Here is a 57,671-nt window from a genome sequence, read left to right as displayed (position 1 = left end):
GAAATAAATTTGAGTTCAGAGCCGTAGGTTCAACGGCAAACTGTTCGAATGCAATGACTACTTTGAATGCCATTGTAGGAAAGCAATTGAGAGATTTCAAAAAAGAAGTGGATGCTTTGATTGAATCTAAGGACATGAAGAAAGACGATGCGATCTTCAATGTATTGAGAGAGTATATCAAGCAGTCTAAAAAAATCCTTTTTGAAGGTGACGGATATAGTGAAGAATGGGAAATTGAAGCAGAAAAAAGAGGTTTGAGTAATTTTAAAACAACACCTCAGGCATTGAAAGCCAGAGCCTCTCAACAAGCTTTGGATTTGTTTTCTGAAATGGGTATCATGAACCATATTGAAGTAGAAGCGCGTTACGAAATTGAATTGGAAGAGTACACTAAGAAAATTCAAATTGAAGGTAGAGTTTTAGGTGATATTTCTAAAAATCACGTGATTCCAACGGCTATCCGTTACCAAAATACTTTGATAGAAAACGTAAAAGGTTTGAAAGATATTTTTGGAGCTGAATTTGAAACCATTGCCAAAGAACAAATTATCTTAATCAAAGAAATTTCCGGGCATATCGAAGGAATCAATTCTAAAGTAGAAGCGATGACTAACGAAAGAAAAAAAGCCAACGTATTGACGGATGCACAAGAAATGGCAGAAGCTTATTGTGATAAAGTAAAACCTTATTTTGAAATTATCCGTGAGCACTGTGATAAACTAGAGCTTTTGGTTGATAATGAACTATGGACTTTGACTAAATACAGAGAATTATTATTCACTAAATAATTCTTTAAAAAAGATTTTTTTTTTCACCCGACAGGTTTTCGAATCTCGTCGGGTGTTTTTGTTAATTCAAATTACTCTGCGGTTATAGGGTCGATGATTGTGGAGACCTGGCTTATTGAATTAGCCGGAAAACCTCCTAGTTTTGCGTGTTCTCGAACCATTTCTTCGTTTGGAGCGTTGTAGATACAATAGATTTTGTCAGCTGTTACATAGCTGTTGACCCATTGTATTTGTGGTCCCATTTTGTTCAATACCCCACAGGAAGTTTGTGAAATAGCTTTCAACTGTTCGGCTGTCAGTTTTCCTGCACCGGGAATTTCTCTTTCAATTAGATACTTAGGCATAATTTTTTTTTTTTTTTGGTTTCCTACTCTTGTGACTTTTCGGCATGGCCCCGTTTTTTATAGCGGTCGCTGGTTTCCACTTTTAGGTGTTTTTATTGTGTATTTATTTGTTATTCAGTAATTTATATTAAATTTAATGAATTAAAATAACATTATGAACGTTGATTGCTAATTTTACAAAACAGATACAGGAAGTGGTTCAGTTAAACCCAAAAAAATAATTATCTTTGCCGCACACAACACCATTTATTTCATGAGTTCAGATACTTCAAAAAGATACGCGCAAAGAGGCGTTTCAGCTTCAAAAGAAGATGTGCATAACGCCATAAAAAATATTGACAAGGGTTTGTTTCCACAAGCTTTTTGTAAAATTGTCCCTGATTATTTAACCCAAGACGAAGAATATTGCCTTATCATGCATGCAGACGGAGCAGGAACCAAATCCTCTTTGGCTTATATGTATTGGAAAGAAACGGGCGATATATCAGTTTGGAAAGGCATTGCGCAAGATGCTTTAATCATGAATATTGATGATTTATTGTGCGTTGGGGCCACAGATAATATTTTGCTTTCTTCCACCATCGGTAGAAATAAAAATTTGATTACAGCAGAAGTAATTTCGGCCATTATCAACGGAACCGAAGAATTAATCCAGGAATTGGCCTCTTTTGGCGTGACCATACATTCTACAGGTGGAGAAACGGCTGATGTGGGCGATATCGTTCGTACTATTATTGTAGATTCTACCGTAACGGCGAGAATGAAACGTTCAAAAGTAATTGACAATGCCAATATAAAAGCAGGTGACGTGATTGTAGGTTTGGAATCCTTTGGTCAGGCTACTTACGAAAAAAACTATAATGGCGGAATGGGAAGCAACGGATTAACCTCGGCTCGTCATGATGTTTTTGGGAAATATTTGGCAGCCAAATATCCGGAGAGTTATGATGCCGCCGTTCCTGAGGAATTGATTTATTCAGGTCAGGTAAAATTGACTGATGCTGTAGAGAATTCTCCAATCGATGCCGGACAATTGGTGCTTTCGCCTACGCGTACTTATGCGCCTATCATCAAGAAAATTTTGGATCAATACGATGCTAAAGATATTCACGGAATGGTACATTGCAGCGGTGGTGCGCAAACCAAGATTTTACATTTTGTTGAAAACCTACACATCATAAAAGACAATTTATTCCCGGTACCTCCATTATTCCAATTAATTCAGGAACAATCAAAAACCGATTGGAAAGAGATGTATCAAGTCTTTAACTGCGGACATCGTATGGAATTATACGTTCCCGAAGCCGTTGCCCAAGATATTATCGCTATTTCTAAATCCTTCAATGTCGATGCAAAAATCGTAGGAAGAGTAGAAGCAGCTGATGCTAAAAAACTGACAATTAGCAGCGAATACGGAACTTTCGAATATTAATTTCAGCACCTATTTTTTTAGGAGCTATGCCCGCTATCCGCTGTATCTTTATGTTTTTAAAGAAAAAACACAAAGGATGTCGCTGCTATCGGGGCTAAAAACAAGAAGGATATGTACGAATTAATTTTTTGGAAATATTTGGATGAGGTTTATTTAAACCATCAGGAGGTCTATGAAGCCATCATGGAGCAACAATCCGTAGATGGACTGGAAGAACTTCCTGTTCAAGTAATTTTGAACAGAATTGCTTCTAAATTCTCAAAATGGGAAAAAGTAGATGATAACAGCTGGAAAAACAGCAATGGAGTAGGTGCTTTTCAGGTAAAGACTACACCTCAAAGTATCCAGATCGATTGCTATGGTACCGAGGGAAAGACAATGGACACTTTAGTGGACATTATGGAAGAATTCAAATGTCCGCTTTACGATCCGCAAGTTCCCATGCGTTACGACGAAATGAGCGAATAAAGGCGAAAAAATATTTTAGCATTAAGGCATTAAGACAATTAAGATGAAAAATACTTAATTAGCTTAATGCCTTAATAGTTTACAGCATTAATTTTATTTATTAAATTAACACTCTATAACAGCAAAATTCTTCGTAGAAAAGCATTAAAAAAACAGTATGAAGCAAGACGAAAAAGGATGGACAAGCTTAGGATTCTTTTTTGTCTTCTTTTCTAAAACCAATCAGTTGTCTGTACTTGGATTCGGTTTCTTTTAATTCTTCTTCCATTTTTTTATAATTGCTGATGTCTTTGATGGTGACCACGGCGGCAACCACATTTTTGTCCTGGTCAATTAAAGGTTTGCCACTAATGAGCACTCGTCTTTTTATATGAGTGGTGGGATTCCAAAGTATAACATCTACATCATTTGTTTCTTCCCCGTTTAAGGCGCGTTCCATTGGAAGATTTTGCGAAGGAAAAACGGTTTGTTCATCCGGGAAATACAATTCAAAATGCTCTGACAAGTTAGCGGGGATTTTGGCATCATTTTCAACCCCAAAAATTTCATTGGCCATATAATTGGCCATGATAATTTCTTTGTCCAGATTTGCTACAATGACCGCTTCATTTATATTTTCAATAATCAATTGTAGTTTTTCTTCATTTTCATAAAGCTCATTTATTATTTTTTTCTCTTCTTCTTCTAAACGCACTTTTTCAGTGATATCGCGCGCTACAGAATACAAGATGTTTTTTTTAGTATCAATATTGACATTCCAGTCCAGCCATTTATAGGTGCCGTCTTTGCATAATATACGGTCTTTGAAATTCACAGATGGGTTCTCTTTTGAAAGTTTGGCTAATATTTCTTCGACGGTCTTTTTATTGTCAGGATGGATTAATTCTGTAAATTTTAGTTTGTTTATCTCTTTCTGATTGTAGCCTAATGTTTTTGTGAAGGCGGGATTTATTTTTACTAATTTATTCTCTTTGGTTACCGTGAGGATGTCGAATGCCATATTAAAAAACTGATTTGACATTTTTAAGGATTCCTCATTTTCAATCAATTTAGTGATATCGCGAGCTGCTGCATACATTAATCCCGTTCGAACATCAAATGTACTGGTCCAGTCGAGCCATTTATAGGTGCCGTCTTTGCAAAGGGTTCGGGCACGATGATTAAAAACAGTACTTCCTTTTTGTAAGTTTTTCATCGAATTGAGCGAAGCCCTTTGTTCTTCGGGATGAGTAAAGGATAAAAAAGGCATGTTATTCATATCCTCTTGATCGTAGCCAAGAGTCCTTGTAAAGGCTGGATTTATTTTTATAAAATAGTCGTCTTTGGCTACTACAAAAATATCGTAGGAGATATTAAAGAAAGTGTCAGCAATAATGAGTGAGTTTTCAATTTCCTTTTGAGCAGTAATGTCATGTCCCACGGCATAAAACAATCCTGTTGAAACATCAGGGGAAGCCGACCATAAGAGGCGTTTGATGGATTTGTCTTTGCAGATCCATCTGTTTTCAAATTGGATAATTGAAACACCTGTTTTGAGTTTATCAATTTCTTTTTGAGTAGCAGTCTTATCTTCCGGATGAATATATGTGAGCAACGGATGGCTCAATAATTCTTCCTCTGTATATCCTAGGGTCTTACTAAATGATGGATTGATTCGGATGAACATGTCTTTGGAAGCAATGACCATAATATCTAAAGACATATTGAAGAATTTGTTGGTGATCTTGTTGGATTCTTCCAGTTTTTTCCTGTCGGAGATGTCAGTTGAAATTCCACCTATAGCATAAATTCTTCCTGCGGCATCATACAAGGGGAATTTTACCGCTATATAAGTGTGTGGTCCATTCTCTTGCTCAATTATTTCTTCAATCTTTAATTCTCTTAATACTTTTACAACTTCAAGATCTGAATTCCTGTAGCGATCGGCGGTGCTTTTTGGCAGAAAATCATAGTCTGTTTTTCCCAGTATTTCGTCGTTTGAAATTTTAAATAAGGCACCAAATTGCTTGTTTACGAGCAGGTATTCTCCATTTAATTTTTTTATAAAAATTGGATTGGTGGTATTGTCTATAATGGATCGCAGGAGCTGTCTGTTTTCGTAAAGTAAGTCTCCTGAGATTTTTTTGGCGCGTAATTGGGAGCGAATAATAAAATAAACAATGATTAATAAAATGATAGAAAGTAAAAATAATGAAAGCTCTACCCAGTTAAGCAAGGGATCCATGTATTGATTTGTTTGTTTGTTCAGCCTTGAAATAAAAATTAAGCCTGAAGCAATAACTACCAATAAGTTTACAATGAATCCAAGAAATATTTTTTTTTCAAAAGAAACTTTCATGATTTTAGGGTTTTTTAAAAGGAATTTTACTAAAACCGAATCTATTATTTATGTATCTGAAAGTTAGTGATTTATATTTAATTTTTTAACGGCTATTCCATTTTTCTACTATGGAAAGATTGTAAAAATTAAAAAAAAGGGGGGGTATTTTAATTAGAACTGTCTTGGTTGTGTTCAAATTTCATCAAGTTCAGGCTCAGTACGATCACAACTAATGTAACTCCTACATCGGCGGCAATGGCTAAAACTAAATTGCTGTAGCCCAAAAAGGCCAGAATGATGAAAATAATTTTTACCGTAATTGCACCTATGGTATTGATTTTTATTCGGGACAATGTTTTTTTGCTGAGGCGAATTAAAAAAGGGATAAGAGATAAGTTGTCGTTCATCAGGGCAATATTGGCGGTTTCTATTGCAGTATCACTCCCTGCCGCTCCCATGGCAATCCCTACAGTACTTAATGCCAAGGCTGGCGCATCATTTATACCGTCGCCCACCATGGCTACATTCTTATATTCTTGCAGTAGTTCTTTTATTTTTTCGGATTTATTCTCGGGAAGTAAACCGCCAAACACTTTTTTTATTCCCACTTGTTTGCCTACGTAATGTGCTGCTTTTTCACTGTCACCCGTTAGCATTATCAATGCTATGTTTTGTGCTTGTAATTGTTTTATCGCGGTTATACTGTCCGGTTTTATCTCGTCTGTCAGACCAATAATACCCGCAACTTCTTTGCCAAAACTTACCACTACGCTTGTTTTGCCTTCTGAAGCCAATTGTGCTACTATTTTTTCGGCTTCCTCAGTCACCGTATGATATTCTTTGATGAATTCAAGTTTGCCCACAAAAACGGTTTCATCCACACAGACCAGGCATTTTGCCATAGCGCCTTTGCCCATGATACTTTTAAAACCTTCGGCTTTGTGTGGCTCAAATCCTTCCGCTCTGCTTGCGGTAACGATGGCTTGCGCCAAAGGATGTTCAGAAAAAAGTTCGGCTCCGGCAGCACAGGCTAATAGTTTTTCGCGAGAGGTTCCGTTTAACGGGAAAATATCTGAAACAATTGGATTTCCATAAGTAATGGTTCGGGTTTTGTCTAAAGCAATCGCTTTGACATGAGCCATCGATTCGATGTATTTTCCTCCTTTTACCAGAGCACCTTTTGCGGAAGCGTTCCCAATAGCAGCATAAATGGCAACGGGAGTGGAGATGACCAGTGCGCAAGGACAGGCAATCACCAAAAGTGTGATGGCTTGTTTGAGCCAAAGATTGAAATCCAAATGCAGTACAAAAACCGGAATCGCAAAAACCAAAACTGCCAAGGCAATAATTGTTGGGGTATAAAATTGAGAAAAACGCTGGATGAATTTTTGAGTTTCACTTTTGGAGGCAGCAGCTTCAAAGGTGAGTCGGATGATTTTAGCAAAAGTACTATCGATGGAAAGTTTTGTTGTTTCCATTTCAATAAAATTATTTTTGTTGAGCGTTCCCGCAAATAAGGTATCGCCCGGATGTTTTTCTTTTGGGATAGGTTCTCCGGTAATGGCGGCTTCATCAACCGTGGTTTCTCCTGAGATAATTTTTCCGTCCATAGGAATCATTTCTCCGGGTTTTACCTGAATGATGGTTCCTACAGCAATTTGGTTAAGGATAATTGCCTTGTTTTCTGATTTTACAAAAGCGGTTTTGGGAGCCTTACGTACCAATTCATCCAAGGCTGATTTTGAGTTTTCCAGACCAATATCCTCCAATCGCTCGCCTAAAACGTAGAGTACAATAACGACTGCCGCTTCGGGATATTCGCCCAAATAGAAGGCGGCAACAACCGCAATGGTCATCAGTAAATTGATACTGCTGAATTGAAGTTTGAAAATGGCTTTTGCGCCATTTATTAAAACCCCATGTCCAATACCTATAATAAAGACGGCAAAAACAAAAGGCTCATAAGGCATGGGAATATGAATGCCAATAAGCGATAAAATTTCTAAAACAATCACAATGCTAATAGCAAGCAGAAGTGAAAGGAATTTTTTGTCGTTTATTGGCAGTTTCATAAAGTTTTTTATTCTAATTATTGATTTGCTGTTTGTTTAAAAGAACGGGTGTTCCAAAACCAATTTGCTCTAATTTTTTAAGTTGCGTTTCGGCATCACCTACAATTAAATAGATCATTTTGTTGGTGTTTAAATATTTATTTGAAAGCTTTTTTATATCATCTGTGGAGATGTTTTTTACTATGTTTTCCCTTTGTTTGGCATAGTCATTAGCGAAGTTGTAGTTGCTGATGTCGTAAAGCATTTCTAATTTAGAACCCATTGTTTCAAATGCTCTGGCGTTACTTTTAATCAAATAGCTTTTAGTGACATCAAGATCATTCGCATTAAAATTCGCTCCATATTGATCTAAAATTTCTTTTATCAAACTTACTGATTCGAAGGTTACATTTGAACGTACTCCGCTGTAAATAGTAAACGGTCCTTTAGTATTGGTTCCGTCAAATGAAGAGCCAATCCCGTAGGTATAGCCTTTTCCTTCGCGTAATTCTTGGGTAAGCTGCGATGAGAAACCTCCGCCTCCCAAACGGTAATTCATGATGTCAGCAGGATAGAAATCAGCATCTGTGGCGGCAAGAGCCGGATATCCTATTCTGATCACCGATTGTTTGGCACCGGGAACATCGTAGAAATAGATTTTAGAACTTTCTGGAGTTTCGGCTACTTTTATCGCCGGGAAAGTTACTTTTTTAGACTTCCAGTTTTTATTTAAATCGGCTAAGGAACGATTTATTTCGGCTTTTGAAACTGCGCCAACAATTTGGAAATCAGAAACCGATGGAGAGATATTTTGGTTGTAATAGTCTTTCAAATCAGCAAGGCTAATGCTGTTGATTGAATTTTCGGTTCCGATGCGATTATTCGACAAAATGGATTCTTTTCCGTAAACTAATTTTCGGAATTCATTTCGGGCAATATTGTTCGGATCTGCTTTTTGTTGTTGAATTTGACTCAAAGTACTTTGTTTTATCAAATCAAATTCTTTGGCATCCCAGCGAGGCTGTAATACAATTTCCTGAACTAATTTCATTGTCTGGGCGTAGTTTTTTGCCAGTGTATTTCCTTGGATTAAAATAGATTCGTCAGTAGCTGAAGCCTTGATGGTGGCTCCAAGACTTTCAATAGCGTTCTCTAATTGTTGAGGTGTTTTATTTTGGGTTCCTTTTGTCATCAATTCTGCTAACAAATTTGAAACACCAATTTTCGACGTATTTTCCAACAAAATCCCACCTTTGATCTGCAATTGAAATTGTACCAAAGGCACTTCCTGATTTTCGATTCCAAAAAGACTCAAACCCGATGATAATTTGTCTTTCCAAACCGATGGCAATACAACATCCGGACTTTTTCCATAAGCAGGTTCCACACTTCGGTCAAAGCTGGAGGCTGTTTTTTCATAAGTTGCGGCAATGCTGGCGTCGAATGAATCTTCTTTGCCTTCAATTATTTTTTCTTCAACAACGGTGGCTAGAGTTGATCCTTTCAGTGCTAAATTGGCTTGGCCTTTTGGTACAAAACTGGTAGCAATAAAATGTTTGTCTTTGATGTATTTTTTATAAACACGCATCACATCTTCGGTCGTTACAGCAAGGATATTTTTTACGTCTTGATTGATGAAATCAGGAGTTCCTGCAAAAATTTCGTATTGGGCAAGCTGAAAACCTTTACCCAAAACACTCGATAGTCCGTTGTAAAAAGCAGTTTCCTGACCGGCTTTAATTCGGTTTAAATCTTGTAGTGAAATCCTTTCTTTTTCAAAATTTTTGAAGGCTTCGTTTACACCATTCATCACAGAATTCAGGTCGGTTTTGTCAAAAGCAACAACATTGAGGATGTACTGTCCCGCTAGTTCAGAATTGTATTGCGACAATTCTACTTCATCGGTCAATTTCAGGTTTTCTACCAGCGTTTTGTACAAAGGCGCTTTTTTCCCTTTGGAAAGATAAGTAGCCAAAACTTCCAACGCATAGCTGTCTGGATGGTATTCGTAAACAGAAGGCCAAGTTAGGGTAAGTTGCGGCAAACGCGCAAAATTATCTTCGTGGTATAATTTTTTAGTTTCGGTCAGCGTTACGGGCTGTTTTTCCATTTTTGGAATCGTTTCGCCACGTTTTATTTCGCTAAAATATTTTTGTACCCAAGCCTTGGTTTGTTTGACATCAAAATCACCGGCAATAGTCAATGTCACATTGTTAGGGACATACCAGCGGTTGTAGAATTCTTTTACGTCCTGAAGAGAAGCATTTTGTAAATCTTCCAAAGAACCGATCACTTCCCAATGGTACGGATGATTTTCAGGATATAAATTGGAATTGATTACAGAGAAATTATTTCCATAAGGTCTGTTATCATAGCTCTGTCTTTTCTCGTTTTTTACTACTTGTTTTTCTTTGGCAAGCACAGGATCAGTAACCGTATTGATGAAATAACCCAGTTTATCGGCTTCTGCCCAAATCATTTTTTCTAAGGCATCTTTGGGAACGGTTTGATAATAATTTGTTCTATCGCGACTGGTGGAACCATTAGCACCGGAACCTCCAATGCGGGCACTCATTTTATCCAATCCGCCTTTCCCCAGATTCTCCGATTCCAAGAAAAGCAAATGCTCGAATAAGTGGGCAAAACCAGTTCGACCTTTTTTCTCTCTCGCTGATCCCACATGGCAGGTCAATGCAACGGCAACAACGGGGTCAGAGCGATCAATATGCAAGATGACTTGCAAACCATTGTCTAAGGTAAATTGTTCAAATTCTACCTTGAATTCTTTTGACTTATTGGCTTTGGCATCCTTTTGTCCATAGGAAATGAATCCCGTAAAGATGAAGAAAGAGATTGTTAGAAACTGGAATGATTTCATGATGAAATTTTAAGTTGTTTTTTTAGAGTATTGGCTAATTGAAATAGGATTTAATGTTGTAGTAGAGACTATTGATTGCTCTTAAGAAGTTTTAATAATTTTTTAGGCTCTTGTCTATTGTCCCAAAAACCGCTAATAATTATTTTTGAATGATATTTTTGATAGAGAATACTATAATGACCAAGAGAAACTGCCCTAGTATTTTTAAATTCCGTTTCTTTCCTAGTTCAGAATTTTGTTTTAAAAGTTCGGTTCGTTCCTTTATTTTTTGATTCAGCTTTTTTGCGTAAGTATTGCTTTTATTTCTTTCCATCCAATATTCAAAAATATAATTTCTTTGTTGGATTGCAGTTTCGGTCCAAAATATTTTTAACTGAGCCATTCAGAATCCCGTATGTTTAGCTCAGATTCAGAAATGAGTTTTCCAGCTTGAATATCTAGTTCGCTCATAGCTAACATTTCTATTTGTTCTGATGAAAGTGAAATAATTTCTTCAGATTGAGTGGAATCAAAAATACTATTTATAGCTTCCAATAATCTTTCATTTTTGGTAGCTAAAATTCGATCAATCAAACTGTTTTTGATATTGTCTAAAGCATTCATCGATTTCATTTTTTGTAAAGTTCGATATTTATCGCGAATTTTCCAAATGACTGTTAATAGCATCGGGTAGTAGCTGTAAGATTGGATTTAGGTTTGATAGAAGGTATGAAAAGATTGATTTTTTTCTAAATATTAAGTCATTAGAACTAACTCCTATTTGTAAATAGTTTTTATCTAAAAATAGAGAAATTCAAAATAATTATAAACCAAAAATTATAGCGCAGTTTGCGAAAAACTTTGCGAACTTTGCGTTAAAATAGAATCAGATGAAAATAAACCTAAAAAACGGAATTGATAAACTCATTTTCGGGATGAAACAAAAGGACGTTACCGCTATTTACGGTAAGCCGGATAGAGACTACAAAGACGAGGACGATAACGTAATTTTCGCCTATATTAAGCTCAAAATTCGTTTGACTTTTTACAAAGAAGAAGAGTTCAAGCTGGGCTATATGGTAGCTTCTAGTCCAGAATTGGAATTGTTTGGCAATAAAGTGATTGGTAAAAACATCAATGATGTCAAGAAAGATTTGGCTGCCAAAGGAATCACTAAATTTACGCAAGAAGAGTTTGACACTTTTGAGAACTATTTCAACGAGGAAAACTGGATTATTTTTCAAACGGAATTTAATGAGGTGGTGAAATTTGAAATTGGCGCCATCATCAATCAAAAAGATGAGTTTGACTGGAAGTTTCCTGCTAAAAAGTAATTCGCATTCATAAAAAACAAAACCCGATAGCTTTTAAACTATCGGGTTTTTTGTTGCAAAACAGGACTGTGCTAATTTTTTAAAGGCTTAGTTTTCCAGTATTTCATAGATTCTAAAATCTTTATTGCCGTTAGAGTTTATTTCTATGGCAGTCGCTTTTTTTAATTGTTTTGAAGGGATTAGGATGTAATTTTCGGCACCTTTATAGATTGGAGTTTTTTTGCCTCGCTTGCTGATTTGGTTTATTTCAAAAGGCTTGTTGCTGTTTTCTACAAGTAAGCTTATCGTTTTTGTTTGCTTATTTAGAGACAAAGGCAAGTTCAGTTCGTTCTTAGTATTCAGTTCTAAATAGGTTGCAATCGAATAATCTTGAACATAGATCGTTTGATCTGTGTTTTTATTTTCGGCTTCCACAATTACTTTAAATTCTTTTAGGAACAAACTCTTAACTTCGGGAGCAATGTTTTTGAATCGGATGTATTTTATGCCGTCGGTCAAAACTTTAAGATTTCCTTTTCCTTTTTTCTGCTCCACCGTTAAAACTTGCCAATTAACACCATCTGTTGAAGTTTCAAATACTCCATTTTCCATCAAAGTATTCGATTCTAAGTTAAAGTAGAATTCTTTAGCTTTTAAACTTTTGTCAATATGAATTCCCAGATATTGTTGCGGATTCAGGTTTATAACTTCCAAAATAGGGGATATCGCAATACTGCCATTGTTTAATTGCAAAGGTTGGTTTTTTAATTTCTCTGTATTGCTGATCAGAGCCGTAGTGCTATGGCTTTCAGAATTTGCTATAGTAGGAATAAAGTAGTTTTGAGCCTCATCAAAAATAGTTTTAACAAAAGGCATTAAAACTAAAGAACCCGTTTTTACGCCCGGTTGATAGGGATTTTGGTTGAAAGTTTTATCTACTATAGTGATACTGTCAAAAAGCATTTTCGTTTTTAAATAATTATCCCAAGCCATCGCTTTATTACCAGATTCTTTTGCTTCAAGAAATAACATCGTTTGCAGTCCTGCTTTTCCTAATAAGTTAAATTGAGTCAGCCAAGGATCGATCTCACGAATCAGATTCTTATTGAGAGATTTGCTTCTCAGTTCTTGAGAAACGGGAATGATATTTTCAAATTCCGTTTTGATTTTGGAAGCTAATTCAGCCGAATAATTTCCGTTTTTGTAGGCTGCCAAGAAAGAATCTATTGTCGGTTTTATGATAACCGATTCGTCTCTTCTGTAACGGTGACCGTTTGGTCCTAAATCACTATTGTGCTCATTGAATAATTGAAAAGCCGTTGCGGCTTCAGGCATAATGTATTTTGCCGCCGCATGCCAAGCCGACATTGGTTCGTAGCTTTTTAGATTCCAAGAATACAAAGCCACACTAAATAAGGCCAGTTTAGAAGCTTCGGCTCGCTCCATTGGATTGGACACAAAACCGGATAAATCGTTTTTGATTGAAGTGTCCAGCCCATAAGCTGCGCCCATCAACAAATGATCGCGAACGTAATCACTTACAGGGAAATTCCACCAAATGTAGGCTTTGCGTTTGATGCGTTTATTGATCCAATCCAAGTCCGCTTTGCTAACATCGTCTATAACTCGGTCGCCGGTCCACATAATTTGTATTGCAGGATGTAATTTATCTCCCAAAATGTCTAAATAGGTATTTGGTTTTGGGTCTGACCAGGCCTTGTTGTATTCAGTAGGACACATGATCAAAGGCAAAACATCTTTTTTCTTTTCGATAAATTGATTTTGGATATAGTTTAATAATTCAGCCTGTTTTTCGGCTTTGGTACCTTCACCTGAAATATCATCAAAAAATACGGCAAAGGAGCGTATGCCTAAATCATACATCAATTCCAGTTTATTTAAAATAGCTAAGCGATCAGCGTTGTTCCATTGAATGTCTAAACCGGGATGGATAGCCCAAGTAAAATTAACTTCATTGTTGTTTGCTTCTTGAACGAGTTCCTTAATTTGCTTGGCATTTTCTGCCGGATAGGGTTTTCTCCAGTTTGGGGAAGAGTGGTAAGGATCGTCTTTTGGACCGTAGATATAGGTGTTTAATTTTAATTTTCCGTAAAATTTAAATTGCGAAATGCGATCTTCATGACTCCAAGGTGTACCATAAAATCCTTCAACAGAACCACGCGAAAGAACATCCGGAAAATCAGTAATATCAACTAAAGGAAGCTTGTTGTCTTTTTTTAATTGCTTTAAAGTTTGCAGTGCATAAAAAACGGAACGATTATCATAAACGACAATTTGTATCGACTGAGGAGTAATTTTTAAAGTGTAAGCTCCTGATATTTGTAAATCTGTTTTATTGATCGAATTAATAATTACAGGCAAGAGTTTACTTTTATTTTGAACGTTGAATATTTCGTTCAACAAAGCCACGCTATTGGATTTTAATTTGAAATTCCCTTCTAATTTGTAGGCCACATCGGCACTAATTTTTTGTTCGCTGAGGTTTATGAGCTGTGGACTTGGGTAAATGTTGTGGCTGCTGTTTTGCGTCCAGCCAGTAGTTACAAAGCATAAAAATAAGGCAGTTAGTAAGAGGTGTTTTAGTTTCATTTTTTAGTTTAATGTTATAGAGGTTAATTTGATTTTAGCATTTTTACGACTGAAATGTAATAATGAGTCAAACCGAAACCGGTAAATATATGCGAATTGTCTTTTATGAAAAAATGTTTTTGTCTTAAAAAAGTGATAATTCAGTCCAAAAGGAAAGAGGCTGTTTGAAAATTACTTTTCGTACAGCCTCTTTGGTTTTCTATTGTTCACATTAGCTTTTGTACTAATAAGCTAAAAGAAACAATTATAAAAAGGAATTGCATTATTGCCATCCTCCACCCAACGCTTTGTATAGGTTTATAGCAGCCTGATGTTGGAGTTTTTTGGTGGTAATTAATTCTATTTTTGATTCTAAGGCCGTACGCTGGCTCATTAGAACCTCTAAATAGCTTGCTCTACCTGATTTAAAAAGATCATTTGCGATCGTAATAGATTGTGTATAGGACGCGACTTCTTTATCCTTTAGCTCGTACAATTGTTTTAGATTATTCAGGTTGGACAATTCGTTGGCTACCTCAATATAACCGTTCAAAATTGTTTTTTGATAGTTTAATAAAGCCTCTGTTTGGTTGGCTTTGGCTGTATTGAACTGTGCTTTGATAGCGCTTCGGTTCAATAAAGGAGCTGTCAAACCTCCTAAAAGTGTATAAGCGAAAGAATCAGGAGATTGAAACCAAAGCGCCGTTTTGAAGGCTTGGTATCCCACACTTCCGGTTATAGTAAAGGAAGGGTAAAAAGCAGCTTTGGCCGATTTCACATCACATTTTGAGGCAATTAATTCCAGTTCAGCCTGACGGATGTCGGGTCTGTTTTTAAGAAGTTGGGATGGAATTCCTAAGCTGATTGGACTTGTATTCTCAGCGTTGAATTTCGTCTTATCGCGTAAAATAGTTTGAGGAAATTGACCGCTCAAGAAATTTAAACGGTTTTCGGTAAGGGCAATTTTCTGTATGATTTCGAATTCAAAAGCTTTTGAATTTGACAATTGTCCTTCAAATTGTTTTACGGCTAATTCGTTTAAAACGGCAGCTTCTTTTTTTATTTTAATGACTTCTAAAGCCGCTTGCTGTAATACGATGGTTTCTCTGATGATGTCCAATTCGTTATCCAAAGCCAATAATTCGAAATAAGCTGAGGCTACTTCGGCAATTAATGCGGTTTGAATGGCATTTTTGCCTTCTATGCTTCCGCTGTAACGAGCGGCAGCCGCTTTTTTCTTGGAGCGAAGTTTTCCCCAAATATCAATTTCCCAGCTCGCATTGAATCCAGCTAAATAATCAGGCAAGTGTTCCGGTACGATTTGTCCGGGTTTTATATCTGTGGTGGCATTTCCGGCACCATCCATAGTATATAATCCGAATTTGCGCTGCGCAGCACTTATTCCCGCACTACCATTTGGCAACTGTGCTCCTTTGTTCAGGCGTAAGCTGCTGCGTGCGATTTCAATTTTTTGCATTGCGGCCAGTAAATCGTAGTTATTCGCCAGACTTATCTCGATCAATTGTTTTAGATTTTGATCTTTGTAAAACAGATCCCATTTTGTAGCGGCTATATTCAATGTGTCTTTTGAAGCTACATAGGATTCGGGCAACGGTTTCATTTCGGCCATTGTTGGAGTTGCTATCGTTTTGCATCCCAGCGCAAAAAGCGCTAGGATGGCACATCCTGCTATTATTTTTGTTCTTGACATAATTATAAGGAATCAATTTCTTCGGTTAGTGGATTTTCTTCTTCTCCTTCAATAAGAGGGTGTTTCTCGGAAATACTGGCAAAAATGAAGTACAAGCCCGGGATAATCAGTACTCCAAAAAGAGTCCCGAAAAACATTCCTCCCGCAGCGGCAGTTCCGATGGTTCGGTTTCCAATGGCACCAGCTCCGGAGGCCAACATTAATGGAATTAATCCGGCGACAAAAGCAAATGAAGTCATCAAGATAGGACGCAAACGGGCTGTAGCCCCTTCGATGGCAGCTTGCAGCGGAGGCAGTCCGTCTTTGTGGCGCAGCACAGCAAATTCGATGATTAATACGGCATTTTTACCCAAAAGTCCAATAAGCATAACCATGGCTACTTGGGCGTAAATGTTGTTTTCTAATCCCAAAGCGGCTAATAAGAAAAAGGCTCCTAAGATCCCCGTTGGCAAGGATAAAATTACCGGTAGAGGCAATAAGAAACTCTCGTATTGGGCTGCGAGTAGGAAATAAATAAATAACAAACAGATGAGGAAAATGTATATCGCTTCATTACCCGCACTAGCCTGATCACGTGATGAACCACCCCAGTCGTATCCATATCCTTTGGGTAGTTTTTCGGCGGCAATGGCTTTTACGGCATCGATTGCCTGACCACTACTATAACCTTCGGTCGGTTCTCCGTTTAACATAGCCGAAGGGTACATGTTGTAACGCGTAATTTGTTCCGGTCCATACACTTTTTCAATGGATAAAAAGGAAGACATTGCGACCATTTCGCCTTCGGAGTTTTTGGCATATAATTTTAGAATGTCTTCGGGCTTGGCACGGTATTCTGGAGATGATTGTACCATTACTTTGTACATCTGATTGAATCGGATAAAGTTGGTAGCATAATCACTTCCCAAATAGGTTTGCAGGGTGCTTAGCACTTCGTTGACATTCACTCCTTTTTGAGCGGCTTTGGTATTGTCAATGTTTACCAAATACTGAGGGAAACTAGCATCAAAAGAAGAGAAACTGTTTTTGATAGCCTCGTTTTTGTTTAGTTCGGCTGCAAAATTAGTAGCTACTTCTTCTAATTTTTTCAAATCACCTTTACCGGTTTTGTCCAAAATTCGGAGCTCAAATCCACTCGAGTTTCCGTATCCTGGTACCGGAGGAGGGGTAAAGAATTCAATTTTAGCATCCTTAATATGATTGGTTTTTTCTTTTAATTGCTGGATAATGTCTTGATCTGTATTGCCTTTTCGGTCTTTCCAGCTTTTTAAACTGATTAAGTTCATCCCGTAAGAAGCCCCTGTTCCGTCTGTAAGAAAGTTGTATCCTGCCAAGGTTGAAACCGAGGCGACTCCTTCATTTTTCATAGCCACTTCCTGAATGGCATCTACTACAGCTTCTGAACGCTCAAGGGTTGCACCCGAAGGCGTTGTGATACTGGCATAAATTGTTCCCTGATCTTCGTTTGGAATAAACCCGGTAGGTAATAATTTTCCTAAGCCCATTGTTGCCACACAGAAGATTAGTAAGCTTAAAATAGTTACGACACGACGGTTGACTATTAGACCTAATAATTTTCGGTAACGATCTGAAATTTTGTTGTACTGTTTGTTGAAGGAATCAATAAAACGATTGATCCAAGTGTTTTTTCGAGCCTGTCCGTGCGTATTTTTCAACATCATTGCACACAAAGCAGGTGTAAGGGTCAATGCGCTAATACCCGAAAGAACAATAGCAATAGCCATAGTTACAGAGAATTGACGGTAGAATACTCCAGCAGGTCCGGGAAGGAAAGCAACGGGTATAAATACTGCCGACATTACTAGGGTGATGGCTATAATAGCTCCTCCAATTTCGTGCATGGCACTTTCAGTAGCAGCTTTGGCATCGAGATGTTCTTCTTCCATTTTGGCATGGACGGCCTCCACTACTACAATAGCATTGTCGACTACAATACCGATGGCTAATACCAAGGCAAACAAAGTAATCAAGTTAATGGAGAATCCGAACAATTGCATAAAGAAGAACGTCCCGATAAGTGAAACCGGAACAGCAATAGCCGGAATAAGCGTAGAACGAAAATCACCCAAAAAGATAAATACCACAAGGGCTACCAATAAGAAGGCTTCAATTAAAGTAAATAATACGCCTTCTACAGAGGCGTTCAGGAAACTAGAAACATCGTAGCTGTAGGTATATGAAATTCCTGATGGAAAGGAAACTTTGAGTTCCTCCATCTTATTTTTGATGTTCTTAATTACGTCGCTGGCATTACTTCCCGGGCGTTGTTTTAAAACAATTGCTGCCGATGGTTTTCCGTTTTCTTTCGATAATACATCATAGTCTAATGAACCAAATTCTACTTCAGCAATATCTTTTAAACGCAACAACTCTCCTTGAAAATCACGTTTTATAATTACATTGTCGTATTGTTCTTTGGTATTGTATTTTCCGGTGTATTTCACTACGTATTGTAATGATTGTTCTATTTTACCAGAGCTTTCCCCTACTTTTCCGGGAGCAGCCTCAATGCTTTGTTGTTTTAGGCTTTGTATCACTTCTTCGGTCGAAATGTTGTACGATGCCATTTTTACCGGGTTCAACCACACACGCATAGCGTATTCGCGTTGGCCCATAATATCAGCAAATCCTACGCCTTCTATACGTTTGAGTTCCGGAAGAATGTTGATATCAGCAAAATTGTACAGGAATTTTTCATCCAGATTAGTGTCCGAACTCAAAATATTAAGGTACAATAGCATACTGTTTTGTACTTTTTCAACAATAACCCCTGATTTGATTACTTCTTCGGGTAGTTCGTCCAAAACCGAGGAAACCCTGTTTTGCACGTTTACTGCGGCAATTTCTGGATCGGTACCAGCGTTGAAAATAATATTGATCACACTGGTTCCGTCATTTCCGGAAACGGATGACATATAAGCCATTCCGGGTACTCCATTTACGGCGCGTTCCAAGGTGGTTACTACAGCTTTCACAGAGGCTTCGGCATTAGCACCAGTATATTTGGTGGTGACAGTTACCTCGGGTGGTGCAATGTCAGGGAATTGGGTCATTGGCAATTGCGTCAATGACAATGCCCCCAAAAGTACTATCATCAGCGATATCACTATCGACAGTACGGGTCTGTGTATGAATTTTGTAAACATGAATTGTCTTGTTTTTGTATGACTTTTGCCTTATTATAATTTGGAAATCAATTGTTGCATCGCTATAAGTTGTGGTGTTATTTTGTCACCGTCTTTTAAGCTTTGAATTCCCTCGTAGATGATATTATCGGAAGCAGAAAGTCCCGAAGCGATGACATATAAGTGTGGAATTCTTTGGCTGATTTCAATGTTTCGGGCACGTACAATATTGTTCTTGTCTACTACAAAGACGTATTGTTTGTCTTGAATTTCAAAAGTGGCTTTTTGGGGAATAATCAAGGCATTGTTTAGGGTATTGGTCAATTGGATTTTTCCGCTTGATCCATGTTTTAACAGCAGTTCCGGATTTGGGAATTTGGCGCGAAAGGCAATGTTTCCGGTATTTTGATCAAATTCTCCTTCGATGGTTTCAATAGTTCCCTTGTGTTGATGTGGTTTATTGTCGGCCAGAAGTAAGGTGATGTTATCTTGTCCTTTAGTACTGTTCTTAGCTTTAAATTGCAAGTATTCTTTTTCAGAAACGTTGAAATAGGCATAAACCGAGCGGTTGTTAGAAATAGTAGTCAATAAGGTTCCTTCGTTAATTAGACTTCCTGTTTTGAAAGGAATGCGGTTGATGATTCCGTCAAAAGGCGCTCTAATTTGTGTCATTGATAAATGAATAGCAGCACTGGCTTCGTTTGCGCGGTGTTCCTCAATACGGGCTAGTGCAGCAGCATAAGTGGCATGGGCTTTTTCCAATTCGGTTTTAGATACAACATTGTTTTTGGCCAAAATTTTTACGTTTTGCAAATCCAATTCGGCGTTTTTGGCATCAGCCAAGGCACTTTTTACCATTGCCTTTGCTTTTAAAACTTCTTTTTGTAGGCTTTGGCTATTGATACTGAACAATAGTTGTCCTGCCTTCACCGGTTTGCCTTCGTCTATGTGGATTTTTTCGATATAGCCATTGATTTTTGTACGAATTTCTACATTTTGTAATGATTGAATATCAGCAACATATTCATTAGTGTAGGTAGTGTCTACTAGAATAGGTTTTGTAATAGAATATTTTTCTAAAGCAATCTTTTCTTCTTTTTTTGTGTTACAAGAGATTGTGGAGCCTAAAAGTACAGATAGGCTAAAAAACAAAGCAATTTTGTTCATTTTAGTATTGTTTAATGAAATTTAAAATAGGTATAAGTAGGGGTGTTTGCCTATTCTGTTTTGAGAATAGCAAATAAGTAAATGGACTTATAAATAAATATTAAACTTCAGGAGGCGGTGGTACAATATTAGGATGAAATTGCATATTGTATGTTTCCTTATAATTGATTTTCCCTTGTTTTGAAGTGTAAAAGGGAGTAACAGTAAAGAGTTGGTTGTTTTTTATTGCAAAAAAATCAATGTTTTCACCAGTATCGGTATGAGATATAACATGGTTTTCCGTAGAGGAATTATCTGGGAATGCTTTTTTTATTGGTGTAGCCGTTTTTGTAATACTAGATACAGTAGATGCTTCTGTTTTACAAAAAGATAAGTCGACACCAATTGTTCCAGATGGATGAGCTATTATAGCATTGCTAAAGAAAAAAAATGACAGAATAAGCCAAATAAAAGGGGAGCTACTATGTGTTTTTATCTTTTCCATTTTGGAGTGCAAATATATACTAATACTGCGTTTTGCGTCCTGATTTAAGGAAATTTTAAGTATTTTTTCAGTGTATATTCAGGGCTCAAAGAGGTTGGATTGTTTTGATGGGCAGCCAAGTTGTTGCATATCAGAGTTAATGAATTAAAACTGAAATTTGGGTTTATAAAATGGGGTAGGATGAGGAGGTTAAACTCGGAATTAATGATATAATCCACCCAAAAACGGAATTTGAGATCGCAATTGTAGAAGAAGAAATGCCATTGATTTATGCTTGCTATTTTTTTTTTGTAAATAAAAACTCAAATAGGCTGATATTAGTCCTGAATTGTTATTTTTGCAAAAGATAATGAGACGCAGTAAGGTTTTGCAATTACTGGTTTTAATATACGGGCGTAGTTCAAGGGTAGAATAGCGGTCTCCAAAACCGTTGATGGGGGTTCGAATCCCTCCGCCCGTGCATGAAATAGGCCACAGTCTGTACTTGAAGATTTGGGGGTATCTAGTTGATTAGATACTTTGGTAAAATTTAAAATAACAGAACATAAACAAACCCGACAGTTTATTGAAACTTGTCGGGTTTGTTTATTTAAAGAAAACGGTTTTTCTACTTAAGGTTGTTTTTCAAACATTTCCAATTCAAAAACCAGATTTGTGTTTGGAGGTATGACACCACCGGCGCCTCTTTCTCCGTAAGCCAAGCTTGAAGGGATGAACAGTACTACTTTGTCACCAAATCCCATAAGACTCAATCCTTCAATAAATCCGGGAATCATACCGTCTTTTTTACCCGCCTGAAAAGGGAAGGCCTGGTATCCTTTTTGAGCCGCTCTGTTTGGGTCGTGTTTTCCATAAATTTTGGCTACATCCTCATAGCTGCTGTCAAATAAGTTTCCGTCTTCAAAGTAACCGGAGTATTTAAAGTAGAAAGTAGATCCATCTACTGGTTTTACACCTGTTCCTTTTTGGATCACTTTATAGGCAAGTCCGCTGTTTGTCTTTGTAGCATTTGCTTTTGTAGTAGACAAAAAAGCCGCTTTTTCGGCAACAACAGAAACCAATTTCTCCGCTAAGACTTTTTTCTTTTCGGCCTCAATGGCAGCTTGTTTTTTGGCGTCTTCTTCTTTATTGTTAAAATAATCGGCAAACACTTTTTGTGCGTCGAATTTTTTTGCCAATTTTCCTTTTCTAATGATGGTAATTTTGGTGATGGCATCATCTTGCGCAATACTGTTTACCACTTCGATCCCTTGGGTAACATGACCAAAAACGGTATGTTTTCCGTCTAGCCAAGACGTTTCTTTATGAGTGATAAAAAACTGACTTCCATTGGTAGCTGGGCCAGAATTAGCCATAGAAAGAATTCCTGCTTTATTGTGCTTTAAATCGGTGAATTCATCTTTAAAAGCATATCCGGGACCACCGGAACCATTCCCTGACGGATCACCTCCTTGAATCATGAAATCCTTGATTACGCGGTGAAATTTTAGGCCATCAAAAAAAGGTTTTCCTTTGCGTTTTTCGTCAGAGACAAAATCATTTTTTCCTTCGGCGAGTGAGACAAAATTAGCAACGGTAATAGGTGTTTTTTGATATTCCAGCGCAAGGGTAATTTCCCCTTTGGTTGTAGTAATTACAGCAAAGATTCCTTCGGGAGCTACAGCCTTTTTTGTATTGGATTTTGTTGCTATTGCCTTCTTAGGAGCAGCTGTTTTTTTTACGGTTTGTGCCTGAACGGTCAGCATTCCGATAAATGCAAATAATAAAAATTTGAATTTCATTTTTCTAAATTTAAAGTTCTCTTCTTCTGTTGGATTGGATTATTGAGGTGTTGCTTCCAATAATTCAATTTCAAAAATAATATTGGCATTTGGTGGTATAACATCGCCAGCGCCACCAGCGCCATAGGCTAAATGTGAAGGGATGAATAGTATTGCCTTATCGCCAAAAGATAATTTTTCTAGACCTTCAATGAATCCCGGAATCATGCCGTCTTTTTTACCAGCTTGAAAAGGAATAGGTTGGTAGCCCATTTGGGCAGCTCTGTTTTCGTCAAACTTTCCGAAAATTTGTGCCACACTTTCTATGCTAGTGTCAAACAGATGACCGTCTTCAAGAAAACCGGCATAGTGAATGTATAATGGTGCTCCTTTGGCAGGCTCTTTACCACCAGCTTTTTTAGTGATAACATATTTAAGACCGCTTGAGGTTTTGATGGCCTTACTTTTCAAAGCATTGAAGTATTTCACTTTGTCTTCACGAACGTCTTTGTATTTTTCGTCGTATATTTTTCTGTTTTGTTCTTCAATTGCTTGTCTGTTCTTTTGATTTTCAGATTCAACTGTGAAGTAATCAGAAAATGTTTTAACGGCATTGAATTTTTTCGCTGCTTCGCCTTTTCTGATAATGGTGATTTTCTTGATAAAATCGTCTTGTACAATTTTATTTACAGTTTCCATTCCATTTTCTACCACATGTCCAAAAATAGTGTGTTTTCCGTCTAACCATGGTGTTGAAAGGTGCGTAATGAAGAATTGGCTGCTGTTTGTCGCAGGGCCATTATTGGCCATAGCCAAAACGCCTCCATCAATAAATTGCAAATCTGAAAATTCATCTTTAAATTTATAGCCGGCATCGCCAGAACCAGTTCCTAAAGGATCTCCCGTTTGTATCATGAAATCATTGATGACTCTGTGGAATTTTAATCCATCAAAAAAAGGTCGGTCTTTTAGGTTTTTATTGGTAACAAAATCATTTTTTCCTTCGGCCAAGGTAACAAAATTAGCTACTGTAATAGGTGCTTTTTTATAATCTAAGGATACAATGATGTCGCCTTTGCTAGTTTCAATTTTAGCATACAAACCATCAGGTAGATTGTTGTATTCCTCTTTACAAGAGTATAAAGTGGTAATTGCGAATAATACGAGTAAGATTCTTTTTTTCATAACGATTTACTTAATTATTTTAATGGTGTTTTTAGGTTTATGTGATCAGTAATATTTTAAAAAAAGCGCTTTTAAGGCTCTAGAGTATCTGTAGTTGTCTTTTTGGAAGCCTTAGCATCAATAAGGGTGTTGCCTTCCATTTCTGCTTTGTAAACAGCTTCAGGCTTAAAATCATGCAGGGTAACGGTGCAAAATAAAGGTTGGTTAACTCCTATTTTTTTATCATCCCCATGATAACCATAGCCCATGTGAGAAGGGAACAGAAAGTTTACTTTTTCATTTTTACGCATCAATTTGATGCCGTCTCTTAAACCCATCATGATATCTTGTTTGTCCACGCGATAAATTTGAGGTCTTAATTCTAATTGCGAATAGATGATATTGCCTTTAAGGTCTTTTATTTCATAATCAAAAAAAGCAATGTCTCCTTTTTTTGGCGTCAGTGTATCGAGTTCATTTTTGAATTCATAGGAATACCAATAGCCTTTTGTTGAGGCAAAAAATTCTACTGTAGGTTTGCTTTTGATGATTGCCTTAATTTGGTCTTCCTCGCTGGCTACTAGTTTTTTATTTCGGTCAACAGATTTTTTCATGAAAGAACCTGAGCTATGAGAGATAGGTCTGCGGGCTTCCTGATCTTGCTTACAACTCGAAAAAAGTAAGGTTAGTGCCAATGAAATGGGAATGAAAAGCTTTAGTTTCATGATGTTTTATATCGTAAGTTTAGTTACTAAATCTTCAAATTTGGCAATTGTTTCTGCCATAGATGTTTCTGATTTTCCTCCGGCAGCATTCTGGTGGCCTCCTCCGTTAAAATGGTCTCGGGCAAATTGATTGACATCAAATTCACCTTGGGAACGGAATGATATCTTAATAATTTTTTCTTCTTTATTTTCGATAAATATAGCTGTAAAAATAATTCCTTTTATTGTTAATCCGTAATTTACGATTCCCTCTGTATCTCCTTTGATGTGTTCAAAAGTGTTTAATTCCTCTTGAGTCAAAGTCGTATAGGTTGTCTTGTGATCAGCAAGGACCTTCATGTTTTGCAATGCTCTTCCTAATAATTGCAAACGACTGTAGGAGCTGTTTTCAAAAAGTAAACTTGGGATTTTAGTATTTTCTACTCCTAAATCGATTAATTCGGCTACAATTCTATGAGTGTTTCCGGTAGTTCCCGGGAAACGGAAAGAACCAGAATCGGTTAGGATTCCCGTATAAATACAAGTTCCTATGGTTTTATCGATATCCTCTTTTTGGTCCAGAAAAGAAATAAAGTTGTAGATCATCTCACATGTAGATCCAAAAGCAGTATCCGAATAGGTATAAGTGGCATAATTGTCCGGTTTTTGATGGTGGTCAATCATGATAAAAGTCGCTTTTTGCTGAGCCAATACCGGTTCCATTTCATTGCCTGTGCGGTGTAGGGCATTAAAGTCTAAGGTGAAAATCAAATCGGAGTTTTCCAGTATTTGAGTACAGTTTTCCTTGTCTTTTTCGAAAATTTTAACGGCTTCTGAGCCCGGAAGCCAAGCTAGGAAATCGGGAAATTCATTGGGAGCAATCACAATTGGTTCGTGATTGTTCTTCAATAGAAAGTGATATAATGCTAGAGTTGATCCCATTGCATCGCCATCTGGGCCTCTGTGCGGAATGATTGCAATTTTTTTTGGTGTTGCTAATAACAACTTTATCGCTTGAATGTCTTGTATTTTCATAGTCTGCGAAATTACATTTTTTTAATGTAAAGTTTTAAATCATTTAAAATTTAACATGCTTTTTCATATGTCGAAATTTATTATTTTTCAATGGTCATATGTTATTCGCATATCATCATTGGTCTTTGTGAGTAATTTTCGATCATGCTCATTTCACATTAGAAATTGTCCAGCTTTCTTCTTTTAAATTTTTCGTACAAATGGTATTTTGGTCCTTTTAAGCACTGCGAATGATAAATTCCTACTGAACCAGATGACAGATAAGCAATAAAACAAGCAAGCCCGATGAAGATTCCGCTTTCTAAGCCAAAAAGCTCCATTCCCATAACGGTGCAGGCGATGGGGGTATGGGTTGCTCCAGAAAAAACAGCGACAAATCCCATTCCGGCCAATAAGGCGATAGGAAGAGGAATGAAAAGAGACATTGCGCTTCCCAGTGTGGCTCCAACGAAGAAAAGGGGTGTAACCTCACCACCTTTAAATCCAGCACCCAAAGTAAATCCGGTAAACAGTATTTTTAAGATAAAAACATGATTTTCGCTTGCTTTCGAAAAAGATTCTACGATAACAGGAACTCCTAGTCCAAGGTATGTATTGGTTCCAATAAAATACATGGCAATAGCAAACAGCAATCCGCCAATGAAAGGGCGTAAAGGAGGGTATTTTATATTTTTTGTAAATAAAGCGCCCCAATAATGAGTACTTCTGGAAAATAACATGGCAGCCAATCCAAACAAAACGCTTACAGCTATAATCCAAAGAAGAATTTTTATGTCAAAATCAGGAAGTGAGGGAATGGAGTAATGCGTGTGTTTTACTTCCCAGAATTCCACCGTGAAATAAGCAATGAAGGCTACTAAGAACGATAAAATACTGCTTTTTAAGCTAATTTTACTAAAATATACAACCTCTAGGGCAAATAAGGCGCCGGCTAATGGAGTTCCGAAAACAGAGGAAAATCCGGCGCTAATTCCAAGAATAATAAGTGTTTTTCTGTCGGAATTATCGAGTTTGAAAATTGGGCTAAATTGATCGGCTATGGCGCCTCCCATTTGTACCGCTGTCCCTTCGCGTCCGGCTGAACCTCCAAAAAGGTGGGTGATTAAAGTACCGATAAGCACCAGAGGCGCCATTTTTAAAGGAATTGTCTTTTGCGGATTTTCGTACTCTTCCAGCAGTAAGTTATTGCCTTTTACCACTTCTTTGCCGTAATAATGGTAGCCTAAGCCTACAAGTAGTCCGCCTATTGGCAAAAGCCAAATGATCCATTGATGATGGTTTCTGGATTGTGTGACCCATTCGAGTGCCACTAAAAAAAATGCCGAAGCAGAACCGGATAAAAAGCCAATTAGGATGCAAATAAAGATCCATTTGAAAAGTAGCGGTATTGTTTTTTTTATTTTTTCTAAATTCATTCGTTTCAATAGGAGAATTGGCAAGTAATTTTTGGCTAAAGTATTACAATCCTTCTTGAATTAGTGGTTTTTCGGTGGCAATAGCGGTAAATTCTATTTCTACCAAATATTCAGGAGCGACTAACTTACTGATTTCATAAAAACCGGTAGTTGGTTTTACGTCTTTAAAAAATGTCGCATGAGCGCTTGCTACAGCTTCAAAGGTATTAATGTCAGTGGTGAATATTCGAGTACGAATGACGTCTTTCATGCCTACATTAAGGTCTTCCAGTACTTTTTCGACTCTTTTAAGAATATTCAATGTTTGAGCATGTGCATCATTGGCTTTTACGATATCGCCGTCAACTATTGCCACTGTACCCGATACTTCGATAATATTTCCAATGCGAACCGCTCTGCAATAGCCCATTTTGTCTTCCCAAGGAGAACCTGTCAATATGTTTTCTCTTTTCATTTGGATGTTTTTTTTTGTTTTATATTTTTAAAACTAGTCTCATTGATAGTTTGGTATATTTTTTGCCACTTGTAAAAATAATAAAATAAAGAATACTGGTTTTGTATATGAAGTCAATTTTCGAAAAAAATGAATTTTAGTCTATTTTAGGCTTTGAAAGAAAATAAATTTGAGAATTGAATGTTATAATAGAAAGTTAAAATCTACTTTTTTATAGGCTTTTGTACCATTGGTTTTTTATTTTTAAAAATTTTACATCAATAATTATTTAGATTATAAATATTATGAATCGAATACTCTTTTTTATTTTACTACTGGGATTGTCCGTAAAGGGTTATTCTCAAAGCGAATTTAATTCTAAATTTAAAGGAATACCACCTATAGATACCAAATTTAAATCTAAGAAGGTGAAACCCCCTGTTGTTGAGCCTCCAAAGGTTATTGCTCCAGAAGTTGCTAAAAAACCGAATCCTTCTCCGATAATAGAAAAGCCCAGCACCATTTCGATGATTCCTAAAAATGAATTTATTAATCCCGGAGACGCCATAAGAGATAAATTAAATAAAAAAGAAGAACAACCAGAAGGGATAGTCTATAGAAGAAACCAGAATCTTGGGGATTTTAAAACAACATCCGTTACTGCCAAAGTATTGTATCGTGATGCGGCTTATGTAGACGGCGATCAAATAAGAGTGTATTTAAATGATAGTGTTATTCAATATCAGGTGAATTTAGACAGTAATTTTCAAGGTTTTGAAATACCATTGGTAAAAGGTTTTAATAAAATTGATTTTGAAGCTTTGAATCAAGGGAGTTCTGGACCTAATACGGCTGAATTTAAGGTGTATGATGACAAAGGTGTATTAATATCGGCTAGTCAGTGGAATTTAGCAACCGGATTTAAAGCTACGCTCGTTCTTACTAAAGAGTAGTTGTTTTACCGTTTTTTGATTTTGCGTTTAACAATAGCGGAAGAAGCGGTGTTTAACTAGTACTAGTCTTGCTGTTTTGATCAGAATTTTCTTTCATTTCTATACTGTTTTTGGAGAGGTTAATATTAAAAATACTTGATGTTTATTGGGATATAAATAAATTTCAATTTTTTCAAATTTCAATTTTTCAATTCCAAATATAAAAAGTATTTTTGCGCATGCAACACAACGTACTTATTTTAGATTTCGGATCGCAATACACTCAGCTTATTGCGCGTAGAGTTCGCGAATTAAATATATTCTGCGAAATTTTCCCATACAATCATTTTCCGAGTGATTTATCAAGTTATAAAGCCGTAATTCTTGGAGGAAGTCCATTTTCTGTTAGAGGAGAAGATGCACCACATCCTGATTTATCTCAAATAAGAGGTAAATTACCTGTGCTTGCCGTATGTTACGGGGCGCAGTATTTAGCCCATTTTAGCGGTGGGGAAGTGGCAGCTTCTAATACCAGAGAATACGGTAGAGCTAATTTATCTTATATAAAGGAGAATGAAATTTTCTTTGAAGGTGTTTCAGAGAACAGTCAAGTTTGGATGAGTCATAGCGACAGTGTAAAAGCTTTGCCTACAAATGGAGTGAAACTGGCCAGTACGCATGACGTAGAATTTGCCGCTTATAAAATTGAAGGCGAAACAACTTATGCTATCCAATACCATCCTGAGGTTTTTCATTCTACAGATGGATCAAAAATGCTTGAAAACTTCTTGGTAAAAATTGCCGAGGTTCCTCAAAACTTTACTCCAAATGCTTTCGTTGAAGAGATGGTAGCTGAGCTAAAAGAAAAAGTAGGAGAGGATAAGGTAGTTCTTGGACTTTCGGGAGGGGTAGATTCTACTGTGGCAGCGGTCTTGTTGCACCAGGCTATCGGGGAAAACCTGTATTGTATTTTTGTAAATAACGGTTTACTTCGTAAAAACGAATTCCAGAATGTATTGGATCAATACAAAGGAATGGGTTTAAACGTAAAAGGAGTAGATGCCGGAGATCGTTTCTTGTCAGAATTGGCAGGAGTTAGTGATCCGGAAACCAAGCGTAAAATTATCGGCCGTGTATTTATCGAAGTTTTTGATGATGAATCACACCTTATTGAGGATGTAAAATGGCTGGCTCAAGGAACAATTTATCCTGATGTGATTGAATCTGTTTCGGTTAAAGGACCTTCTGCAACTATTAAATCGCACCATAATGTAGGTGGATTGCCTGATTATATGAAGTTGAAAATTGTAGAACCGCTTCGTATGCTTTTCAAAGATGAAGTACGAAGAGTGGGGGCTACTTTAGGAATTGATCCAGAATTGTTAGGAAGACATCCTTTCCCAGGACCTGGATTGTCTATCCGTATTTTAGGGGATATTACACCGGAGAAGGTTCAAATTTTACAAGATGTAGATAAAGTCTTTATTGACGGGTTGAAATCTTGGGGATTGTATGATAAAGTTTGGCAAGCAGGAGCGATTTTGTTACCGGTTAACAGCGTAGGTGTTATGGGTGATGAGCGTACTTATGAAAAGGTAGTGGCGCTTCGTGCTGTTGAATCTACTGATGGTATGACAGCTGACTGGGTGCATTTGCCCTATGATTTCTTGATGAAGGTGTCTAATGATATTATCAATAAAGTAAAAGGGGTAAATAGAGTGGTATATGACATTAGTTCTAAGCCGCCGGCAACAATAGAATGGGAATAAATCAATAGTATATTCCTTTTAAGAAATGCATTATTATTAGTGCGCTTTATAGAAACGGTATCAGATTTTGGAATAAAATTTGATACCGTTTTGCTATCTTTGAATTATTAATTTTACAAATAAAATAATGAAGTATTTTTTCGCGATTTATATGACTGCTTTCTTGTTTACGACTACTGTTTTTTCACAAGGAAAAATGATTACCCATAAAATAGAAAAAGGAGAAACAATCAATCAAATAGCTCAAAAATATAAAGTGACCCCGTTTGATATTTATCAATTAAATCCAGATGCGCAAAGAGGGTTGACTCCTAATGGAACCTTGCTGGTTCCCAATAAATCGACTGCTAAAATTCTGATTCAGCAGCCTAAAGCAAGCACTCAGCCGCAAACGCACGAGGTTGTTGCTAAAGAGACTTTATACGGAATTGAAAAAAAATACGGAGTGTCGGATCAGGATTTGAAAAAAGCCAACCCAAGTATTGAAAAAGACGGTTTGCAAATAGGTCAAATCTTAGTGATTCCTTCAAAAAACAATTCCAAAGCAACTACTGCTATTCAGGAAAAAGTGGTCTATCATGATGTGTTAGCTAAGGAAACAAAATATTCGATTGCTAAGCAATACGGAATCACAATAGAGGAATTAGAAAAACGCAATCCCGAAATTGTAGCTAATTTGCCTATTGGCTATAGGTTAGTTATTAAAGGGAATGCTCCAAAAGTGGTAAAAGTTATTGAGAAAGTTGAAGCTCAAAAAGAAGTATTAAAGCCAAGTTTTTCAAAAAAAACAGCTGCGACCGATTATGTTATGTATGAGGTCAAACCAAAGGAAACGCTTTACAGTTTGTCAAAAATGACTGGGCTGAGTCAAGAAGAATTAATTGTGATTAATCCGGAATTAAAAAATGGTGTTGAGACAGGAATGAAATTAATGGTTCCTTCCAAAGTATTGGTTTCGAATGATGTGAGAAAAGAGTCTGTCACTTTGTCTAAAAAAATAAATAATGCTAGCAGAAAAAGAATGGTCTTGTTGTTGCCTTTTAATATATCTAAAATAGAAGGAGATACCGTTAATTCGACCATAGAGCGTTTGAAAAAAGATAAGTTTTTAAACATGACTTTGGATTTTTATTCGGGAGCTCTCATGGCCATCGATTCGGCTAAAGTGCTTGGGCTTCCAGTTGATGTTGAGATATATGATTCTCAGGAAACTAAAAACAGCTCTAATGTGGCGGCTATTGTGCGCGATAATAAATTAGAATTGGCCGATGCGGTTGTAGGACCTTTTTATCAAAGTAATGCAGAAACAACGGCTCAATTGTTAAGTGCAGCCAATGTTCCTGTAATTTCTCCGCTATCAAAAGATATTGGTAATCCTTATGCTAATCTTTTCCAGACGATACCTACTGTTGAGGTGGTTAGGAACACTGTCTTTGATTATATGCGAGCTAATAAAGGGAATATTATAGCTGTGGTTGACAGGAAAAAGGAATCAGTGATTAAGTACATACAGCAATATCAAAAAGACGTTCGTTTTGTAGCTTTCAAAGAGAATGGAAGTGTATCGGCTGAAAGTTTGAAAAGTATGTTGGTTAAAGATAAAATGAACTATGTTGTTATGGAAACCGGGAATACCGGAATGGTTAAGGCAACCATAGCAGCTATGGTGAGCGCTATGGCTATGTATCAGGTACAACTGGTTATTCTCGAGCCTAATGAGACTTTGGATACTGATGAAATTAATTTTTCAAATTTAACCAAGTTAAAGTTGATGTATCCTTCGGTGACACGTGATAATCAGTCTCCGGAAGCATTAGTTTTTAAAAATAAATATAGAAAGCTGAATAATATTTCTTCCAGTGATTTTGCTACCCGAGGTTTTGATGTTACTTTTGATACTTTGTTGCGATTGTCACAGGATAAAAGTTTTGAAGAAACAGCAAACGCGATTGGAACTGTACAGGTAGATAATAAGTTTGAATACTATAAAAAAGAGGATGGAGGATATACTAATAAAGGCGTATTCGTGCTTTATTACGATACTGATTTAATCATAAAAGAAGCAAAATAATGACATCAAAAGTAACCTACTTAGGGGAGTTAAGAACGTCCTCAATACATTTGCAATCAGGAAATGAAATCATCTCTGATGCGCCAGTAGATAATAACGGAAAAGGAGAAGCTTTCTCGCCAACAGATACTGTTGCTAATGCTTTGGCAAGTTGTATGATGACTATAATGGGGATAAAAACCCGTGAAATGAATGTTGATTTGACTGGAAGTACAGCTTCTGTAACTAAAATTATGAATGCGGAGCCAAGAAGAATTGGTGCAATAGAAATTGAATTTGAAATGTGCGGTACTTCGGATGCTAAAAATCAAACGATTTTAGAAAGAGCCGCTATGACTTGTCCTGTTTTTTTAAGTTTGAATGCTGATATCGAAAAAAGAATCACTTTTAACTGGAAATAATTTTAGAACTAAGAAGAAAGAAATAAGAGAAAAGATTCCGTCAGTTAATCTTTTCTCTTATTTCTTTTTTGTTTCCCTTTCTTTTAAATAAAATGGATAAAAATCAACAACAACTTATCAAACTTGCTCATACCAAAATGCCTTTTGGTAAATACGAAGGAAAATACCTCATTGATTTACCTGAATATTATGTGGTTTGGTATCATAATAAAGGTTTCCCAAAAGGAGAATTAGGAGAGCAGTTACAATTGATATACGAATTAAAATTAAATGGGCTCGAAGAATTGATACGAAATATTAAAAAACGTTATCCAAAACCGCATTGATTTCTTAAATTAACGAGGTTTTGATTTTAAGGATAATAGATTAAGACATTGTCAAATTTCCGAATTATCTCTTTTCTAAATTAGCATAATCTCAATTTATAATCGTATTTTTGCCGAGTTTTTTACGCAACTACAATACAAACAACACATAGAATGAATCAAACGAAATATATTTTTGTTACTGGCGGTGTGACTTCTTCCTTAGGAAAAGGGATTATCGCAGCATCTTTGGCAAAATTGTTACAAGCAAGAGGATATCGAACCACTATTCAAAAATTCGACCCTTATTTAAACGTTGACCCAGGGACTTTAAACCCATATGAGCACGGAGAATGTTACGTAACGGATGATGGTGCTGAAACTGATTTGGATTTAGGTCATTACGAGCGTTTCTTGAATGTTCCTACTTCTCAGGCTAATAATGTTACCACAGGAAGAATCTATCTTTCGGTTATTGAAAAAGAAAGAAGAGGAGAATTTCTTGGAAAAACGGTACAAGTAGTGCCTCATATTACCAATGAAATTAAAGATAGAATGCAATTACTTGGTAATTCAGGTGATTTTGATATTGTAATCACTGAAATAGGTGGAACAGTAGGGGATATTGAATCTTTGCCTTATATTGAATCGGTTCGTCAACTGGTTTGGGATATGGGAGAGAACAATGCTATTGTAATTCATTTGACTTTAGTGCCTTATTTAGCGGCAGCCGGGGAGTTGAAAACAAAACCAACGCAACATTCCGTAAAAACTTTAATGGAAAGCGGTATCAAAGCTGATATTTTAGTTTGTAGAACAGAGCATGAAATTTCAGATGAAATACGCAATAAATTGGCTTTGTTTTGTAATGTAAAAAGAGAAGCTGTTATTCAATCTATCGATGCTTCCACAATTTACGAAGTGCCTAATTTAATGTTAGAAGAAGGTTTAGATGTTGTGGCGTTAAAAAAATTAGACTTACCTAAGAAAGCGGCTCCAGACTTGAAAAACTGGAATACTTTTTTACGCAGATTAAAAAATCCAAAACACACTATAAATATTGGTTTGATTGGAAAATATGTGGAGATGCAAGATTGTTACAAATCAATTTTGGAAGCTTTCATTCATGCAGGAGCTGCAAATGAGACCAAAGTAAATGTAGTTTCAGTCCATTCAGAGCATATTGATGAAACAAATATTGCTGAGAAATTAGCAGGATTAGACGGTATTCTTGTTGCTCCCGGTTTTGGAGAAAGAGGAATTGAAGGAAAAATTGAAGCAGTACGTTATGCTCGTGAAAACAAGGTTCCGTTTTTTGGAATTTGTTTGGGAATGCAAATGGCTGTGATCGAATATTCAAGAAATATTTTAGGTTTGGCTGATGCCAATTCTACTGAGATGAACGATAAAACGGCTCATCCGGTTGTTAACTTGATGGAAGAGCAAAAAACGATTACTGACAAAGGTGGGACTATGCGTCTTGGAGCTTGGAAATGTGATTTGAAAAAAGACTCATTGGCTTATAAGATTTATGAAAAAGAAACTATTTCTGAACGTCACCGTCACCGTTATGAGTACAACAGTAATTATGTAGCACAATTGCAAAATGCTGGATTGATTGCCTCAGGGGTGAATCCTGATACGGGATTGGTAGAGATTGTTGAGTTAGAAAATCATCCTTTTTTCATAGGAGTTCAATACCATCCTGAATATAAAAGTACCGTTGCTACTCCACATCCAATATTTGTGAATTTTGTAGCTGCTGCAGTTAAAGCTAAAAAGAAATAATATTCAGTTCAGTATACCAAAATGGTACTGAAATCTAATTTTGTTTGTTGGAAAACGATAAACGATAAAAATAAATAATTGTATTATAATGGAACAAAAAAAGTTTGACCCGAATTCGATAATAGGTTTTGCATTGATTTTTGGGATATTAATTTGGATAATATACAACAATCAGCCAGATCCAAAAGCGATTGCAGCTGAAAAAGCGCAAAAAGGATTGGTTCTTAAAGCAACCAAAGCCAAAGAATTGAGCGAGAAAGCCATTACCGAAGCTACTGTAGCAGTTGCTACAAGCGGTGATTCGACTCAGGTAGCTCAATTGGAAAAAACATTGGGTAACTTTGCTTATTCAGCGACGCTTCCTTCTGCCAAAGAGACTTATACTACAATCGAAAACGAGGTGGTCAAACTAAAAATTGCCAATAAAGGGGGATATATTGTTGAAGCTACTTTAAAGAATTTCGAAAGATTCAAAAAAGGTTCCGGGGAATTAGTGGAGTTGATAAAAAACAATAATTCTAATTTAAATATACAATTGTTTACCAATGACAATCGTACCTTAAATACTAAAAACCTTTATTTTGAGCCTAGTTTGACTAAAAACGGAGAAGATCAAATCTTATCCATGCGATTGAAGGCAGGTGCAAATGAATTTTTGGAATACAAATACATATTAAAGCCAAACGATTATATGATTGGTTTTGATATTCGTTCCCAAGGATTGAATAAAGTTTTAAATACTTCAAAACCATTAGATTTAGAATGGAGTTTGAAATCATACAGAAATGAAAAAAGTATTTCTTATGAGAATAAGTATACTGAAATTTATTTTGAGCATAAAGACGGTAAAACAGATTATGCCGGTCTAGGACAAAAAGAAGAAGAGACACTGGAAAAAGCAACTTTTGTGGCTTTCAAACAGCACTTTTTTACTAGTATTCTTTTGACAGATAAGGCTTTTGAAACCGCTAAAGTGCAGTCTGATAATTTAGTGCATGATGAAAAAGTAGACAGTATTTTTACGAAGCAATTTAAGGCAAATGTTCCTTTGGCTTTTTCAAACGGAGAAGTAGATTATAAGATGAGTTGGTATTTTGGGCCTGCTGATTATAAGATTTTAAGTTCATATGATAAAAATATTGAAAAAATTATCACTCTAGGATGGGGAATTATCGGTTGGATCAACAGATTTATCTTTATTCCTTTATTTGGATTCTTAGGTTCGTATATTGCTTACGGACTGGCAATTATTATTTTTACGATTTTGATAAAATTGGCCATGTCGCCTATTACCTTTAAATCGTTCTTGTCACAAGCAAAGATGAAAGTATTGCGTCCTGAAATTGCTGAATTGGGGGAGAAATTCAAAAAAGACCCGATGAAGAAGCAACAGGAAACTATGAAGTTGTACAACAAGGCAGGTGTGAACCCAATGGCAGGTTGTATTCCGGCTTTGATCCAAATGCCTTTTTTGATGGCATCGTTTCAGTTCTTCCCATCTGCTTTTGAGTTAAGACAAAAAAGTTTCCTTTGGGCAGACGATTTATCTTCATTTGATTCCGTTGTCAAATTACCATTTCATATTCCTTTGTACGGGGATCATATCAGTTTGTTTCCAATATTGGCCGCGATTGCTATTTTCTTTTATATGAAGATGACATCTGGTGATCAACAAATGGCCGCTCCTCAACAAGAAGGTATGCCGGATATGGCTAAAATGATGAAAATTATGATTTATGTCTCACCATTGATGATGTTGTTTTTCTTCAATAGTTATGGTGCAGGATTGAGTTTGTATAACTTTATTTCAAATTTGATCACTATTGGAATCATGATTGTTATCAAAAGATATTTCATTGATAGCGATAAGATTCACGCTCAAATTCAGGAGAATAAATTGAAAGAGCCTAAAAAACAAGGTAAATTTCAACGAAAGCTTCAGGAAGTGATGGAGCAGCAAGAAGCGCTGAAAGCACAACAGAAAAAGAAATAAATGATCAAAAAAAAAAGCTCCCGAATTAAGGGAGCTTTTTTTTATTAATGATTTTTTATAATACAGGTAATAGAACTTTATCTATTGCATGAATAACTCCATTTGAGCACTGTACATCTGTAGCAATAATATTAGAAATTCGATCGTTGGCATCTTTTATTTTTGCGCCACCGCTGAGCTGAATGCTAAAAGTCTGAGCTGGTGTAAGGATTGGAGTTATTATTTGTCCTTCGGTTAAACTAGCTGCTAAGACATTTGCTGGGCTTATTACGTGATACTGCAGAACTTTGGTCAAATTAGCAGCTGAAACTCCTGCGATTCCTCCTGGAGCTAGTTCTGTATTTAAGGCAGTAAATGCGCTATTTGTAGGTGCAAATACCGTGAAGGGACCAGTTCCTGATAAAACAGATACGAAGTCAGGCTGTCCTGAGCTTGTTAGTGCGCCAACTAATGAAGTGAAATTTGGATTTGCGGTTGCGTGGGTAACAATAGTTGGTAGCCCGATGACTTTGTCTACGATATGGATAACACCATTAGTCGCCATAATGTTAGGAGTACTAACTGTAGCAACACCATTTAATTTAACCCCAGCACTTGTGTTTACAAACATGCTTAGTGTATTAGTTGTTGATGCAGTTCCCTTGGCTAATGTTTTAATGTAGCCTGTAGTTAGGTCAGAAGCTGACAGTTTAGTAGCAATAACGTGATTTAGTAAAATTTGAGTCAGTGTTTCTTTTGGTACATCATTGATGGTCGCATAAGGTGTTGATGCAAGAAATGCGGTAAATGCTGCATTTGTAGGAGCAAAGACGGTATAAGTACCACTAGCCTGTAGGGTAGCTGCTAATTCAGCTCTTTTTAAGGCTTGGACTAAAATACTTAAATCTGAAGTTTTTGATGCCAGTCCTGTTATGGAATTGTCAGCTGGAGTAGTCGTGTTATCATCATTGTTGCATGATGAAAATAAAACTAAAAAACTCAAAAATAGAGTTAAATTCTTGATTTTAAATAGATTTTTCATGGTATAGGGATTTAATATTCATTACGAAGTTAAAATATTTTGTTTAATATTTTGCATTAAAACATAAACAAAATTAAAAATTATGATTTTTTTAAATTTTGTTTAACTGGTATTAATATATTGTTTTATAGGTATTTATAATTTTTGTTAGTTATGTAAGGGGTTTTTGTGTTATACTAATTTTACTTTATGTTGAACAATTTGTAACGGGATTTTTTGTCGGTAATAGGGCTTTGTTTTTTGTTTAAAATAGATTGAAAGCTCTTAGGATGTTTTTAATTAATCGGATATAAAAATGTAGTTATTCTTTTATAAAGCGTAAATTTGCCTTAGTAAGTAAATAGTTATAAGTAAACATTTGGCACTAATGATACAGTTTAAGTTTTGTTTTTTTAAGATCTTCTGTTTGGTTCTTTTTAGCCAAACAATACTAGCACAGACGGATTTCAATAAGTTGGATTCTAATGGGAAGAAACATGGATTATGGAAAGGTTTTTATGAAGAATCCAAAAGACCTAAGTATGAAGGAACTTTTGAGCATGGAAAAGAAATTGGTGTTTTTAATTTTTATGATGATACCAAAGCGAAATCCATAATAGCCACAAGAGAATTTAATGTAAAGGACAATTCTGCTTATACCATCTTTTATGATCAGGCGAAAAACAAGGTCAGTGAAGGAAAGCTAGTGAATAAATTATTTGAAGGACCATGGAAATATTACCATCAGGCTTCGTCTACGATAATGACAATCGAGAATTATAAGAATGGGAAGTTAGAAGGGCTACGCTCGGTATTTTACCCCAATGGAAAAATTGCAGAAGAAACCAATTATAAAAACAATCTGAAAGACGGCTTCTATAAGAAATATTCAGATAATGGCATTGTGCTTGAAGAAGCTGTTTACAAGAATAATGAATACAATGGACTGGCTGTTTTTAGAGATCCTGAAGGAAACATCGTTTCAAAGGGACAATTTTCAAAAGGAAAGAAAGCAGGGATCTGGCAGTTTTTTGAAAAAGGGAAACAAGTCAAGGAAGTCAATATGAGTGATCTTGGAAGTGCTTCAAAAACCAAACAGAATTAAGTTTGCCTGTGCAGAGATACTGTAATAAAACTTTGTAACTTTGCAGTCTTAAAAATAAAATAAAATGAAGCGTGTTGTTGTAGGACTTTCGGGAGGTGTAGATTCAAGTGTTGCTGCTTATTTGTTGCAACAACAGGGATACGAGGTAATCGGTCTGTTTATGAAAAACTGGCATGATGATTCAGTAACTATTTCGAATGATTGTCCTTGGCTCGAAGACAGCAACGATGCTTTATTGGTTGCCGAAAAATTAGGGATTCCATTCCAAACCGTTGATTTAAGCGAAGAATACAAAGAGAAAATCGTTGATTATATGTTCAACGAATACGAAAAAGGACGTACTCCAAATCCTGACGTACTTTGTAATCGCGAAATAAAATTTGATGTTTTCATGAAAATTGCCTTAAGTCTGGGAGCTGATTATGTAGCGACAGGACATTATTGTCAAAAAAGTGAAATTGAAGTTGACGGAAAAACAATTTATCAATTGCGCGCTGGCGCTGACAATAATAAAGATCAATCGTATTTTCTCTGTCAATTATCGCAAGAGCAATTGTCTAAAGCTTTATTTCCTATTGGGGAATTAACCAAGCCAGAAGTACGGGAAATTGCCGCCGAGATGGAATTAGTAACCGCCGAAAAGAAAGATTCTCAAGGATTATGTTTCATAGGAAAAGTGCGTTTGCCTGAATTTTTACAGCAAAAATTGCAGCCTAAAGAAGGTGTGATTATTCAAATAGACAAAAATAATCCGGTTTATAATTTACAGAAAAAAGATGATTTAGCCTTGGAAGAAGAGTTGATCTCGGCTTCAAACAAAATTATTTATTCTCCTGAAATGGGGAAAGTGGTGGGTAAACACCAAGGAGCCCATTATTTTACAGTAGGACAACGAAAAGGCTTGAATGTAGGGGGGACGGCTGAAGGTTTATTTGTAATAGCAACAGATGTAAATACCAATACAATTTACACAGGAATGGGCAGTCATCACCCCGGTTTGTTTCGTTCGGCATTATTTATAGAGCAATCCGAAGTGCATTGGGTTCGCCCTGATTTGGCTTTGGCCAATGGAGAACAAATGGAAGTGATGGCAAGAATACGCTACAGACAGCCGTTGCAGAAAGCGATCTTGCATCAGTATGAAAACGGAATGTATGTTTCTTTTGAAGAACCACAATCTGCCATTACTGAAGGGCAATTTGTAGCTTGGCATTTAGGAGATGAATTAGTTGGTTCGGGTGTTATTTCTTAGCGTACTACTTATTTGTAAAATTTAGAACAAAAGAATATTGGATGCTATAGCGCTTTGATGTTAATTTGTTTTTTATATTTAGGAATTAAAACGCAATAAGTTCGTTTTGACTAATGATAAGTGCTAACTATGAAAAAGCTCTGTTTATCTTTTTTCTTATTGCTGACCACGATTGTTTTTTCGCAGCAAGACGGTTGGATTTATTTCAATGCTAAACCGAACTCGCAATTTTATTTTGATTCCCCTTTAGAAATGCTTTCACAGCGTGCTTTGGACAGGAGACTGAATCAAAACATAGCCTTAGATACAAAAGATATTCCTATTGATTTATCGTATATCCGTCAAGTAAAATCTGTTGAAGGAATTACCCTTATGGCTCAGTCAAAATGGCTAAACGCCATTCACGTGAGAGGAACTTCGGTCTTAATCAATTCGCTGAAAAACTTCCCTTTTGTGGCGAAAGTGGAATTTGCTGATGCCTCTTTGAATCAAGCTGGGGAAATGGCGAAAACCTTAAAAACTAAAAAGCAAGACAAAACTCAGGATATTGAAATTAGTTATGCTTATGGGAACTCGGCAAATCAACTTCAAATGCTTAACGGCCACTATTTGCATCAGCAAAATTATACTGGTTCCGGAAAAATTATAGCGGTTTTGGACGCTGGTTTTCCAGGGGTGAATACCGCCGAACCTTTTAGAAAATTAAGAGATAATAATCAAATTTTGGGCGGTTATGACTTTGTACGCAGGAATGTTGATTTCTATTCGGGTGACCAACATGGTACTATGGTATTGTCCTGTATGGGAGGATACAAAGAAAATGCCTTGGTAGGTACTGCTCCCGAAGCATCTTATTATTTATTTATTACTGAGGATAACTCCTCCGAAAATCCGGTTGAAGAATCTCTTTGGGTAGAGGCTGCTGAAAAAGCCGATAGTTTGGGAGTAGACATAATTAACACCTCTTTAGGTTATTTTGACTATGACAACACGGCCTATAGTCATACTTATAGCCAAATGAACGGAACTACCGCTTTTATGTCCCGAGGAGCCGAAATCGCTTTTAGCAGAGGGATGATTATAGTCGTTTCTGCGGGTAATGAAGGCGCTTCCGCTAATCCTCATATCGCTGTGCCCGCCGATGCAAGGTCAGTGATTACGGTTGGAGCTGTTTCTCCAACGAAAATAAAAGCCTCTTTCAGTTCCATTGGACCTTCTTTTGACGGAAGGATAAAACCGGATATTATGGCGCAAGGAGTTGCAACAGTCGTATCAGATCAGTTTGGGAATATTGTCACTGCAAATGGCAGTTCGTTTTCAAGCCCTATAATGGCAGGAATGATAGCTTGTTTATGGCAGGCATTTCCAGATAAAAGCAATGGGGAATTGAGTGATTTAATTATGCAGTCGGCAGATAGATACAATGAACCCAATACTAACTATGGTTATGGTATTCCTGATTTCAGTTTGGCATTAGCTCATGGAGCCTCTGGGAATAGTTTAGCAAAAAAATATTTTATGGCTTATCCAAATCCTACTGATAATCTGATTTCGGTTTATTTTCCTGAAAATTTTAATGAGGGAAAAGTCATTATTTATAGTCTTTTGGGTAAGAAAGTCTTGGAGAAAAGATTCACTAATCCTTTAGGAAGTATTTCTTTGGAGACGCTAAGTAGCGGAATTTATATCTATAAAATTAAAACAGATGCTTTTTCTAAAAGCGGGAAAATTATAAAAAACTAATATTCAATATCATAAATGAATAAAATTACAAGTCTTTTTAATATTAAATACCCTCTTATTCAGGCAGGAATGATTTGGGTAAGTGGCTACAAACTGGCAAGTGCGGTAAGTAATGCCGGAGGATTAGGAATAATAGGAGCGGGCTCCATGTATCCTGAAGTATTGCGGGAACACATTCAAAAGTGCAAAAAAGCCACTTCAAAACCTTTTGGAGTAAATGTCCCAATGCTGTATCCCAACATTGAGGAAATTATGAAAATCATTGTAGAGGAGGGCGTGAAAATTGTTTTTACCTCGGCTGGAAACCCAAAAACCTGGACCTCTTATCTAAAAGAAAACGGTATCATTGTTGTGCATGTCGTAAGCAGTTCAGTATTTGCATTAAAAGCCCAACAAGCAGGAGTGGATGCCATTGTTGCCGAAGGTTTTGAAGCAGGAGGTCATAATGGAAGAGATGAAACGACTACTTTTACCTTGATTCCAATGGTGAAAGAACAAATCACAATCCCAATGATAGCAGCAGGTGGTATAGCCAGCGGGAGGGGAATGTTGGCTGCCATGACGCTAGGTGCTGATGGGGTTCAAGTGGGAAGTAGATTTGTGGCTTCTGTGGAATCTTCGGCTCATCAGGATTTTAAGAAAAGGATTCTAGAAGTAAAGGAAGGAGACACGCAGTTGACTTTAAAAGAGTTGGCTCCCGTTCGATTAATAAAGAATAAATTCTATCAAGATGTTCAACATTTATACGAAAAATGTCCAACCAAAGAAGAATTAACGACTCTTTTGGGTAGGGCAAGAGCCAAAAAAGGGATGTTTGAAGGTGATTTGGTTGAAGGCGAGCTTGAAATAGGCCAAATTGCGGGATTAATCCACGAAATAAAATCAGCCGAGGAAATTGTTCAGGAAATGATGGCTGATTTTGAAACGGCCAGAAAAGAGCAAATGGAATTTAAATTTTAACAGTTATAGACAATGATCCAAATTAGATTATTTATTGTGTTGCTTTTTTTAGGACTTGGTTCCCAAAATTCCTTTAGTCAAAACTACAAATTCAAAACTTCCGGTTTTAGTGTTTTAGAAAAAAATGAAAAAGGGAAATGGGGCAAATGGTCCGATCTGGAATTAGTGAATATTCAGGTTTCATTGGACACCAATAAAAGCAGAATTGTTGTTTATTCTGAAATTATTCAATTATTTGAAATTGTAGTTTACCAACCTATAGAAGAAAATGACACAGATATTGTTTATTCCTTTACTTGTAAGGATAATAATGGAGAGGACTGCACGCTTTCTATAATTACCAGAAAAAAACAAGGCAATAGGAAGCAATTGTATATCAGTTACGACAATCGTATTATTGTATATAATATATTTAATATGTAGTTGGAGTTTGTTCTCCAAAACGAAGACCGCTGATTTGCAGCGATACTATAAGATCTGTAAATCAGCGGTTTTATTTTGAACTTTAGTCAATGTCTTTTATGAATTCATCATATTCAGAATAGAAAAGCTCCAAGGCGTTCATTTTTTCGTTGTAGAAATCAAAAATTTCATCCCAATAGGAGCGATTGCTCACACTTACGCCCAGTCTTTCGACCCAAATACGGCTGATGGTTTTTCCGTTTTCAAGAATGTAGTTTCTTTCAAAGACTAAATCTTTGATAAATTCTTCTTCGAGAATGTTTTTTAAGGCTTCTATTTTATCAAAATAAGCATTGCGTTTCTCATCACTGCGTTGTTCAATATCAATAAGAACCTGAGCTTTTTTATTGTCTACATAGAATTTAAAAGAGAAATCTTTTATTTTGGTATCGTATAGCAACCATTTTCGGGGATATTTCTCGGCGAATGTGACCCAGAATTCTCGTTTTAGTTTTTGAGTTTCTTCTTTGCTGTACATTTTATGGATTTAAATAGGATACTGAAAATTTGCTAGCTATTATTTTCTGGCCTATATTTATATTGTATTTTTCAGATGCAAAAATAGTCTTTGATTATGGATTTTCAATATTTTTTAGAATTTGTTCCCAATTTAGTTCAAGCAGCACTTCCTGCGATGAAAGCCCATGTTAAAATGGCGCCTTTTGAAAGAATCGAAAGTTTGAAAAATATAGATATTGAAAATAAAAACCCAAGAACGGCTGCGGTGATGATGTTGTTCTATCCTAAAAATGGAGTTACCCATTTGGTTCTTATTGTACGGAATTCCTATGAAGGTGTTCATTCGGGGCAAATTGCATTTCCTGGGGGGAAATATGAAAAAGAAGATAAAGATTTCAAGGAAACGGCACTGCGGGAAACACAGGAGGAAGTAGGAATCAGCCCGGAAGTAATGGTAATTATTAAAGCTTTTACTCCCATGTATATTCCTCCAAGTAATTTTATGGTGCATCCTTTTTTGGGGATTTGCAACGATGAAATTTGTTTTGTGCCTGATCCTAGCGAAGTAGCCCAAATCATTGAACTTCCGTTGTCCGTTTTTTTAAGTGATGCAATTGTCATCGAGACAAATTTATCCACATCCTATGCGCAGAACATCAATGTGCCTGCTTTTGAGATTGAAGGTCATGTGGTTTGGGGCGCAACGGCTATGATTCTTAGTGAGTTAAAAGATGTTTTAAAAACTGTTTTGGAAGTTTAAAACCGATTTTTGGAATTTTAAAAAGCACTTTTAGGAGTTCCGTTATCGCATGTACTTCTAAAAATAATTTTCGTACGTTTGCAATCCTAATTTAGAAAATAAACAACTACTTTTATGGGATTATTTAAGAGAAATCCTTTTGGTCACATACTATTGATAAAAAAATGGTTAATCCGAATTTTTGGAGTAATTACCCACAGACGCTATAGAGGATTCAATGAATTGAAAATAGAAGGTTCGGAAATAATCCGTAATTTACCGGATACTAATGTACTTTTTATCTCTAACCATCAAACTTATTTTGCCGATGTGGTGGCTATGTTCCATGTTTTTAACGCTAGTTTGAGCGGGAGGGAAGATTCCATTAAAAACGTAGGTTATCTCTGGCAACCCAAAATGAATATTTATTATGTTGCAGCCAAAGAAACCATGCGGGCAGGTTTGTTGCCAAGAATCATGTCCTATGTTGGAGCGATTACCGTTGAGCGAACTTGGCGTGCCAAAGGAGTTGATGTAACTGAAAAAAGAGATATAAATCCGAATGATACGGAGAATATTAAAATTGCACTTAAAGACGGTTGGGTAATCACTTTCCCGCAAGGAACAACAAAATCTTTTAAACCGGTCCGCAAAGGAACCGCACATATTATCAAACAGCACCGGCCAATTGTAGTGCCAATCGTTATTGATGGTTTTCGACGTTCTTTTGACAAAAAAGGATTGCGCATGAAAAAGAAAGGAATTTTACAATCTTTTATCATCAAAGAACCATTGGATATTGATTACGACAATGATAGTATAGATGAAATTGTCGAAAAAGTAGAATATGCCATCGAGCAGCATCCTTCTTTTTTAAAAGTTATTCCAGCTGAAGAAATAGAAGAACAGGAAAAATTGAACAAATACCGTAAATGGGACTATTAACGAAGATTTTAGATAGTTAAAGAGACAAACGCGATTGTTTAAAAAAACAATCGCGTTTGTTATTTATACAGCAGAATAATTTACAAAGCGGTGAATAGATTCATAAGTTTTTTTAGATTCAAGTAAAACTATAAATCTATTTTTTTTAATTCTTTATAATTAGCATACAATTTTCTAAGCAGGATTCCATATATTAAGCGGTAAAATAGCCAAAAGGCGCCAAAAAAAGCAACAATAGTTAAAAGTAAAATTCCAATTGTTATTGCCATAATTTTGCTATCACTTGCAATTTTATGTCTCAAAGCGTTTACTTCTGGGTTGTACGCAAATGCTATGACAAAACCAATTATCAAACTTAAAACAATCATACCCAAATTGTACCAAACATAATATTGAACTGTCTTTCTTGTTTTTAAAATGTCTTTCATTAACTGTTTTGTAGAAGCAGTAGTAGAAATAGTAATATAGTTTTTGTAAAATAAATAGATAAAAACTAATATGACACCATAATTAAAAATAGTCAATACTTCAAAGTAGGCTATTAATTCTGAGTGATTTATCTTTATTAAATAATCGTCAGAATTAAAGCATAAACTAAGACAAGTCCATAATAGAACTTCCAAAATACTGATAATCAAAATCCACTTCACAATCGAAGATGACTTTTTATGAATCATTTTGTAAATTTCTTTTTCTGATACCTGCTCAAAAGAATTCTCGTTCTTTTTCCAGTCTTTTTTCAATAAATCCAGCTCTTTCATATTCCTTAAGGATTTAGTATTTTTTTTAGTTTTCCTTTTATTCTGTTCATTTTTACTCTGGCGTTTACTTCGCTAATCCCTAATGTTTCGGCAATTTCATGGTAATCTTTGTCTTCCAGATACATGAAAACCAAGGCTTTTTCGATATCATTTAGCTGATAAACCGCTTTGTACATGAGCTTAATTTGCTCTTCTTCTTCATAATTATAATCAACGTCCTTGGTAAAATGTTGCCGCGCTTCATATTCCACTGTCGCAATAGAGCGTTTGTTTTTTCGGTATAAAGTAATGGCGGTATTCAGCGCAACGCGATAGGCCCAAGTAGAAAATTTGCTGTCGCCCCTAAATTTTGGAAAAGCTTTCCATAGCTGAATCGTGATTTCCTGAAACAAATCTTTGTGTGAATCCTCACAATCAGTATATAATCGACAAATTTTGTGGATTATATTCTGATTTGCTTGCAATTGTTTCACAAAAGAATGTTCTAGATTCTCACTCATATTTCATTAGTACACTTGAATTCAATTTTGTTACAAAGGAATGCATTTATATTTAAATTCATTTGCGTATTACAGTTTTGGAGCACAAAGTTCTCGATTTATAATGGACATTGGTCCCGCTGTTCATTTCAATCTCCCGAAGAAAAATCGGGAGGATTTCCATTTCCATCGGGGCTAATGAGAGAGTTTTGTTCTTTTAATCACATTTCAGACGTATTGAATCGAGGGGATTTTAGCAAATAAGCCTTCGATCAGGAACTTATAATTCTCTTTCTTTATAATAGTTCACCATTAAGTTTACAAATTTGCTATAGCTTTGCATGCCGTCTTTTTGCTGGTTTACTTTTAAGAAATTATCATAAAAAATATGAAAAGCAGTTTCAATAGGGCTTTGGTATTGTTTCCAGAAATCCTCACTTTCCTGATAGTTTTTTAAAATTCCGGGATGTACGGTTTTTAGTAATTCATTTAGAATTTTTTCATCACGTGCCTGCCAGTTTCCCAAGCAATATTGCAGTGCAATACTATAACCCGAATATTTAATGTAGGCGTCATCATTTTTTATTGAAGCCAGAAAACCTATAAAATTACATTCGCTTTCGCTGGCAAAGCCCATCTGATGTGCCATTTCATGATTAGCGGTCATTGGGAAACGGTACATTGGCCCCAAATAATTTACTTGGGCTTCATTGGTAAACGGATTCAAATAGCCTCCAAATCCCATATAGGTCAATGGTAAACTAAATAGTGATTTCTTGACGCTCAAACGGGAATATTCTAAAAAAGGATAGCTTTCTGATAAATTTTTATAGCCATTCAGATTCATAGTGAAGGTTTGTTCCTGTGAATACGGAAATGTTACTTTCAGACTGTCATTTTTAGTGATTTGTTTTTGAATGGCGTTGGTCTTAGCAATCAATTTTTTGGTAAAAACTAACAAATCAGTATCGGTATATTCTCTTTGAATCTCCATTTTTTCAAAAAGCGGTTGACGGTAATAATTTAATGCCCAAAGCGTATGGAACAGGAAATAAAAAACAGAAAGAAAACTCAATATATGGAGTAGGTTATTTTGCCAAAGCGATTTGCTAACACTCTGTTCAGTTTTGCCTCTTGTCCAAAATTTTCGTTTCTTCCAGAACCATTTGATACCTAGAATAATCAAAATAAAATAAATACAGTCTCCCACAGAAAAAGGAATTTTTCCCAGAATTGATCTTGAAAACAATGCTATATAGGGATATAAGCCATTGCTGTATAAGGATTCTACCGCTTCGGGGAAATAAGGGATAAATTGCAGTACAATTATTTGTATAAGAAGAAATAGGGGCAGAATGTGTATTCTTTTCACGATATCAATTTTGAAACGTAAATATAATTACAATATCAATTAGTGCCTAAAAAGAATTTAAACTTTGTAACTTTGAGCTTTTAAAATGTTAAACTTCAAACAAAAATAAATGAGTCAAGAAATAAGAAATTTAGAACCCAAAGCACTTTGGAATAAGTTTGCCGATTTGAATGCCGTGCCTCGTCCTTCTAAAAAAGAAGAGCGTGTAATTGAATTCATGAAGAATTTTGGAAACAGCCTTGGATTAGAAACTTTTGAAGACGACATCCGCAATGTGATTATCCGAAAACCGGCGACTCCAGGAATGGAAAACCGCAAAGCGATCATAATGCAAGGACATTTGGATATGGTGCATCAAAAAAATGCCGATACGGTTTTTGATTTTGATGCTCAGGGAATTGATATGTATGTTGATGGGGATTGGGTTCGCGCTAGAGGAACTACGCTAGGTGCTGACAATGGCCTTGGAGTTGCTGCAATTATGGCGATTTTAGAAAGTACGGATATTCCACATCCAGCCATTGAAGCTTTGTTTACCATTGATGAAGAAACAGGTATGACCGGTGCTTTAAACTTAAAAGGAGGGATTTTACAAGGACAGATTTTATTGAACTTGGATACCGAAGAAGATGATGAAATTGACATTGGTTGTGCCGGAGGTATCGATGTTACAGCTACAAGAAGTTATTATGAGGAAGAAGTTCCAGAAGGTTCTGTGGGGCATATTATTAGCGTAAAAGGATTAAAAGGTGGGCATTCAGGAATGGATATCCACAAAGGTTTGGGTAATGCCAATAAGATAATGAATCGCTTATTGTTTGATGCCTTTGAGAACTTTGGTTTACAAGTGGCTGAAATCAACGGTGGAAGTTTGCGCAATGCTATTCCTAGAGAAAGTGTTGCTAAGGTGATTATCTCTGAAATGTTTGATGAAGCCTATATTTTTGATATGCAGGAAATCATCAATGATATTAAAACCGAATATAAAACGACTGAACCTAATCTGACTATCGAGATCGTGAAATGCGAGACGCCAAAAAAAGTAATGGATTTAGGAGTTCAAGAAGGAATTATCAGAGCTATTTATGCTGCTCATAACGGTGTGTATCGCATGAGTGCTGACATGGAAGACTTGGTGGAAACTTCTAACAATATAGCCAAAGTGGCCATTAAGGATGGTGAAATTTCCATTGGTTGTTTAACGCGTTCATCTGTTGAAACTTCTAAATTTGATTTGGCCAATGCGTTGCGATCCGCATTTGAATTAGTAGGCTGCGAAGTTGAACTTTCAGGATCCTATCCGGGTTGGACTCCCAATGTAAAATCGGAGATCTTAGATGTTTTGGTTCCTATTTATGAAAAACAAAATGGCGAAAAACCAAAAGTGGTTGCCTGCCATGCGGGACTGGAATGTGGAATTCTGGGCACTAATTACCCGGATATGGATATGATTTCTTTTGGACCAACAATCCATGGAGCGCATTCCCCAGATGAGAGAGCCAGTATTTCTTCTTCTCAAAAATTTTGGAAATTTTTGCTTGAAATCTTAGCAGAAATCCCATTGAAATAGTAATCAGTGGTCAGTGAGTAGTATTCAGTCGCGGTATTCAGTTTGTAACTGAGAACTGCGACTGAACATTAATTTTAGTTTGTAACTGCTCACTGCGACTAAATACTGAACTTAAAATTTCAGTTTGTACCTGACCCTGAATACTGTTTACTGAATACTAATTTTAGTCTCTTTTAGGACTACTTTTCTTTTCTCTTTTTTCTTCTTTCTTTTCTTTTGCTGTTTTAAGAGGCTCTTTTTTTTGAGTCTTCTTTGCGTCTTGACTTTTTGCCATAATGATCTGTAATTTGTATTTTATTGTAAGTAAAGATAGTGACTATTTTTTGGCTTTTAGTTATATAAATAATTTAGAGCTTCGTTATTGGCGCTAATCTCTGTTTAGGATTTGCAGGATTTGTTTTTAACAAAAAAAAATCCTCAACTATTTCTGTAATTGAGGATTTTGTTATGTAAGTTTTTATTACTTCTTTTTCAATATTTTGTATTCTTCATAGCAACCGCTAATGGCGTCCATGATTTGAAGATCGTTTGCTGTTTGAATAAAGGATTCCGAATAATTGCAGCGTTGTAATATTTCCGGAATTTCTTTCTTGTCGATGCCTAATAAAATGGCAAGTGTTTCGCGATCAAATTTAGATTCTAAAAGGTTTCTAACGGTATCGTCCTTCTTCATTTCTTTAAGTTTCTTAAGCTCTACTGTTTTTTTTCCAAAGAAATTATAAAGCATATCGGCTGGATTAAAAATAGATCCCAGAACCCTGCCAAAAGCATTTGGAGAGTAGTTCCCGGCTTCATATCCATCTGTTAATCCTGAAATACTGTAACGATAGTTTTCTTTTATAGGGATTGTCTTAGAGTCAACTTCAAGATAGCCTGTTAAATTAAAGGGTTTAATGACTACTTCTTCTAGTGCTATGGCGCTTTCTGTAAGAAAAATTTTGGCCATTTTATTTTTCAACCAGTCATTGGTAACTTTAACTCTTAGGGATTGAAAGCCTAAAAGTGAAATATGTAGTGTATCGTTTGGATGCACATCGATTTCAAAATAACCATTTGAATCTGTTCTGGCTCCTCTTACCTTGTTAATGTTAATGACGTTTACATTGGTCAATGCCGACTTAGTATTGTCATTATAAATATAGGCCGATACTTTTTGTGAAGATGTTATTTCCTGAGCTGAAGTGCTTATGGATATAACTAAAAAAAAGAAAACTACAAAATATTTCATATACTGATTTAAAACTTTAAAAGTAGTAAAACAGGATTAAATATTTTGTAGTCTCTTGTATTATTATAAGAAAATTAACAATATATGTTAGTCTCTTCTTGGTCTTCTTGGTCTAGGTGAATCACCAAAACTTTCAGAACGTCTAGGTGCTCTGTCTGATGAACCTTCTCTTCTTGGAGCTGAACCTCTTTCGCTTCTGAAACCACCTTCTCTTGGAGCCGAACCTCTGTCGCTTCTGAAACCGCCGCCAGAACCTTCTCTTCTTGGAGCAAAGCTTCCTTCACGTCTTGGGCCAGAACTTCTTCCGCCACCAAAACCACCTGAGTTTCTTCCGTTGTGATCGCGTCTTCCGCCACCGTCATTTTTAGAAATTTCAACATTAATACGACGTCCTTCTAATTGTACGTTGTTTAATACTTCCATTACTTTGTCAGTGTGTTCCGGATCCGTGTTAAAGAAAGAGAATCCTTCTTTTACGTCTACTTTGAAAACGTCATCACGACCTAAGTCTAGAGTTTCTTTTAAGTAATCTTTCAATGACATCCAGTCAAAATTATCTCTTGAACCAATGTTTACAAAATATCTTGTTGCACCGCCATTGTTGTTCTCTCTTGGAGCGCCATCTCTGTCATCACGTTCACGTCTTTCACCAGATTGGGTAGAAAGATCTCTGTTTTTCTTGTAATAAGCGATAAAACGGTTGAATTCAACAGATACCATTTTCTTGATCAATTCTTCTTTCGATAAATCTTCAAGCACATTGTTGATGGCAGGCAAGTAGTTGTCAATTTCGTGATCAACTTCAGTATCTTTAATTTTAGTAGCTAAGTGTAATAATTGGATTTCGCAGATTTCGATTCCTGATGGAATTGTTTTTTCTTCGAATTTTTGTTTGATGATTCTTTCGATAGAAGAAATCTTACGCAATTCACTTTTGGTAACAATAACGATAGAAGTCCCTAATCTTCCGGCACGACCTGTACGGCCAGAACGGTGATTGTAAGTTTCTATTTCGTCAGGTAATTGGTAGTTTACTACGTGAGTAATATTATCAACGTCAATTCCACGTGCAGCAACGTCAGTAGCTACAAGCATTTGGATTTGTCTTCCACGGAAAGATTTCATTACACCGTCACGTTGCGCTTGAGATAAATCCCCGTGCAATGCAGCAGCGCTGTATCCGTCTTCAATTAATTTTTCAGCAACAGCTTGTGTATCACGTTTTGTTCTACAGAAAACTACGGAGAAAATATCTGGATTAGCATCAGCAATACGTTTCAAAGCTTCGTAACGGTCACGAGCATTTACTAAGTAAAATTCGTGAGAAACCGTTGCAGATCCTGAGTTTTTAGTTCCAACCGTAATTTCAATTGGATCAGTCATGAATTGTTTTCCAATTCTTGCTACTTCGGCAGGCATAGTAGCTGAGAATAACCAGGTGTTTTTTTCGTCTGGCGTAGTTGAAAGGATATTTACAATGTCTTCGTAGAAACCCATGTTTAACATTTCGTCGGCCTCGTCTAGAATACAATAGTTGATTTGAGAAATGTTTACCAAACCTCTGTTGATCATGTCTTGCATTCTTCCTGGAGTGGCTACAATAATTTGTGCGCCTCTCTTAATGTCTCTTGCTTGTTCTGTAATGCTAGCTCCACCGTAAACTGCTACCACATTAATACCTTTTTCGTATTTAGAGTAGTTTTTAAGTTCGTTGGTAATCTGCAAACACAATTCGCGTGTTGGAGATAAAATTAATGCTTGTGTATTTCTGTTGTTGGCATCAATTTTCTGAATAACTGGAAAACCAAAAGCTGCCGTTTTCCCTGTCCCTGTCTGAGCCAACGCAACCATATCTGTGTCTTTTTCCAATAATAGGGGAATCGCTTTCTCCTGTACTTCTGACGGATTTTCAAATCCTAGATCTAAAACCGCCTTCAGTAACGATTCACTCAATCCTAATTGTTCAAATTTATTCATATGTATTTTTAAAATAGGGTGCAAAATTACTGTTAATAATCCATATAAACTAATGCTATTTTAAGATTTAATGATTTATTGTAATTTGATTATCAGAAAGTTATGGTTTTTGGTGGTTGTTGATGTGCTTGAGACTTCTAAAATATAGGGAGATTTTGGGTAGTATATTTAAAAATTTGAATAAAAAATGTTGCATTTTAAACAATTATTGTTCTGTTTTGAGAAAGTCTATTAATTTTTGAGTCGCTTTTCCTCTGTGGCCTATTTTATTTTTGATTTCCAATGGCAATTGGGCAAAAGTTTCTTTGAATCCAAGGGGTTGAAATATAGGGTCATAGCCAAAGCCTTGGTTTCCAGATTTTGCTAAAGTGATTTGACCTTCTGCAATTCCCGTAAAAAGAAACTGTTCTCCGTTTAGGTTCAAAGCAATTACAGTTTTGAACTGCGCCTTCCTATTGCTTTCATTAGCCAATGCGTCCAATAATTTTGTCATGTTGTCATCAGAATCTCTTTGTTCTCCTGCATAACGTGCCGAATAAACTCCTGGTTCTCCATTTAAGGCTTCAACTTCTAGACCGGTATCATCAGCAAAACAATCATAACCATAATTAGCGGTTACATAATTAGCTTTTAGAATTGCGTTTCCTTCAATAGTATTGGCAGTTTCCGGAATTTCTTCATGGCAGCCAATGTCTTCCAGACTTAGGATTTGGATTGTATCAGGAAGTATACTTTGTATTTCAAAAATTTTGTTTTTGTTGTTGGAAGCGAAAACGAGTTGCATAGTTTCGGTTTAAAATTTAAATGGTCAAATATACAGTTTTGAAATTTTAGAAAGAAATGTATAAAATGCTGATTTGATACTTTTGCCTTGTTTGAGTTAAATAAATGCAGAATTATTAGTCTTGACTTTAATTAGGTTAAAAACCAGTTAAATAGCTGTTTTTTAATTGTTTAATATTTAAATAAATGTATCTTTGATATGTGGTTTTGATTAATTACTTGCGTATGTTATTCTTCACATAAGATAATGTCACAATAGTCAGCTGTACGGTTTTATGTATAAGTTGATAATGATAAATCAGAACTTACAACTGGAGGGTTTTAATAGCCCTCCTTTTTTTGTGATTGTTTTTTAGTGCTTTGTCACATTGGTCAAATTATCGGGAAAATATAAATCCGAAAGATGGATGAATTCGTCGCCACGCATGAAAATAGATGCATCTACTTCTTTAAAACTGTTTTTTCCTGCTGCAGCCAGTAATTCGTTGGCAGCATGAAGCGTGTTTTTATGGAAATAATACACTCTTTCTGATTTATCAGTAACTACAAGACCTTTTATCAGCATTTTATTTTGGGTAGCCACTCCGGTAGGACAGGTGTTGTTATGGCAACGCAATGCTTGGATGCAACCTAAGGAAAACATAAAACCTCTGGCGCTATTACAAATATCAGCTCCCATAGCGATAGCTCTTAGGATGGAATGTGCGGAGATTATTTTCCCGCTACAGATCACGGTTATTTTATCACGGATATTGAGGCTAATTAATGTTTTGTTGACAAAGATAAGGGCGGGTTCTAACGGCATACCAACACCATCAGCAAATTCCAACGGTGCTGCTCCAGTTCCGCCTTCGGCACCATCTACTGTTATGAAATCAGGATAGCAATTTTGGGCAATCATTTCTTGACAGATGGATTCAAATTCAGTAGTCTGGCCGATGCATAACTTGAATCCAACAGCTTTTCCATTCGATAACTGTCTTAATCTTGCGATGAATTGAATCAGTCCTTTGGTATCGTTGAATGCCGTGTGATTTGGTGGAGAAAGTACCGTAGTGTGGGGTTTTATTCCTCTTATTTTGGCGATTTCTACTGTGTTCTTGATGGCGGGAAGTACACCGCCGTGGCCTGGTTTGGCGCCTTGGGATAGTTTTAATTCAATCATTTTTACAGAAGAATGATTGGCATTTTGGGTAAATTTTTCTGAATCAAAATTTCCTTCTTCGGTTCTGCATCCAAAATAGCCTGTGCCTATTTGCCAGCATACATCGCCGCCTTGTAGGTGAAATTGTGTGAGCCCGCCTTCGCCGGTATTGTGGTAAAAATTGCCTTTTTGCGCTCCTTTGTTAAGCGCAATAATGGCGTTTTCGCTCAAAGAACCAAAACTCATCGCTGAAATATTTAACAAAGAAGCTGAATAGGGTTGGCTGCAATCAGGTCCGCCTATCACTACTCGGGGCAGTTCTTCATTTACTTTGGCAGGAAATATGGAATGTCTTATTCCTTCATAATTAGATTTGTTGATGTCTAATTGGGTTCCAAAAGGAGTATTGGCACTAATGTTTTTGGCTCTTTGGTAAACAAGAGAACGTTCGTTTCTACTGAATGGTTTTCCATCCGTATTTCTTTCAATAAAATATTGTTGGATTTCAGGGGCTACTGATTCGAAAAAGTATCTAAAATAACCTAAAACGGGAAAATTTCTTAAAATAGCGTGCTTGTGCTGTAGGATATTGGCGATTCCGATGAGTAGTAAAACGGGTAGAATAATAATAAGAAATAATCCGATTTTAAAATAGAAAAAGCTGATTAAAGAGATGATGAATGCGGTAATTCCTAGTGTGAAAAAAAGCTTTCTCATAATTTCTTGTTTTTAAAATTGAATTATTCTTGAATTATAAATTTTTTAAACTAGCTGTAACGTAACCGTACATAAACATGTTTAATTCCTTTTTTGTCTGAATCTCTTTCGTCAATTTCCAGGATGTCAGTTAAGGATTTTAACATAGGTGTCAGTTTTGCAAAGCCATAATTTCGAGGGTCAAATTCCGGTTTTTTCTTCACGATCAGGTTTCCTACATCACCTAGAAATGCCCAACCGCTATCATCGGCAATATCGTCTATGGAGTCTTCGATCAGGTCGATTGTTGGTTCGTCAATTTTATTAAGAGGTTTTTGAGCTGTTTTTTCTGCCGTTTTTGAAGTGTTTTTTTCAATAGCTTTTTTTGTCTCGGTATCAGAAGTTCTTTTTGGTGTTTTTTTCTTGATAGCGCCGTCTAAAACTTCAATATAAATGAATCGGTCGCAGGCAACAATGAATGAATTGGGAGTTTTTTGTTCGCCAATTCCAATGACTTTCATTCCGGATTCTCTCAATCGAATGGCTAAACGGGTAAAATCAGAATCGCTGGAAACAATACAAAAACCATCCACTTTATAGGAATACAATAAATCCATCGCATCAATAATCATAGCTGAGTCGGAAGAGTTTTTTCCAACCGTGTAGCTGTATTGTTGAATAGGAGTAATGGCGTGTTCTAATAGAACACTTTTCCAACCTCCGGCATTGGGCTTGGTCCAATCGGCATAAATGCGTTTGGTGGTAGGAGTTCCAAATTTAGCGATTTCCTCCATCATTCCTTTTACATTGCTATAAGGAACGTTGTCGGCATCAATTAGGACGGCTAGTTTTAATTCTTTGGTATCTTGTGACATAAATTTTAATATTGAAATGCTTATCCAAAGGTACGAAGTTTATTAATAATATAATTCTTGACACCAGTTGAATAGATAATCTTTTCTTTTTTTTCTTAGAACCAAAATAGGTTTTAGTTCAAAGAGAAAAAATTAAAGTGAAGAGCTGGAGTTGCTTCTAAAAAAATAAAACTACTTTCGATACTATTATAAAATTTAAATAATTATTTTTGCAACCTCTTAAAATTAAAAATAGTACTTAATATATTATGGTAAAGGATTTATTCGAAAGAATTCAAAACAATAAAGGTCCATTAGGAAGATGGGCTTCACAAGCTGAGGGTTATTTTGTTTTTCCTAAATTAGAAGGAGAATTAGGGCCGAGAATGCAGTTTGGAGGAAAAGATATTTTGAACTGGAGTTTGAATGACTATTTGGGTCTTGCGAATCATCCAGAAGTGCGTCAAGCAGATACGGATGCGGCTATTCAGTTTGGAGCTGCTTACCCAATGGGTGCGCGAATGATGAGTGGTCACACCAAATATCACGAACAATTAGAAGAAGAATTGGCTGCTTTTGTAATGAAAGAATCGGCTTATTTATTGAATTTTGGTTACCAAGGGATGGTGTCAATCATAGATGCTTTGGTTACTAAAAACGATATCATTGTGTATGATGTTGACTCACATGCATGTATTATAGATGGAGTTCGTTTGCACATGGGAAAACGTTTTACTTACAAGCATAATGACTTGGAAAGTATGGAGAAAAACCTGCAACGCGCTACGAAAATGGCTGCCGAAACAGGTGGAGGAATTCTTTTTATTACCGAAGGTGTTTTTGGAATGCGCGGTCAGCAAGGTAAATTGAAAGAAATTGTGGCTATGAAGCAAAAATACAATTTCCGTTTGTTGGTTGATGATGCACATGGTTTTGGTACACTTGGAAAAACAGGAGCCGGAGCAGGTGAGGAGCAAGGAGTTCAGGATGAAATAGATGTTTATTTTTCTACTTTTGCTAAATCGATGGCTAATATTGGTGCTTTTGTAGCTGCAGATAAAGATGTTATTGATTATTTAAAATACAATTTGCGTTCGCAAATGTTTGCCAAAGCATTGCCAATGATTCAAACTATTGGTTCGTTGAAACGTTTGGAGTTATTGCGTAAGTCTTCTGAAATCAAAGACAAACTTTGGGTAAATGTTAATGCCTTACAAAACGGGTTAAAAGAGAAAGGATTTAATATTGGAGATACTAATACTTGTATTACTCCGGTATATCTTGAAGGAAGTATTCCTGAAGCAATGATTATGGTAAATGACTTGAGAGAAAATTATGGTATTTTCTTGTCAATTGTTGTTTATCCGGTTATTCCAAAAGGGATTATCTTGCTAAGAATGATTCCTACGGCTTCACATACTTTGGAAGATATTAATGAGACATTATCAGCATTTGAAGCAATCCGTGAGAAATTAGTGAACGGAACTTATAAAGAAATTGCATCGAGAACCACTGTAGATTTAGATGCATAGTAATGTAGTAATATTTATATGAAAAAATCCATTCTTGAACAGAATGGATTTTTTTTTGACTATAATTCTATTTTAAATGTTTTTCTTCGGCAATGTACTTTAGGGTCAAAATGTTTCCATAAGTTATGGATGGCAGTATTATCTGCCAGTTCCGGTGTTCTAAAACAGTT

At 36.2% G+C, this 57,671-nt stretch carries 48 protein-coding genes and 1 tRNA gene (2 of these 49 only partly in view); 21 read left to right on the top strand and 28 right to left on the bottom strand.

The genetic code is table 11. From position 1 onward, the window contains the following. Positions 1 to 788, top strand: the 3' end of a protein-coding gene (locus LNP19_RS14970) for a glutamine synthetase III family protein (RefSeq protein WP_230062700.1). 1,402 nt of this gene lie to the left of the window's left edge; the window shows 788 of its 2,190 coding nt (coding positions 1,403-2,190); the start codon falls outside the window, past its left edge; it ends in the stop codon at positions 786 to 788. A gap of 71 nt (positions 789 to 859) precedes the next feature. Here LNP19_RS14970 and LNP19_RS14965 read toward each other — a convergent pair whose 3' ends face one another. Beyond that, positions 860 to 1,132 (bottom strand): DUF4242 domain-containing protein, encoded by a 273-nt coding sequence (locus tag LNP19_RS14965; protein ID WP_230062699.1) that lies wholly within the window; start codon positions 1,130 to 1,132, stop codon positions 860 to 862. 253 nt (positions 1,133 to 1,385) lie between these two features. Here LNP19_RS14965 and LNP19_RS14960 point away from each other — a divergent pair, with 253 nt between their 5' ends. Together LNP19_RS14960 and LNP19_RS14955 are read left to right on the top strand one after the other, a co-directional pair. Further along, positions 1,386 to 2,564, top strand: a complete 1,179-nt coding sequence (locus tag LNP19_RS14960) for an AIR synthase related protein (RefSeq protein ID WP_230062698.1) — start codon at positions 1,386 to 1,388, stop codon at positions 2,562 to 2,564. A gap of 111 nt (positions 2,565 to 2,675) precedes the next feature. After that, a complete protein-coding gene (locus LNP19_RS14955; RefSeq protein ID WP_230062697.1) occupies positions 2,676 to 3,032 on the top strand; it encodes a hypothetical protein in 357 nt (118 codons plus the stop codon). A 187-nt stretch (positions 3,033 to 3,219) separates the two neighbouring features. Here the strand turns inward: LNP19_RS14955 and LNP19_RS14950 are convergent, their stop codons facing one another. The 5 genes from LNP19_RS14950 to LNP19_RS14935 all read right to left on the bottom strand — a co-directional run bounded on the left by LNP19_RS14950 (position 3,220) and on the right by LNP19_RS14935 (position 10,884). Continuing rightward, positions 3,220 to 5,370 (bottom strand): PAS domain-containing protein, encoded by a 2,151-nt coding sequence (locus LNP19_RS14950; RefSeq protein ID WP_230062696.1) that lies wholly within the window; start codon positions 5,368 to 5,370, stop codon positions 3,220 to 3,222. 149 nt (positions 5,371 to 5,519) lie between these two features. Continuing rightward, a complete protein-coding gene (locus LNP19_RS14945) occupies positions 5,520 to 7,424 on the bottom strand; it encodes a heavy metal translocating P-type ATPase (protein ID WP_230062695.1) in 1,905 nt (634 codons plus the stop codon). 13 nt (positions 7,425 to 7,437) lie between these two features. Then, entirely contained in the window at positions 7,438 to 10,281 is a 2,844-nt protein-coding gene (locus tag LNP19_RS14940) for a M16 family metallopeptidase (protein WP_230062694.1), read from the bottom strand. A gap of 139 nt (positions 10,282 to 10,420) precedes the next feature. Next, on the bottom strand, positions 10,421 to 10,594 hold the full coding sequence (locus LNP19_RS15515) for a hypothetical protein (RefSeq protein WP_428979033.1): 174 nt from the start codon (positions 10,592 to 10,594) through the stop codon (positions 10,421 to 10,423). 56 nt (positions 10,595 to 10,650) lie between these two features. Continuing rightward, positions 10,651 to 10,884 (bottom strand): hypothetical protein, encoded by a 234-nt coding sequence (locus tag LNP19_RS14935; protein WP_230062693.1) that lies wholly within the window; start codon positions 10,882 to 10,884, stop codon positions 10,651 to 10,653. A 266-nt stretch (positions 10,885 to 11,150) separates the two neighbouring features. Between LNP19_RS14935 and LNP19_RS14930 the strand changes: the two genes are divergently transcribed. Then, entirely contained in the window at positions 11,151 to 11,594 is a 444-nt protein-coding gene (locus LNP19_RS14930) for a hypothetical protein (protein WP_230062692.1), read from the top strand. An 87-nt stretch (positions 11,595 to 11,681) separates the two neighbouring features. Here LNP19_RS14930 and LNP19_RS14925 read toward each other — a convergent pair whose 3' ends face one another. The 5 genes from LNP19_RS14925 to LNP19_RS14905 form a co-directional block, all read right to left on the bottom strand. Beyond that, a complete protein-coding gene (locus LNP19_RS14925; RefSeq protein WP_230062691.1) occupies positions 11,682 to 14,183 on the bottom strand; it encodes a beta-N-acetylglucosaminidase domain-containing protein in 2,502 nt (833 codons plus the stop codon). 262 nt (positions 14,184 to 14,445) lie between these two features. Beyond that, positions 14,446 to 15,873 carry a TolC family protein gene (locus tag LNP19_RS14920; protein WP_230062690.1) on the bottom strand — a complete coding sequence of 476 codons (1,428 nt, stop codon included), beginning with the start codon at positions 15,871 to 15,873 and terminating at the stop codon, positions 14,446 to 14,448. Positions 15,874 to 15,875: 2 nt separating this feature from the next. Further along, positions 15,876 to 19,040: an efflux RND transporter permease subunit gene (locus LNP19_RS14915; RefSeq protein WP_230062689.1), complete on the bottom strand. Its 3,165-nt coding sequence runs from the start codon at positions 19,038 to 19,040 to the stop codon at positions 15,876 to 15,878. Between the two features lie 33 nt (positions 19,041 to 19,073). Then, positions 19,074 to 20,186, bottom strand: a complete 1,113-nt coding sequence (locus LNP19_RS14910) for an efflux RND transporter periplasmic adaptor subunit (RefSeq protein ID WP_230062688.1) — start codon at positions 20,184 to 20,186, stop codon at positions 19,074 to 19,076. Positions 20,187 to 20,286: 100 nt separating this feature from the next. Further along, positions 20,287 to 20,670, bottom strand: coding sequence for a hypothetical protein (locus tag LNP19_RS14905; protein ID WP_230062687.1), 384 nt, complete (start codon positions 20,668 to 20,670; stop codon positions 20,287 to 20,289). Between the two features lie 389 nt (positions 20,671 to 21,059). Here LNP19_RS14905 and LNP19_RS14900 point away from each other — a divergent pair. Beyond that, a tRNA-Trp gene (locus LNP19_RS14900) sits at positions 21,060 to 21,130 on the top strand. 151 nt (positions 21,131 to 21,281) lie between these two features. On the opposite strand, the gene LNP19_RS14895 is transcribed toward LNP19_RS14900, so the two are convergent. The 6 genes from LNP19_RS14895 to LNP19_RS14870 all read right to left on the bottom strand — a co-directional run bounded on the left by LNP19_RS14895 (position 21,282) and on the right by LNP19_RS14870 (position 27,202). Next, on the bottom strand, positions 21,282 to 22,451 hold the full coding sequence (locus tag LNP19_RS14895) for a peptidylprolyl isomerase (protein ID WP_230062686.1): 1,170 nt from the start codon (positions 22,449 to 22,451) through the stop codon (positions 21,282 to 21,284). A gap of 39 nt (positions 22,452 to 22,490) precedes the next feature. After that, positions 22,491 to 23,615: a peptidylprolyl isomerase gene (locus tag LNP19_RS14890; RefSeq protein WP_230062685.1), complete on the bottom strand. Its 1,125-nt coding sequence runs from the start codon at positions 23,613 to 23,615 to the stop codon at positions 22,491 to 22,493. Between the two features lie 71 nt (positions 23,616 to 23,686). Further along, the gene (gldI, locus tag LNP19_RS14885) at positions 23,687 to 24,319 is read right to left on the bottom strand and encodes a gliding motility-associated peptidyl-prolyl isomerase GldI (protein WP_230062684.1); all 633 of its coding nucleotides are present in this window, start codon (positions 24,317 to 24,319) and stop codon (positions 23,687 to 23,689) included. Between the two features lie 6 nt (positions 24,320 to 24,325). Then, a complete protein-coding gene (locus tag LNP19_RS14880; protein ID WP_230062683.1) occupies positions 24,326 to 25,333 on the bottom strand; it encodes a DHH family phosphoesterase in 1,008 nt (335 codons plus the stop codon). Between the two features lie 158 nt (positions 25,334 to 25,491). Beyond that, entirely contained in the window at positions 25,492 to 26,748 is a 1,257-nt protein-coding gene (locus LNP19_RS14875) for a voltage-gated chloride channel family protein (protein WP_230062682.1), read from the bottom strand. Between the two features lie 43 nt (positions 26,749 to 26,791). Beyond that, complete coding sequence (locus LNP19_RS14870) at positions 26,792 to 27,202, bottom strand: RidA family protein (RefSeq protein ID WP_230062681.1); 411 nt, start codon at positions 27,200 to 27,202, stop codon at positions 26,792 to 26,794. Between the two features lie 284 nt (positions 27,203 to 27,486). Between LNP19_RS14870 and LNP19_RS14865 the strand changes: the two genes are divergently transcribed. The 7 genes from LNP19_RS14865 (at position 27,487) to yidC (ending at position 36,440) form a co-directional block, all read left to right on the top strand. Further along, complete coding sequence (locus LNP19_RS14865) at positions 27,487 to 28,134, top strand: hypothetical protein (protein WP_230062680.1); 648 nt, start codon at positions 27,487 to 27,489, stop codon at positions 28,132 to 28,134. Between the two features lie 218 nt (positions 28,135 to 28,352). Beyond that, positions 28,353 to 29,882, top strand: coding sequence for a glutamine-hydrolyzing GMP synthase (gene guaA / locus LNP19_RS14860; RefSeq protein ID WP_230062679.1), 1,530 nt, complete (start codon positions 28,353 to 28,355; stop codon positions 29,880 to 29,882). Between the two features lie 127 nt (positions 29,883 to 30,009). Further along, positions 30,010 to 31,953, top strand: a complete 1,944-nt coding sequence (locus tag LNP19_RS14855; protein ID WP_230062678.1) for a LysM peptidoglycan-binding domain-containing protein — start codon at positions 30,010 to 30,012, stop codon at positions 31,951 to 31,953. After that, positions 31,953 to 32,354 (top strand): OsmC family protein, encoded by a 402-nt coding sequence (locus LNP19_RS14850; protein ID WP_230062677.1) that lies wholly within the window; start codon positions 31,953 to 31,955, stop codon positions 32,352 to 32,354. The genes LNP19_RS14855 and LNP19_RS14850 overlap by 1 nt, the downstream gene beginning before the upstream one ends. 92 nt (positions 32,355 to 32,446) lie before the next feature. After that, a complete protein-coding gene (locus tag LNP19_RS14845) occupies positions 32,447 to 32,680 on the top strand; it encodes a DUF3820 family protein (protein WP_230062676.1) in 234 nt (77 codons plus the stop codon). 153 nt (positions 32,681 to 32,833) lie between these two features. After that, positions 32,834 to 34,447, top strand: a complete 1,614-nt coding sequence (gene pyrG / locus LNP19_RS14840; RefSeq protein WP_230062675.1) for a CTP synthase — start codon at positions 32,834 to 32,836, stop codon at positions 34,445 to 34,447. Positions 34,448 to 34,535: 88 nt separating this feature from the next. Then, the gene (yidC, locus tag LNP19_RS14835) at positions 34,536 to 36,440 is read left to right on the top strand and encodes a membrane protein insertase YidC (protein WP_230062674.1); all 1,905 of its coding nucleotides are present in this window, start codon (positions 34,536 to 34,538) and stop codon (positions 36,438 to 36,440) included. A gap of 55 nt (positions 36,441 to 36,495) precedes the next feature. Here yidC and LNP19_RS14830 read toward each other — a convergent pair whose 3' ends face one another. After that, complete coding sequence (locus LNP19_RS14830) at positions 36,496 to 37,461, bottom strand: fasciclin domain-containing protein (protein ID WP_230062673.1); 966 nt, start codon at positions 37,459 to 37,461, stop codon at positions 36,496 to 36,498. Between the two features lie 367 nt (positions 37,462 to 37,828). On the opposite strand from LNP19_RS14830, the gene LNP19_RS14825 reads away from it, so the two are divergent. From LNP19_RS14825 to LNP19_RS14805, 5 genes are all read left to right on the top strand, one after another. After that, a complete protein-coding gene (locus tag LNP19_RS14825) occupies positions 37,829 to 38,545 on the top strand; it encodes a toxin-antitoxin system YwqK family antitoxin (protein WP_230062672.1) in 717 nt (238 codons plus the stop codon). A gap of 64 nt (positions 38,546 to 38,609) precedes the next feature. Then, complete coding sequence (mnmA, locus tag LNP19_RS14820) at positions 38,610 to 39,797, top strand: tRNA 2-thiouridine(34) synthase MnmA (protein WP_230062671.1); 1,188 nt, start codon at positions 38,610 to 38,612, stop codon at positions 39,795 to 39,797. Between the two features lie 129 nt (positions 39,798 to 39,926). After that, complete coding sequence (locus LNP19_RS14815) at positions 39,927 to 41,540, top strand: S8 family serine peptidase (RefSeq protein ID WP_230062670.1); 1,614 nt, start codon at positions 39,927 to 39,929, stop codon at positions 41,538 to 41,540. A 15-nt stretch (positions 41,541 to 41,555) separates the two neighbouring features. Continuing rightward, positions 41,556 to 42,500 carry an NAD(P)H-dependent flavin oxidoreductase gene (locus LNP19_RS14810; protein ID WP_230062669.1) on the top strand — a complete coding sequence of 315 codons (945 nt, stop codon included), beginning with the start codon at positions 41,556 to 41,558 and terminating at the stop codon, positions 42,498 to 42,500. 12 nt (positions 42,501 to 42,512) lie between these two features. Then, positions 42,513 to 42,923, top strand: a complete 411-nt coding sequence (locus LNP19_RS14805) for a hypothetical protein (RefSeq protein ID WP_230062668.1) — start codon at positions 42,513 to 42,515, stop codon at positions 42,921 to 42,923. A gap of 82 nt (positions 42,924 to 43,005) precedes the next feature. Here LNP19_RS14805 and LNP19_RS14800 read toward each other — a convergent pair whose 3' ends face one another. After that, a complete protein-coding gene (locus LNP19_RS14800; RefSeq protein ID WP_230062667.1) occupies positions 43,006 to 43,440 on the bottom strand; it encodes a DUF4268 domain-containing protein in 435 nt (144 codons plus the stop codon). Between the two features lie 96 nt (positions 43,441 to 43,536). On the opposite strand from LNP19_RS14800, the gene LNP19_RS14795 reads away from it, so the two are divergent. Both LNP19_RS14795 and LNP19_RS14790 read left to right on the top strand, forming a co-directional pair. After that, complete coding sequence (locus tag LNP19_RS14795; RefSeq protein ID WP_230062666.1) at positions 43,537 to 44,181, top strand: NUDIX hydrolase; 645 nt, start codon at positions 43,537 to 43,539, stop codon at positions 44,179 to 44,181. A 114-nt stretch (positions 44,182 to 44,295) separates the two neighbouring features. Then, complete coding sequence (locus tag LNP19_RS14790; protein ID WP_230062665.1) at positions 44,296 to 45,105, top strand: lysophospholipid acyltransferase family protein; 810 nt, start codon at positions 44,296 to 44,298, stop codon at positions 45,103 to 45,105. 128 nt (positions 45,106 to 45,233) lie between these two features. Here LNP19_RS14790 and LNP19_RS14785 read toward each other — a convergent pair whose 3' ends face one another. From LNP19_RS14785 to LNP19_RS14775, 3 genes are all read right to left on the bottom strand, one after another. Further along, on the bottom strand, positions 45,234 to 45,866 hold the full coding sequence (locus LNP19_RS14785) for a hypothetical protein (protein WP_230062664.1): 633 nt from the start codon (positions 45,864 to 45,866) through the stop codon (positions 45,234 to 45,236). A gap of 5 nt (positions 45,867 to 45,871) precedes the next feature. Beyond that, the gene (locus LNP19_RS14780) at positions 45,872 to 46,366 is read right to left on the bottom strand and encodes an RNA polymerase sigma factor (RefSeq protein WP_230062663.1); all 495 of its coding nucleotides are present in this window, start codon (positions 46,364 to 46,366) and stop codon (positions 45,872 to 45,874) included. A 259-nt stretch (positions 46,367 to 46,625) separates the two neighbouring features. Continuing rightward, positions 46,626 to 47,717 (bottom strand): DUF3810 domain-containing protein, encoded by a 1,092-nt coding sequence (locus tag LNP19_RS14775; RefSeq protein ID WP_230062662.1) that lies wholly within the window; start codon positions 47,715 to 47,717, stop codon positions 46,626 to 46,628. Positions 47,718 to 47,826: 109 nt separating this feature from the next. Between LNP19_RS14775 and LNP19_RS14770 the strand changes: the two genes are divergently transcribed. After that, positions 47,827 to 49,287, top strand: a complete 1,461-nt coding sequence (locus LNP19_RS14770; protein WP_230062661.1) for an aminoacyl-histidine dipeptidase — start codon at positions 47,827 to 47,829, stop codon at positions 49,285 to 49,287. Positions 49,288 to 49,747: 460 nt separating this feature from the next. On the opposite strand, the gene LNP19_RS14765 is transcribed toward LNP19_RS14770, so the two are convergent. The 5 genes from LNP19_RS14765 to LNP19_RS14745 form a co-directional block, all read right to left on the bottom strand. Then, positions 49,748 to 50,515: a carboxypeptidase-like regulatory domain-containing protein gene (locus LNP19_RS14765; protein ID WP_230062660.1), complete on the bottom strand. Its 768-nt coding sequence runs from the start codon at positions 50,513 to 50,515 to the stop codon at positions 49,748 to 49,750. A gap of 87 nt (positions 50,516 to 50,602) precedes the next feature. Further along, positions 50,603 to 52,492, bottom strand: coding sequence for a DEAD/DEAH box helicase (locus LNP19_RS14760; RefSeq protein WP_230062659.1), 1,890 nt, complete (start codon positions 52,490 to 52,492; stop codon positions 50,603 to 50,605). Between the two features lie 205 nt (positions 52,493 to 52,697). Continuing rightward, complete coding sequence (locus LNP19_RS14755; RefSeq protein WP_230062658.1) at positions 52,698 to 53,276, bottom strand: non-canonical purine NTP diphosphatase; 579 nt, start codon at positions 53,274 to 53,276, stop codon at positions 52,698 to 52,700. A gap of 351 nt (positions 53,277 to 53,627) precedes the next feature. Then, a complete protein-coding gene (locus LNP19_RS14750; protein WP_230062657.1) occupies positions 53,628 to 55,136 on the bottom strand; it encodes an FMN-binding glutamate synthase family protein in 1,509 nt (502 codons plus the stop codon). A gap of 50 nt (positions 55,137 to 55,186) precedes the next feature. Further along, positions 55,187 to 55,990 (bottom strand): NYN domain-containing protein, encoded by an 804-nt coding sequence (locus LNP19_RS14745; RefSeq protein ID WP_230062656.1) that lies wholly within the window; start codon positions 55,988 to 55,990, stop codon positions 55,187 to 55,189. 248 nt (positions 55,991 to 56,238) lie between these two features. Here LNP19_RS14745 and capB point away from each other — a divergent pair, with 248 nt between their 5' ends. Next, on the top strand, positions 56,239 to 57,501 hold the full coding sequence (capB, locus tag LNP19_RS14740) for a cysteate-C-fatty acyltransferase (RefSeq protein WP_230062655.1): 1,263 nt from the start codon (positions 56,239 to 56,241) through the stop codon (positions 57,499 to 57,501). Between the two features lie 59 nt (positions 57,502 to 57,560). Here the strand turns inward: capB and LNP19_RS14735 are convergent, their stop codons facing one another. Beyond that, a protein-coding gene (locus LNP19_RS14735) for a GTP cyclohydrolase (RefSeq protein ID WP_230062654.1) crosses the window boundary here: on the bottom strand, positions 57,561 to 57,671 show its 3' portion. Its footprint extends 1,008 nt past the window's final position; only the last 111 of its 1,119 coding nucleotides appear in the window; its start codon lies off the right edge, out of view; it ends in the stop codon at positions 57,561 to 57,563.

The organism is Flavobacterium acetivorans (genome assembly GCF_020911885.1).
Taxonomy (GTDB): domain Bacteria; phylum Bacteroidota; class Bacteroidia; order Flavobacteriales; family Flavobacteriaceae; genus Flavobacterium; species Flavobacterium acetivorans.
The sequence above is the reverse complement of the archived record's forward strand: the minus strand, read 5'-3'. Positions and strand labels throughout refer to the sequence as shown.

Bases quoted from the DNA above. Each gene is read 5' to 3' on its own strand.
- LNP19_RS14825 (WP_230062672.1), top strand. From the start codon at position 37,829: ATGATACAGTTTAAGTTTTGTTTTTTTAAGATCTTCTGTTTGGTTCTT.
- guaA (WP_230062679.1), top strand. From the start codon at position 28,353: ATGCAACACAACGTACTTATTTTAGATTTCGGATCGCAATACACTCAG.
- LNP19_RS14950 (WP_230062696.1), bottom strand. From the start codon at position 5,370: ATGAAAGTTTCTTTTGAAAAAAAAATATTTCTTGGATTCATTGTAAAC.
- LNP19_RS14910 (WP_230062688.1), bottom strand. From the start codon at position 20,186: ATGAACAAAATTGCTTTGTTTTTTAGCCTATCTGTACTTTTAGGCTCC.
- LNP19_RS14870 (WP_230062681.1), bottom strand. From the start codon at position 27,202: ATGAAAAGAGAAAACATATTGACAGGTTCTCCTTGGGAAGACAAAATG.
- LNP19_RS14845 (WP_230062676.1), top strand. From the start codon at position 32,447: ATGGATAAAAATCAACAACAACTTATCAAACTTGCTCATACCAAAATG.
- gldI (WP_230062684.1), bottom strand. From the start codon at position 24,319: ATGAAACTAAAGCTTTTCATTCCCATTTCATTGGCACTAACCTTACTT.
- LNP19_RS14865 (WP_230062680.1), top strand. From the start codon at position 27,487: ATGAATCGAATACTCTTTTTTATTTTACTACTGGGATTGTCCGTAAAG.
- LNP19_RS14785 (WP_230062664.1), bottom strand. From the start codon at position 45,866: ATGAAAGAGCTGGATTTATTGAAAAAAGACTGGAAAAAGAACGAGAAT.
- LNP19_RS14755 (WP_230062658.1), bottom strand. From the start codon at position 53,276: ATGCAACTCGTTTTCGCTTCCAACAACAAAAACAAAATTTTTGAAATA.
- LNP19_RS14940 (WP_230062694.1), bottom strand. From the start codon at position 10,281: ATGAAATCATTCCAGTTTCTAACAATCTCTTTCTTCATCTTTACGGGA.
- LNP19_RS14880 (WP_230062683.1), bottom strand. From the start codon at position 25,333: ATGAAAATACAAGACATTCAAGCGATAAAGTTGTTATTAGCAACACCA.
- LNP19_RS14935 (WP_230062693.1), bottom strand. From the start codon at position 10,884: ATGAATGCTTTAGACAATATCAAAAACAGTTTGATTGATCGAATTTTA.
- LNP19_RS14760 (WP_230062659.1), bottom strand. From the start codon at position 52,492: ATGAATAAATTTGAACAATTAGGATTGAGTGAATCGTTACTGAAGGCG.
- LNP19_RS14815 (WP_230062670.1), top strand. From the start codon at position 39,927: ATGAAAAAGCTCTGTTTATCTTTTTTCTTATTGCTGACCACGATTGTT.
- LNP19_RS14965 (WP_230062699.1), bottom strand. From the start codon at position 1,132: ATGCCTAAGTATCTAATTGAAAGAGAAATTCCCGGTGCAGGAAAACTG.
- LNP19_RS14850 (WP_230062677.1), top strand. From the start codon at position 31,953: ATGACATCAAAAGTAACCTACTTAGGGGAGTTAAGAACGTCCTCAATA.
- LNP19_RS14955 (WP_230062697.1), top strand. From the start codon at position 2,676: ATGTACGAATTAATTTTTTGGAAATATTTGGATGAGGTTTATTTAAAC.
- LNP19_RS14905 (WP_230062687.1), bottom strand. From the start codon at position 20,670: ATGGAAAAGATAAAAACACATAGTAGCTCCCCTTTTATTTGGCTTATT.
- LNP19_RS14915 (WP_230062689.1), bottom strand. From the start codon at position 19,040: ATGTTTACAAAATTCATACACAGACCCGTACTGTCGATAGTGATATCG.
- LNP19_RS14875 (WP_230062682.1), bottom strand. From the start codon at position 26,748: ATGAATTTAGAAAAAATAAAAAAAACAATACCGCTACTTTTCAAATGG.
- yidC (WP_230062674.1), top strand. From the start codon at position 34,536: ATGGAACAAAAAAAGTTTGACCCGAATTCGATAATAGGTTTTGCATTG.
- LNP19_RS14945 (WP_230062695.1), bottom strand. From the start codon at position 7,424: ATGAAACTGCCAATAAACGACAAAAAATTCCTTTCACTTCTGCTTGCT.
- LNP19_RS14895 (WP_230062686.1), bottom strand. From the start codon at position 22,451: ATGAAATTCAAATTTTTATTATTTGCATTTATCGGAATGCTGACCGTT.
- LNP19_RS14745 (WP_230062656.1), bottom strand. From the start codon at position 55,990: ATGTCACAAGATACCAAAGAATTAAAACTAGCCGTCCTAATTGATGCC.
- mnmA (WP_230062671.1), top strand. From the start codon at position 38,610: ATGAAGCGTGTTGTTGTAGGACTTTCGGGAGGTGTAGATTCAAGTGTT.
- LNP19_RS14800 (WP_230062667.1), bottom strand. From the start codon at position 43,440: ATGTACAGCAAAGAAGAAACTCAAAAACTAAAACGAGAATTCTGGGTC.
- capB (WP_230062655.1), top strand. From the start codon at position 56,239: ATGGTAAAGGATTTATTCGAAAGAATTCAAAACAATAAAGGTCCATTA.
- LNP19_RS14830 (WP_230062673.1), bottom strand. From the start codon at position 37,461: ATGAAAAATCTATTTAAAATCAAGAATTTAACTCTATTTTTGAGTTTT.
- pyrG (WP_230062675.1), top strand. From the start codon at position 32,834: ATGAATCAAACGAAATATATTTTTGTTACTGGCGGTGTGACTTCTTCC.
- LNP19_RS15515 (WP_428979033.1), bottom strand. From the start codon at position 10,594: ATGGAAAGAAATAAAAGCAATACTTACGCAAAAAAGCTGAATCAAAAA.
- LNP19_RS14790 (WP_230062665.1), top strand. From the start codon at position 44,296: ATGGGATTATTTAAGAGAAATCCTTTTGGTCACATACTATTGATAAAA.
- LNP19_RS14925 (WP_230062691.1), bottom strand. From the start codon at position 14,183: ATGAAACTAAAACACCTCTTACTAACTGCCTTATTTTTATGCTTTGTA.
- LNP19_RS14855 (WP_230062678.1), top strand. From the start codon at position 30,010: ATGAAGTATTTTTTCGCGATTTATATGACTGCTTTCTTGTTTACGACT.
- LNP19_RS14890 (WP_230062685.1), bottom strand. From the start codon at position 23,615: ATGAAAAAAAGAATCTTACTCGTATTATTCGCAATTACCACTTTATAC.
- LNP19_RS14930 (WP_230062692.1), top strand. From the start codon at position 11,151: ATGAAAATAAACCTAAAAAACGGAATTGATAAACTCATTTTCGGGATG.
- LNP19_RS14770 (WP_230062661.1), top strand. From the start codon at position 47,827: ATGAGTCAAGAAATAAGAAATTTAGAACCCAAAGCACTTTGGAATAAG.
- LNP19_RS14780 (WP_230062663.1), bottom strand. From the start codon at position 46,366: ATGAGTGAGAATCTAGAACATTCTTTTGTGAAACAATTGCAAGCAAAT.
- LNP19_RS14795 (WP_230062666.1), top strand. From the start codon at position 43,537: ATGGATTTTCAATATTTTTTAGAATTTGTTCCCAATTTAGTTCAAGCA.
- LNP19_RS14805 (WP_230062668.1), top strand. From the start codon at position 42,513: ATGATCCAAATTAGATTATTTATTGTGTTGCTTTTTTTAGGACTTGGT.
- LNP19_RS14920 (WP_230062690.1), bottom strand. From the start codon at position 15,873: ATGTCAAGAACAAAAATAATAGCAGGATGTGCCATCCTAGCGCTTTTT.
- LNP19_RS14960 (WP_230062698.1), top strand. From the start codon at position 1,386: ATGAGTTCAGATACTTCAAAAAGATACGCGCAAAGAGGCGTTTCAGCT.
- LNP19_RS14750 (WP_230062657.1), bottom strand. From the start codon at position 55,136: ATGAGAAAGCTTTTTTTCACACTAGGAATTACCGCATTCATCATCTCT.
- LNP19_RS14765 (WP_230062660.1), bottom strand. From the start codon at position 50,515: ATGAAATATTTTGTAGTTTTCTTTTTTTTAGTTATATCCATAAGCACT.
- LNP19_RS14810 (WP_230062669.1), top strand. From the start codon at position 41,556: ATGAATAAAATTACAAGTCTTTTTAATATTAAATACCCTCTTATTCAG.